We start from the raw sequence: 57671 nt of genomic DNA, 5'->3' as shown, positions 1-57671 counted from the left end.
GGGTGCGACGGGCTGTTGCCATGGTTCGAGCATATCCGGCATGCTTTGCGGCGCTCTCAGCAGACAATTGACGCTAACTCAGTAATCGCGCTAACGTCGCGACGGGACGACGGCGTAGTCGTTCTCACATTGGCATCGAGGGGAAACCAATGAAGCTCAGCAAGCTCACGGGGTCGCGCAAGGGGCGCGTGGCTCTGGCAGTCATCCCGGTCGCGATCGCCGCCAGCTTTCTGCTTGGCGGGGTCGCCCAGGGCGCAGTGCCCGTCTCGTTCGCGATCTCCGGCAGCCAGTTCAAGATCGGCGCCGACCAGCTCGTGGGTACCGGCTTCTCGCAGTACGCGGGTGTGGCCACCGCCTCCGACGGCACGAAGCACCCCGCCGCCATCGCGAACATCAAGGACGCGAAGCTCTACAACCTGTGCCAGTCGGTCGTGCAGGACACGCCGCTCGGCAAGGTCGGCCTGCTCATCTCGGCGGGTACCGCCAAGGACAAGCCCGCGCTCGCGACCGACCTGCAGATCGGCATGAACGACCTGTCGGGTACCGCGGTCTTCAAGAACATCCGTATCGGCGTCGACGCCTCCACCGTCAACACGACGAAGAAGGGTGACGCCGGCGACTTCGCCATGGACTCCGACTCGATCGACATCGAAGGTCTCCAGCAGGTGTCGTGGAGCACGCAGGCCGCCGTCTTCCAGCTGACGGACCTCAGCCTCAAGATCACGGACGGCACCGAGTGCTTCTGAGTCCGGGTGACGGCCAGGCCGACGCCGGCCGCCCCGGACTTCGCACGAAGCTTGCTGACTGGCGCCGGGACTTCCGTCCCTGGCGCAGGCAGCGGCCGTTCGTCGGGGGTGTGCTGGTAGCGCTCGCTGGTCTCGAGATGCTTCTGTCCGGCCCGATCAAGCTGGACCAGCTCGGGATGAACGTCGTGCTGCAGTTCGGGGTGGAGGGCTCCCAGGCGACGATCCTCCCGATCGCGCTGATCCTGCTGGGGATCCTGTCGATCGCGCAGCCCGTGCACCGGATCTTCTACGGCGTGATCGCGCTGGCGATCTCCGTCTACTCGATCGCCGGGGTGAACCTCGGCGGCTGGGTCGTCGGGTTCCTGCTCGGGGTGGTCGGCGGCATCGTCGTCGTGTCCTGGGCGCCTCCGGAGGCGGACATCGAGCCGGACACGGCGGCCGACGACGCGGCGGACCCCGCCGAGCCGCGGGCCACGGACGACGGCTCGGACGACACAGCAGGGGACGCGGACGACCCAGCCGAAGGCGCACCCGCCCCGGCGTCGGACACGGACGACGCGACCGCTGCGAAGACCGGCGACACGAAGGCGGACGTCGCGAAGGCGAAGCCCGACGCACCGGCCGCCGAGCCCGCCCCGGACACCGAGGCCATCCCTCGAGCGGACTCGCTCAGCACGGCGCTGCGCGCGCTGTCCCAGAAGTCCGCCGCGGTAGTGGTCGCGGGCGCGCTCGCGATCGGCGGCACGAGCATGCCCGCGTCGACGTCGGACGCCCAGAGCACGCAGGACGACTCGTTCTGGTGCGTGGTCTTCGGCGCCTGTGACGAGGACGCGGCGGACCCGTCGGCCACGCCCACCCCGTCGCCGAGCGGTTCGGACCCGGGCGCTTCGGACCCGGGCGACGGCGGCACCGACGACCCGGTCGGCGACGTGGTGGACGACGTCACGGGCGGCGGCACCGATCCGGCCGACGGCGACACCGGGTCAGGCGACCCGGCCGACGGCGGCGCGGGCGCGGACGACGACCAGCCCGAGTGCGAGGAGCCGACGCAGGACGGCTCCGTGCCGCCCGAGGCGGGGGACAGCGCGCCGTCCGACCCCTGCGGCGAGATCGACCCGCAGGAGACCATCGAGGAGGCACTGCAGACGGAGCTCGGCACGTGCGTCAAGGTGAGCTTCGGCGGCAGGTACGACCTGAACGTCGACCTGCCGGGCCAGTGCGGGGCCAAGGAGGACGGTTCGGTCTTCTCGCTCCCTGCCGACCTGGAGAGCCGGGACCTGACGATCCCGCTCACCGGCATCAACGGCATCGGCCTGGCGAATGTGCCGGTCAAGGGCGCCGGCGAGCGGCGGGACGCCATCAAGATCTCGGCCGACAAGGTAGTCGTCGACGGCTTCTGGCTCAAGTCGTACGCCTACAACCACGGCACGACGGCGGGCACGGACACCCGGGCGAACTTCGTCTCGCTCGAGGGTGACGCGCACATGTACGTGTCGTCGATCCACGCGAACCTGCCGGACGGGCAGGACCTCCTGGAGGTGGCCACCAAGGTGCTCGAGGGCGCCTCGCTCATCGAGATCCTGCTGACCGCCACGGATGCGCGGATGGGTTTCCTGGGTGCGACGTCGAACGTCCAGGTGTGGGACGGCTTCCGCGAGCAGGTCTGGGGCGACGAGACCGACCCGATCGGCAAGGGCCCGACCGCCGGCACCCCCTGAGGTAGGTCCGCGAAGTAGAGCGCCTGTCCGACTCTCCCTGGTGTCACCAAGGGAAACCCGGACAGGCGCTCTACTTCGCGGACCTACCGCGGCGTGGCGCCCAGGGCGTAGCGCATCGGTTCCAGCTTTGCCTCCGACTCCGCCAGTTCTGCCTGCGGGTCCGAGGCCGCCACGATGCCGCAGCCCGCGAAGAGGCGGATGTGGTGGCGGTCGGTCGCCGAGATCTCGGCGGACCGCAGGGCGATGCCCCACTCGCCGTCGCCGTCGGCGCCCACCCAGCCGACCGGCCCGGCGTACCGGGCCCGGTCCAGGCCCTCGATCTCCCGGATGAGGCTGCGCGCGGCGGTGGTCGGCGTCCCGCAGACGGCGGCGCTCGGGTGCAGCGCGGCCGCCAGCGACAGCGACGACGGCCGCAGGCCCGACGCCGGGCTCTGGTCGGTCAGCACGCCCGTCACGTCGGTCGCCAGGTGCATGACGTTCGGCAGGTGCAGCACGAACGGCGCCTCGGGCACGTTCATCGACGAGCAGAACGGTTGCAGCGCCGCGGCCACGGAGCGCACCGCGAACTCGTGCTCCTCCAGGTCCTTCGACGAGCGGGCGAGCTTGGCGGCGTGCAGCAGGTCGGCGTCGGCGGGGACCGACGGCGAGCCGGGTCCGTGCTCGCGGCTGATGGTGCCCGCCAGCACGCGCGACGCCACCAGACCCTTCTCGCTGCGGACCAGGAGCTCCGGCGTCGCGCCGACCATGCCGTCCACGCTGAACGCCCAGCAGGCGTCGTACGCGGACGCGAGCCGGCCGAGCAGGTGGCGCGTGTCGACCGGGTGCTCGGCCGTGGCGACGACGTCGCGCGCGAGCACGACCTTCTCCAGCTCGCCGGTCTGGATCCGGGCCACACCCTCGGCGACCACCGCCGGCCAGTCCGCCGCGCCCACTGCGCCGTCGGCCAGGACCACCTTGCCCGGATCGGTCACGGGCTGGTGCGGGTAGGCGGACAGCAGCTCCTCGCCCACGGGGGCGGAGCGGTCGCCCACGAGGGAGATCGTGGTCGTCCAGGCCCGGCCACCCTTCCGGCCGACGACGACGCGCGGCACGATCAGCACCCCGCTCGCTCGCGTGGGGTCCTCGGACTCGTCGCCCGGCGTGACGTCGTCGAACGCGAAGCTGCCGAACGCGACCAGCCCGCTCCCGGGCAGGTTCACGTCGTCGTGCACGACGGCGCGGTCCAGCACCCGGCGCCAGGCGTCGTCGGCGTCGGCGAAGCGGCCGGGGCCGAACGTCTCGAAGCGCAGCGCCTCGCCCCAGCCCACGAGCCCGTCGCCGTGCCGCACCCAGGCGAGCGCGTTGGTGTCGGGGAGCCGGTCGACGAGCGCGGTCGGCGTATCGGGCAGGTCGTCGACCGCGACGGTGCGGACCACGAGCTGCGGACCGTCGGGCGCGCCCCGCGGCAGGTCGGACGGGGGCGGCGCATCGGTGACCCAGGTGCCGGACACGGAGAGGCCGGTGGGTGCACCGGGGGTGCGTCCGGCAGGCGAGACGATCATCTTCCTCAGGATAGGTCGGCGGACGGATCGACCCCACATCCCGTGGGAGACGTCACACAGGGCAGGGTGGGTGGACGGCGGGGCCGGGATGCCGTGGCGCCGTCCGGGGTCGTGAAACGATGGCCGCATGTCCCGCGCAAGCCTGGAAAAGAAGCCGGCCGAGGTCGCGTCGATGTTCGACGGGATCGCCGCCCGCTACGACCTGACGAACGACCTGATCTCCCTGGGCCAGGACCGGCGCTGGCGCCGCCTCACGGTCGACGCCGTCGCCGCGATGCCCGGCGAGCGGGTGCTCGACCTCGCCGCGGGCACCGGGACCAGCAGCGAACCCTTCGCCGCCGACGGCGCGTTCGTGGTCCCGTCCGACTTCTCGATCGGCATGCTGCAGGTCGGCAAGGCGCGGCGGCCGGACCTGCCGTTCGTCGCCGGGGACGCGATGCGGCTGCCGTTCGCCGACGCGTCCTTCGACGCGGTGACCATCAGCTTCGGCCTGCGGAACGTGGCGGACACGGACGTGGCGCTGCGCGAGATGCTGCGCGTCGTCCGGCCCGGTGGACGCGTGGTGATCTGCGAGTTCTCCACGCCCACGTGGGGTCCGTTCCGCAAGGTGTACCAGGAGTACCTGATGCGCGCGCTGCCCGTGGTGGCGAACCTCGTGACCCGCGAGAAGGGCTCGTACGACTACCTGGCGGAGTCCATCCGCACCTGGCACACCCAGGTAGAGCTGGCCCACCTGCTCCTGGAGGCCGGCTGGGAACACGCGGCCTACCGCAACGTGTCCGGCGGAATAGTCGCCCTCCACCGAGCAACCCGCCCGGCCTAACCCCAACCGGACCGCCGAAGTAGAGCGCCTGTCCAGACACTCGCTCTACCTCGCCGACGCTCGATCGGCGAGGTAGAGCCCGTGTCCGGACAGGCGCTCTACTTCGCCGATGAAGGGGTGTGCCAAGTAAGGGGAACCTTCCTACACAATCCCCCCTAAGTGTGGCTAGGGTGTCGGTGTTGTGACAGGGTTCACAAGGGCTTGTCATGAAGCCCGGTAGAACCCCGCACAGCGAGGTCAGCAACGACCAGCTGCGGGTTCCCAACGGGGGTGAACGTGCGAACTGCAAGACGCGACGACGCGGATGTCATCGTGGTGGGCGCCGGTCCGGCCGGCTCGTCCACAGCACACTGGTGCGCGGCCGCGGGTCTTGACGTCCTGCTCCTGGAAAAGGGCGAGTTTCCGCGGGACAAGATCTGCGGCGACGGCCTGACGCCCCGTGCCGTGGCCGAGCTCGTCCGCATGGGTGTCCCCACCCGCGAGGAGGACGGCTGGATCCGCAACCGCGGGCTGCGCGTCCACGGCGGCGGCCGCTCCTACGAGCTCGACTGGCCCACCCTCACGACGTACCCGGGCTACGGCATGGCCAAGTCCCGGATGACGCTGGACCACACCCTGGCCCAGCACGCCCAGGCCAGCGGCGCCAAGCTGCTGCAGCGCACCAAGGTCACCGGCCCGCTCCGGGACGACGACGACGGCCGCGTCGTAGGCGTGACCGTCCAGCCGCTCGACGCCCGCGGCCGCGCGGAGGGCCCCGTCAAGGAGCTGCGCGCCCCCGTGGTCGTGGCGGCCGACGGCGTCAGCTCGCGCTTCTCGCTCGCGATCGGTCGCGAGCGCCGCGACGACCGGCCCATGGGGACCGCCGTCCGCGCCTACTACCGGACCCCGCGCCACGACGACCCGTTCATGGAGTCGCACCTCGAGCTGTGGGACGGCGAGCCGGGCAAGAGCGACCTGCTGCCGGGCTACGGCTGGATCTTCCCGCTCGGCGACGGCACCGTGAACGTGGGCCTGGGCAGCGTGCACTCCTCACCCGCGCGCCAGTCCAAGGCGGGTATCGACTACCGGCGCCTGATGGAGACCTGGCTGGAGAAGAGCGCCCCCGAGGGCTGGGACCTGGTGCACGAGCCGGAGCGCGGCCCTATCCGCGGTGCGGCGCTGCCCATGGGCTACAACCGTGGCCCCCTGTACGCGGACGGCGTGCTCCTGGCCGGCGACTCCGCCGGCATGGTGAGCCCGTTCAACGGCGAGGGCATCGCCTACGGGCTGCAGGCGGGCCGGGTCGCCGCGGAGGCGATCAGCCAGGCCCGCCACCAGAGCACCGACGCGGCCCGCGAGGCGACGCTCGGCACGTACGCGGACCGCATGCGCGACGACCTCGGCGGCTACTACACGCTGGGCCGCTGGTTCGTCCGGCTCATCGAGCACCCGGAGATCATGCGGCTCTGCGTCCGCTACGGGCTGCCCCGCAAGGTGGTCATGCAGTTCACGCTCAAGCTCCTGTCCGACTGCTACGAACCACAGGGCGGCGACTGGGTTGACCGCGTCATCGCGGGCCTGACCAGGGTGGTCCCGAGCTCATGAGGGGTCGCACGCAGCGCATCACGCATCCGAAGGGCACGTCGTCCACGAAGGGCACAGCATGAACCCCTACGTACCGATCCTGATCCTCATGGCGATCGGCGCCGTCCTGGCGCTCGGTGGTGTCGCCGCGAGCGCGATCATCGGTCCCAAGCGTTACAACCGCGCCAAGCTCGACTCGTACGAGTGCGGCATCGAGCCGACGCCGCACGCCGTGGGCGGCGGGCGGCTGCCGATCAAGTACTACCTGGTGGCGATGACATTCATCGTCTTCGACATCGAGGTCGTCTTCCTCTACCCGTGGGCCGTGGACTTCACGACGCTCGCGACGTTCGGGCTGGTGGCGATGCTGGCGTTCCTGGCGTTGATCACCGTGCCGTTCGTCTACGAGTGGCGCCGTGGCGGTTTCGACTGGGTCTGAGGCAGTACACGACTTCATGCACGGTGCCTGACGGCGTCGTGCGGCGACGCCGGGCGGGTCCCGGCAGCAAGGAGGAGACATGGGTGTCGAGGAAGCGCCGTCAGGTTTCCTGCTGACGACGATCGAGGATCTCGCCGGGTACCTGCGCAAGGCTTCGCTGTGGCCGGTCACGTTCGGCCTGGCCTGCTGCGCCATCGAGATGATGGCGGCGGGTGCGTCGCGCTACGACCTGTCGCGGTTCGGCATGGAGGTCTTTCGCGCGTCGCCGCGGCAGGCCGACCTGATGATCGTGGCAGGACGCGTGAGCCAGAAGATGGCCCCGGTGGTGCGCCAGGTGTACGACCAGATGAGCGAGCCCAAGTGGGTGCTCTCGATGGGCGTGTGCGCGTCGTCGGGCGGGATGTTCAACAACTACGCGATCGTGCAGGGCGTCGACCACGTGGTCCCTGTCGACATCTACCTGCCCGGCTGTCCGCCGCGGCCGGAGATGCTGATCAACGCGATCCTCGGGCTGCACGACCAGATCCAGAAGGCGCCGCTCGGCGTGAACCGCATCGAGGCCGCGCGGGCCGCCGAGGCGGCCGCCATGGAGGCCACGCCGACCTTCGAGATGAAGGGTCTGCTGCGATGAGCGACGTCACGCCCGGCGGCGACCAGAAGGCGGTGGCCGAGAGGGTCCAGCCGCCCGAGGGCGCCGCCACGCTCGAGCTCGTCGAGGTCAAGCGTGGCATGTTCGGCGCGGACGGTTCGGGTGACACGTCCGGCTACGGCGGTCTCGTGACGCCGGTCGCGATGCCTGGGGCATCGGCCCGGCCGTACGGGAGCTGGTTCGACCAGGTCGTCGACGTCCTGACCGAGGTGCTCACCGACGCCGGTGTGGCGCCGGAGCAGGCGATCGAGAAGGTCGTCGTGGACCTGCACGGCGCCGCGAGCGCCGAGGCCCAGCAGGCGGAGCTGACCATCGACGTCGCCCGTGAGCACCTGGTCGCCGTCTGCCAGGCGCTGCGTGACGACCAGGACCTGCGGTTCGAGCTGTCGCTCGGTGTGAGCGGCGTGCACTACCCGCACGACGCCGGCCGGGAGCTGCACGCGGTCTACCACCTGGCCTCGATCACGCACTCGCGCCGCCTGCGGCTCGAGGTCGCGGCGCCGGACGACGACCCGCACATCCCGTCGACCACGTCCGTGTACCCGTCGAACGACTGGCACGAGCGCGAGACGTACGACTTCTTCGGGATCGTCTTCGACGGTCACCCCGCCCTGACCCGCATCGAGATGCCGGACGACTGGGTGGGCCACCCGCAGCGCAAGGACTACCCGCTCGGCGGCATCCCCGTCGAGTACAAGGGGGCCACGGTGCCCCCGCCGGACACGAGGAGGAGCTACTCATGAGCGCTCCCACTGCTGCTCCGCACGCCACCCGGCCGGCGGGCAACGAGGACATGTCGTCCACGGTCCGCGCCTTCGAGGCCTATGGCGACGGCGACTGGGACGACATCGCGCGCGAGGCGATCGGCGAGGAGCGGATCGTCGTCAACATGGGTCCTCAGCACCCGTCGACGCACGGTGTGCTGCGCCTGATGCTGGAGATCGACGGCGAGACCGTCACCGAGGCCCGGGCGGGCATCGGCTACCTGCACACGGGCATCGAGAAGAACATGGAGTACCGGACGTGGACGCAGGGCACCACGTTCTGCACCCGCATGGACTACGTGGCGCCCCTGTTCCAGGAGGCCGCCTACTGCCTCGCCGTCGAGAAGCTCCTCGGCATCACCGACGACGTGCCCGAGCGCGCCTCGGTGATCCGCGTGCTGATGATGGAGCTCAACCGCATCTCGTCCCACCTGGTCTGCCTCGGCACCGGCGGCAACGAGATGGGCGCGACCACCGTGATGACCGTGGGCTTCACCGCCCGCGAGGAGATCCTGCGCCTGTTCGAGGCCGTGACCGGCCTGCGCATGAACCACGCGTACATCCGCCCCGGCGGGGTCGCGGTGGACACGCCCGAGGGGTTCACCACCCAGGCACGTGCGGCGCTGGTGAAGGTCCGCGGCTACCTCAAGCAGCTGACCGACCTCATGCTCGCCAACCCGATCTTCAAGGCGCGCCTGACGGACGTCGGCGTCCTGAACCTGACCGGGTGCATGGCGCTCGCGATCACGGGCCCCGTGCTGCGCTCCACCGGACTGCCGTACGACGTCCGCAAGGACAACCCGTACTGCGGCTACGAGACGTACGACTTCGACGTCCCGACGGCGAAGGGCGCCGACTGCTACGACCGCGTGGTGCTCCGCATCGAGGAGTGCTACCAGTCGCTCAAGATCATCGAGCAAGCCATGGAGCGGCTCGACCGCACCGAGGGCGAGCCGGTGATGGTGGCCGACAAGAAGATCGCCTGGCCCGCGCAGCTCGCGGTCGGCGGTGACGGCCAGGGCAACTCGCTGGAGCACATCAAGAAGATCATGGGCACCTCCATGGAGGCCCTGATCCACCACTTCAAGCTGGTCACCGAGGGCTTCCGCGTCCCCGTCGGCCAGGCCTGGCAGACCGTGGAGCACCCGCGCGGGGAGCTCGGCGTGCACGTCGTGTCCGACGGCGGCACCCGCCCCTACCGCGCGCACTTCCGCGACCCCTCGTTCAACAACCTCCAGGGCGTGTCCGTGATGTGCGAGGGCGGCCAGGTGGCCGACGTCGTCGTCGCCGTCGCCTCCCTGGACCCCGTGCTGGGAGGTGTGGACCGATGACCGCAGAACCGGTAGAGACCAGGACCCGCTACGACGCGGAAACCCTGGCCACGCTGACCGCCGACGCCACGGCGATCATGGCGCGCTACCCGGACCCCCGCTCGGGCCTGCTGCCGATGCTGCACCTCGTGCAGTCGATCGACGGCTACGTGAGCCGGGACGGCATCCTGTTCTGCGCCGAGATGCTCGGCATCACGGCCGCAGAGGTCTCCGCCGTCGCGACCTTCTACACCCAGTACAAACGGCACCCCAACGGCACCTACACCGTCGGCGTGTGCACCAACACGCTGTGCGCGGTGATGGGCGGCGACGCGATCTTCGACGAGCTGAGCGAGCACCTCGGCGTCGGCCACGACGAGACCACCGACGACGGCGCGATCACGCTCGAACGCGTCGAGTGCAACGCCGCCTGTGACTACGCGCCCGTCGTGATGGTCAACTGGGAGTTCTTCGACAACCAGACGCCCGGGTCGGCGACGGCGCTCGCGGACAAGCTGCGCCTCGGCGAGGACGTCGTGCCCACCCGCGGTGCCGCGTCGGTGTGCTCGTTCAAGCAGATGAGCCGGGTCCTGGCGGGGTTCAACGACGGCCGCGCCGACGAGGGCGTCGGCGCGGGCGCGCCGACCCTCGCGGGGCTGCGGATCGCCCGCGAGAACGACTGGCGGGCGCCGGACGGCGCCCCCGAGACGACCGACCGGCCGGGCGAGACCATCACCGGCGAGCCCGGCTCGTCGGCCGAGCGTGAGCCCGTGACGCCGTCGGACACCCAGGTCGGCAAGGACAAGAAGCCAGGGGAGGACGCGAAGTGACTTCCATCGCGACGCTGACACCGGTACTCACCGATACGTGGGACAAAGACCGGTCCTGGCGCCTGGCCACCTATGAGCGTGCCGGCGGCTACACGGGCCTGAAGAAGGCCCTGAGGACCGCGCCCGCCGACCTGGTGCAGGCCGTCAAGGACTCCGGCCTGCGCGGCCGCGGCGGTGCGGGCTTCCCCACGGGCATGAAGTGGGGCTTCCTGCCTCCGCCCGACGGCGGCCCGCGCTACCTGGTCGTCAACGCCGACGAGTCCGAGCCGGGCACCTGCAAGGACATCCCGCTCATGCTCGCCAGCCCGCAGCACCTGATCGAGGGCGTGGCGATCACCAGCTACGCGATCGGCTGCGACCACGCGTTCATCTACGTGCGTGGCGAGGTGCTGCACGTCTACCGGCGGCTGCTGAACGCCGTCGAGGAGGCGTACAAGGCGGGCTACCTGGGCAAGAACATCCAGGGTTCGGGCTTCGACCTCGACGTCACGGTGCACGCGGGGGCCGGCGCCTACATCTGCGGCGAGGAGACGGCGCTGCTCGACTCGCTGGAGGGCCTGCGCGGCCAGCCGCGGCTCAAGCCGCCGTTCCCCGCCGTCGCCGGCCTGTACGCGCGGCCCACCGTGGTGAACAACGTGGAGTCCATCGCCTCCGTCCCGGCCATCGTGGCCAAGGGCGCCGACTGGTTCTCCTCGATGGGCACCGAGAAGTCCCAGGGCCACGGCCTGTTCTCCCTGTCGGGGCACGTCACCACGCCCGGCCAGTACGAGGCGCCGCTCGGCATCACGCTGCGCGAGCTGCTCGACCTGGCGGGCGGTGTGCGCGAGGGGCACGAGCTGAAGTTCTGGACCCCCGGCGGGTCGTCGACGCCGATCTTCACCGCCGAGCACCTCGACGTCCCGCTCGACTACGAGTCGGTGGGCGCGGCGGGGTCGATGCTCGGCACGCGTGCGCTGCAGATCTTCGACGAGACGGTGTGCGTGGTCCGGGCGACGAGCCGGTGGACCGACTTCTACGCGCACGAGTCGTGCGGCAAGTGCACCCCGTGCCGCGAGGGCACCTACTGGCTCAAGCAGGTGCTGCACCGCATCGAGGCGGGCGAGGGCCAGGACGGCGACCTCGAGCTGCTGCTCGACCTGTGCGACAACATCCTGGGCAAGGCGTTCTGCGCGCTGGGCGACGGCGCCGTCTCGCCGATCACCTCCAGCATCAAGCTGTTCCGCGAGGAGTACCAGGCGCACATCGACGGCCACGGTTGCCCGTTCGACCCGAGCAAGTCGGCACTCTTCCCCTACACCCCCAAGACACGGACACCGGCGACCCTTGCGGGCGCCGGCGCCGGAGGTCACCGATGACCGTCACCACCAACAACCCGAAGACCGAGGCCGCGCCGGTCGAGCTGGTCACCTTCACCATCGACGGCACGGAGGTCAGCGTCCCGAAGGGCACGCTGATCATCCGGGCCGCCGAGCAGGCGGGCATCCAGATCCCGCGGTTCTGCGACCACCCGCTCCTGGCGCCCGCGGGCGCCTGCCGGCAGTGCCTCGTCGAGGTCGCCATGCCGGACCGCGAGGGCAACGTGCGGCCCATGCCGAAGCCGCAGGCCTCGTGCACCATGACCGTCGCGCCCGGCATGGTCGTCAAGACGCAGCACACCTCCGCCGCCGCCGACAAGGCGCAGCAGGGGGTCATGGAGCTGCTGCTCATGAACCACCCGCTGGACTGCCCGGTCTGCGACAAGGGCGGCGAGTGCCCCCTGCAGAACCAGGCGATGTCGAACGGCCGCACCGAGACGCGGTTCGTCGACATCAAGCGGACGTTCCCCAAGCCCATCGCGCTGTCCACGCAGATCCTGCTGGACCGCGAACGCTGCGTGCTCTGCCAGCGCTGCACCCGGTTCAGCGAGGAGATCGCGGGCGACGCGTTCATCGCGCTGCAGGACCGCGGCGCGCACCAGCAGATCGGCCGGTTCGACGAGGACGTGCTCGGGTTCGCCGGGGCCGAGTCCAGCACCGGCCCTGTGGACCGCCCGGTCGGGGAGGCCACCACGGACACCTCCGGGCGGCCGTTCTCCTCCTACTACTCCGGCAACACCGTGCAGATCTGCCCGGTGGGCGCGCTGACCGGTGCGGGCTACCGCTTCCGGTCACGGCCGTTCGACCTGGTCAGCACGGAGAGCATCGCCGAGCACGACTCCTGCGGCTCCGCGATCCGCATCGACCACCGCCGCGGCCAGGTGCTGCGCCGGCTCTCGGGCGAGGACCCCGTGGTCAACGAGGAGTGGATCACCGACAAGGACCGCTTCGCGTTCACCTGGCAGTCGGCGGCAGACCGCATCACCACGCCGCTCGTCCGGGAGGACGGCAAGCTCCGTCCCGCGTCCTGGGTGGAGGCCCTGGAGGTCGCGGCCGCAGGGCTGGCCAGGGCCAGGCAGAGCGGCGGCGTCGGCGTGCTGCCGGGCGGCCGGCTCACCGTCGAGGACGCCTTCGCCTGGTCGCGCTTCGCCCGCACGGCGCTCGGCACCAACGACGTCGACCAGCGTGCGCGCGTGCACTCCGCCGAGGAGGCCGCCTTCCTGGCGCACGTCGTCGCCGGGTCGGGCGTGGGCGTCACGTTCGGTGACCTGGAGCAGGCGCCCGCGGTGCTGCTCGTCGGCCTGGAGGCCGAGGAGGAGGCGGGCATCACGTTCCTGCGGCTGCGCAAGGGAGCCATGGGGAAGGCGCGGACGAAGGTCTTCTCCGTCGCCCCGTACGCGACGCGCGGCCTGGCCCGCCTGAACGGAACGCTCCTGCCCGCCGCACCCGGCACCGAGGCCGAGTGGCTGACGAGCCTGACCACCACCCTGGGCGGCGGCCTGTCCCCGGCGGACGCACCGACGTCCGACATCGACACCAGCGCCCTGGCCCAGCCGGGCGCCGTGATCCTCGTGGGCGAACGCCTCGCGGGCTCGCGCGGCGCGTACGCGGCCGCCGTCGGCCTCGCCGAGGCGACGGGCGCGCGGCTCGCGTGGATCCCGCGCCGTGCGGGTGAGCGGGGCGGCGTCGAGGCCGGCCTGCTGCCCGACCTGCTGCCGGGCGGCCGCCCGGTGGCGGACGCCGCCGCACGCGCCCAGGTCGCCGAGGCCTGGGGCGCCGAGATCCCGGACACCCCGGGCCGGGACACCGCGGGCATCCTCGCGGCGCTGGCGGACGGCACGCTGGGCGGCGCGATCGTCGGCGGCGTCGAGCTCGCCGACCTGCCCGACCCGGCCGCCGCACGCGCGGCGCTCGACGCGGCGTCGGCGCGCGGCGGGTTCGTCGTGAGCCTCGAGGTACGCGCCTCGGAGGTGACCGAGCGGGCCGACGTCGTGCTCCCGGTCGCGCCCCCCGTGGAGCGTGCGGGCTCGTACTGGAACTGGGAGGGCCGCGTGCGGTCCTTCGGCGCCGCGCTCGAGTCGAGCGCCCTGCCCGACCACCGCGTGCTGCACGTGCTGGCCCAGCACCTGGGCGTGGACCTGCAGGCGGCCTCGCCGGCCGAGGCCCACCTCTCCATCGCCATGACGCAGCACAGCGCCTGGACCGGCGACCGCCTGACGGTCCAGGGCGGCGCGCCGGCCGCACCGCCCGCCGTCGGCTTCGGGCAGGCGGTGCTCGCCACCTGGCGGCTCCAGCTCGACGTGGGCCGCGGCCAGGACGGTGAGCAGTTCCTCGCGGGCACGGCCAAGCAGGCGGTCGCCCGCATGTCCGCCGCCACCGCCGCGGGCTTCGGTGTGGCCGACGGCGACCGGGTCGCCGTCAGCACGAAGCGCGGCGCCGTCGAGGTGCCCGCGGTGGTCACCGACGGGATGGTCGACGGCGTCGTGTGGCTGCCGCTCAACAGTGCCGCCTGCCGCGTGCACGACACGCTCGGCGCGTCGGCCGGCGACCTCGTCACGGTCGCGGTGGCCGGCGCCGTCGCAGATCGCTCGGAAGGAACGGCCCGATGAACCCCGTGCTACTGGCCGCGGCCGCACCCGGCGTGAGCGCCGACTTCTCGCAGGAGACCATCTGGGCTTCCATCGTGAAGGCCGTGCTGATCGTGGTGTTCCTGCTGACCAGCGTGCTCTTCGCCATCTGGTTCGAGCGCAAGGTCGTCGCACGCATGCAGGTGCGCCCCGGCCCCAACTGGCACGGGCCGTTCGGCCTGCTGCAGTCGCTCGCGGACGCCATGAAGCTCCTGCTCAAGGAGGACATGACGGTCACGCGGGCCGACCGGTTCGTGTACCTGCTGGCGCCGATGATCTCGGTGTTCTGCTCGCTGCTGGTGTTCGCCGTCATCCCGTTCGGGCCCAGCGTGTCGTTCTTCTGGACCGACTGGACCACCCCGGCGCAGCTCACCGACTTCCCCGTCGCGGTGCTGTACGTGCTGGCCGCCGCGTCGCTCGGCGTCTACGGCATCGTGCTGGGCGGCTGGGCCTCCGGCTCCACGTACCCGCTGCTCGGCGCCGTGCGCTCGACGGCCCAGGTGATCAGCTACGAGCTCGCGATGGGCCTGTCGCTCGTGAGCGTGTTCATCATGGCGGGGTCGATGTCGACCTCGGAGATCGTGTCCAGCCAGGCGCAGATCTGGTGGTTCATCCCGCTGGCGCCCGCGTTCGTGATCTACGTGATCTCGATGATCGGCGAGACCAACCGGCTGCCGTTCGACCTCCCCGAGGCCGAGGGCGAGCTGGTCTCGGGCTACATGACCGAGTACTCGTCGATGAAGTTCGCCTGGTTCTTCCTTGCGGAGTACATCAACATGCTCAACGTCTCGGCGGTCTGCGTGACGCTCTTCCTCGGCGGCTGGCGCGCGCCGGTGCCCGACGGCTTCCTGGGTGGCGCCCTGAACGAGGGCTGGCTGCCCATCCTCTGGTTCCTCGTGAAGCTCTGGGCGGTCATGTTCTTCTTCGTGTGGGTGCGCGGCACGCTGCTGCGCCTGCGCTACGACCAGTTCATGGTGTTCGGCTGGAAGGTCCTCATCCCGGTCGCACTGGGCTGGGTCGTCGTGCTCTCCGTCGTGCAGTGGCTGCAGCGCATCCAGGGCGTCACCTTCCTGGACTTCATCCCATGGATCGTCGGGGGCGCCGTCGTCTTCATAGCGGTCATGTGGTTCTGGCCGGAGAAGAAGGAGGCGCCACCGGGCGCCGGCAAGGGCGGCGCGGACAAGGAGCCTGTCGACGCCTTCGCCGGCGGGTTCCCGGTGCCGCCGCTGCCCGGCGAGAAGCTGCCCCCGTCCAAGCGGTTCGGAAAGGAGGTCCACGGTGAGTGAGCACCAGGAGTATCAGCCCCTGCGTCCCCAGCCGGGGCCCATCGGGGAGATGTTCGCCCCGGTCGCGGGCTTCGGCGTGACGCTGTCGTCGATGTTCAAGCCCACGGTCACTGAGCAGTACCCGCGCGAGAAGGTGGCCCCGCAGCGCCGGTTCCACGGCAGGCACCAGCTCAACCGGTACGCCGACGGGCTGGAGAAGTGCATCGGCTGCGAGCTGTGCGCGTGGGCGTGCCCGGCGGACGCGATCTACGTGGAGGGCGCGTCCAACGCGGCCCTGCCGCAGAACGCGGGCCTGGACGTCAACGCGGACGACTCCCACGGGGCCCACATGAGCCCCGGCGAGCGGTACGGCGCCGTCTACCAGATCAACTACCTGCGCTGTATCTTCTGCGGGCTGTGCATCGAGGCCTGCCCCACACGTGCGCTGACGATGACCAACGACTTCGAGCTGGCGGGCAAGACGCGCGCCGGCATGATCTTCGAGAAGCAGGACCTCCTGGCCCCGCTCTCCGAGGGCATGCTGGCCGCGCCGCACCCGATGGTCGAGGGCACCACGGACACGAACTACTACAGCGGTGACGTCCTGGGCCCGACGGCGACGCAGGTCGACTGGGTCCGCGAGCAGCGGCCGGACGACCCGACGCTGGACGCCGCCGAGGCGGTGGCCTCGGGCAAGGCCCCGGCGCCCACGCCGAGGCAGCACGAGCTGCGCCCCGACGAGGGTCCCGGCGCGGCCGAGAAGTCCGCCGGTGCTGCGGCCGTCGGTTCCGTGCGGAACGGGGTGACCGCGTGACCCCCACCGGCCTCGAGATCTCGGGCGGCGAGACGGTCCTCTTCTGGGCGATCGCGCCCCTCATGGTCCTCGCCGCCCTCGGCCTGCTGTTCGTGAAGCGGGCCGTGCACGCGGCGATGTGCCTCGTGTTCGTCATGGTCAGCATGGCGATCCTGTACATCGCGCAGGAGGCGCCGTTCCTCGGCGTCGTCCAGGTGGTGGTGTACACGGGCGCCGTGATGATGCTGTTCCTGTTCGTGCTGATGCTCGTCGGCGTCGACGCGTCCGACTCGCTCACGGAGACCATCCGGGGGCAGCGCTGGATCGGCCTGCTCATCGGCATCGGCCTCGCGGCGGTCCTCGGCGGTGTCGTCGCGAACGCGGCGTTCCCGCCCGCCGTCGGCCTGAACGGCGGCGACCCGGGTGGGGTCGCCAACCCGCAGGCGCTGGCGCGCGTGCTGTTCGGGAACTACGTGCTGGCCATGGAGGCGGTGGGCGTCCTGCTCGTGACCGCGGCGGTCGGCGCGCTGGTGCTGACGCACCGGCGCCGGCTCACGCCGAAGCAGACGCAGGCCTCGGTCGCCGAGTCCCGGATCAAGGCGCTGCCCGACGGCGTGGTCCTCACCCCGCTGCCGCCGCCCGGCGTCTACGCCCGGTCGAACGCCATGGACACGCCCGCGCTCGGCCCGGACGGCGAGCAGGTGCCGCAGTCGGTGTCGCGCGTGCTGCGCATCCGCGGGCAGGAGCGGCCGGCGCCGCACGGCCCCGCGGTGGTGGTCTCGACGTCGGCCCGTGAGAAGTCGGGCTCGACGAGCGGGACGACCGCGAGCGCGACCACCGAGTCGGAGAGGGACGCCTGATGGACATCACCAACTACGTGGTCCTGGCCGCCGTGCTCTTCGCCATCGGGGCGACGACCGTGCTGCTGCGCCGCAACGCGATAGTCGTGTTCATGGGCGTGGAGCTCATGCTCAACGCGACGAACCTCGCGTTCGTCACCTTCGCCAGGCTGCACGGCGACCTGACGGGCCAGGTGCTCGCCTTCTTCGTCATGGTCGTCGCCGCGGCCGAGGTCGTCGTGGGCCTCGCCATCATCGTGACGATATTCCGTACCCGCCGCTCGGCCTCGGTCGACGACGTCAACCTGCTCAAGGGCTGAAGGGTAGACACGTGAACGACGTGATCGGGCTCGCCCCCTGGCTGGTCGGCATCCCGCTGATCGGCGCGGCGATCCTCCTCCTGGGTGGCAAGGCCACCGACCGCTGGGGCCACTGGCTCGGGGTGCTGGCCTCGGCCGCCTCCGGGGTCATCGGCATCATCCTGATGTTCCGCATGATCGGCACGCTCCCCGAGGAGCGCTCCGTCGACCACCACCTGTGGACATGGTTGTCCGCGGGTGGCCTCGACGTGGACCTCGGCATCCGGCTGGACCCGCTGTCCATGACCTTCGTGATGCTCGTGACCTTCGTGGGCACGCTCATCCACATCTACTCCGTGGCGTACATGGACCACGACCCGCACCGGCGCCGGTTCTTCGCCTACCTGAACCTGTTCGTCGCGGCCATGCTGACGCTGGTCCTCGCCGACTCCTACCTCCTGCTCTTCGTGGGCTGGGAGGGCGTGGGTCTCGCGTCCTACCTGCTCATCGGGTTCTGGGACACGGGGCGGCCCTCCGCCCGGGAGAACGCGGTGGCCGCGAAGAAGGCGTTCGTCATGAACCGGATCGGCGACATGGGGCTCATCGCCGCCATGGCGCTGCTGTTCGCGAACACCGGTGCGCTGGACTTCGGGACCACCCTGTCCGACGACGCCGTCGGCTCGCTCTCCCAGGGCACGGCCACCGCCATCGGCCTGTGCCTCCTGCTCGCCGCGTGCGGCAAGTCGGCGCAGTTCCCGCTGCAGGCCTGGCTGGGTGACGCGATGGCTGGCCCGACGCCGGTGTCCGCGCTCATCCACGCCGCGACGATGGTCACGGCCGGCGTCTACCTCATGGTGCGCTCCGGCCCGATCCTCGAGGCCGCGCCTACGGCGCAGCTCGTCGTGGTGCTCGTCGGTGCGGTGACCCTGCTGTTCGGTGCCGTGGTGGGTACGGCGAAGGACGACATCAAGAAGGCGCTGGCCGCCTCCACGATGTCCCAGATCGGCTACATGATGCTCGCGGCGGGCCTCGGCCCGGCCGGGTACGCGTTCGCGATCTTCCACCTCCTCACGCACGGCTTCTTCAAGGCGGGGCTGTTCCTCGGCGCCGGCTCCGTGATGCACGCGATGGGGGACCAGACCGACATGCGGCGCTTCGGCGGGCTGTCGCGGTTCATGCCGATCACGTGGATCACCATGGGGCTCGGCTGGCTCGCGATCCTCGGTATCCCGCCGTTCTCCGGCTTCTGGTCGAAGGACGGGATCATCGAGGCGGCCTTCATGCCCGTCGAGGGCCAGCCGTGGCGGGCCTGGGTGTTCGGCTCGGTGGCGGTGCTCGGCGCCGCGATCACCGCGTTCTACATGACCCGCCTGTTCTTCATGACGTTCGGCGGACGCCGTCCGCGCTGGACCGAGAACCAGCACCCGCACGAGGGCTCGCCGCTGATGTGGTGGCCCCTGGTGTTCCTCGGCGTCGGCTCGGCCGCGCTGGGCCTGGTGCTCGGCATCGGCGGCACGTTCGTCACCTGGCTGGAGCCGGTGGTCGGGCACGCGGAGCACCACGAGCCGGTGCTCCCGGTGCCCGTGATCATCGGGGCCACCCTGACGGTAGTGGTGCTCGGGGCGCTGCTGGCGTTCCGGATGTACGCGGTCTCCCTCGTGCCGGAGGAGGCGCCGCGCGGATCCTTCCTGACCCGGGCGGCCCGCAGGGACCTGTACCAGGACGCCGCCAACGAGACGCTGGTGCTGAAGCCGGCGCACGGGGTGGCCCGCCTGGTCCAGGTGGGCGACCGTGACGTCGTCGACCGCGGCTGGAGCATCCTGCCCCAGACCGTGTCGTGGTTCGGCGCGGTGTTCCGGAAGGCGCAGAGCGGCTACGTCCGCTCGTACGCGGCGGGCATGGCGGGCGGCGTCCTCGTGATCGCCGCCGTCGCCTGGCTCGTGTCCGGCCTCGGTGGTGCCCAGTGATCGGAGGAGAGATGTTTCCCTGGCTGACCGCGCTCATCGCGTGGCCGCTGGTCGGCGCGGCCCTGGTGGGTCTCAGCGCGCTCGGCCGCTCCCGCACGGGCCCGGCGAGCGCGGGGGTCGGCCTTGCGCGGCCGATCGCGCTCGTGTTCTCGCTGGTCGAGGTGGCCCTGCTCGTCGGCACGTTCGTCGCCTTCGACCCGGGCGCCGCCGCCGAGCACCAGCTCGGCGCGACCTACCCGTGGATCCCGCAGATCGGCGTCTCGTACGCCGTGGCCGTCGACGGCGTCGGCCTGCTGCTCGTCGCGCTGGCGGTGGTGCTGGTGCCGCTGGTGCTGCTCGCCGCCTGGAAGGAGCAGGGGCGCGACGAGGTGCGCCTGCGCAGGTTCGTCGGCCTCGTGCTGCTGCTCGAGGCGTTCATGGTCGCGGTGTTCTGCGCCCGTGACGTGTTCCTGTTCTACGTGCTGTTCGAGGCCATGCTGATCCCGGCGTACTTCCTGATCGGCGGGTTCGGCCAGGGCACCGGACGGCGCAAGGCGGCCGTCAAGTTCCTGATGTTCAGCCTGGGCGGCGGGCTCATCATGCTCGCCGCGGTGATCGCGCTGTACTTCCAGGTCCCGCCGGACCCCGAGACGGGTCTGCGTGCCACCGACGCGTTCCTCACGGCCAACCTGACCGGCCTCGAGATGGACCCGGTGGCCGAGCGCCTCATCTTCATCGGGTTCTTCATCGCCTTCGCGATCAAGGCCCCCATGGTCCCGGTGCACAGCTGGCTGCCCGACGTCGCGGGGAACGCCACCCCTGGCACGTCCACCCTCCTGATCTGCGTCCTGGACAAGGTCGGCACCTTCGGGATGCTGACCCTGTGCCTGCCGCTGTTCCCGGCGGCGTCCCGCTGGGCCGCGCCGCTGGTGATCGCGCTCGCCGTGATCTCCGTGCTCTACGGCGCGATCATGGCGATCATGCAGACCGACCTGCTGCGGCTGGTCGGCTGGACGTCGGTGAGCCACTTCGGGTTCATCATCCTGGGCATCTTCACCTTCACGCCGCTGGGCACCGCCGGGTCGAGCTTCATGATGCTCAACCACGGCCTGGCCACCGGCGCGCTGTTCTTGGTGGCCGGGTTCCTCGTGTCCAGGCACCCGGAGAAGTCGCAGAAGATCACCGACTACCGCGGGCTGCGGTCGGTCACGCCGGTCCTCGCCGGGACGTTCCTGGTGGCAGGGCTCGCGACGCTGTCGCTGCCCGGCCTGGCGACGTTCGTCAGCGAGATCATGGTGCTGATCGGCGCGTTCGGCGGCTCGCCCGCCGGCTCGGCGGCCTGGGCGATCGCGGCCATCCCCGGCGTCGTGCTGGCGGCGGTCTACGTCCTGCTGACGTACCAGAAGATCTTCACGGGAGCACCGGCCGCGGGGCTCGAGGCCCTGCCCGACCTCGGGACGCGTGAGCGCATCGTCGCGGCACCGCTCGTCGTCGGACTGCTGGTGCTCGGCCTTGTCCCGGGCCTGGCCCTGACCTACGTGAACGCGCCGGCCGAGCAGTCGGTCACGGCGGTCCAACCGGCGGATGCCGCCACGCAGATGGGGAGCGACCAGTGATCGAGTCCGAGTTCGTGGCACCCGAGATCGACTGGCTCGCCCTCGCACCGCTGATCGTGGTGCTGGGTGCGGGCGTGGTCGGCGTGCTCATCGAGGCGTTCGTGCCTGCCAGGGCCCGCCGCGTGACCCAGATAGTGCTGACCCTCGCCGCGCTGGCCGGCGGGTTCGCGTTCATCGCGGTGCTGTGGCCGCAGATCGTGGTCCAGCCCGTCCAGGTGGTGGGCGGCAGCCTGACGCTGACGCCGTTCGCGCTGGGCGCGCAGGGCATCATCGCCGTGCTGGCCTTCCTCGGCGTGCTCGTCGTGGCCGACCGTACGGCCACCGGGCAGGACGCGTTCGCGCCCGCGGCCTCGGCGGTGCCCGGCACCTCGTACGAGGACCTGGCCCGCCGGTCGGGCCTGGAGCAGACCGAGATCTACCCGCTGCTGCTGTTCGCGACGGGCGGCATGATGCTCTTCGCCTCCACCGACGACCTGATCGTCATGTTCATCGCGCTGGAGGTGCTGTCGCTCCCGCTGTACGTCCTGTGCGCGACGGCGCGCCGGCGTCGGCTCCTGTCGCAGGAGGCGGCGGCCAAGTACTTCCTGCTGGGCGCGTTCGCCTCGGCGCTGTTCATCTTCGGCGTCGCGCTGATCTACGGGTTCGCCGGCACGGTGCGGCTCCTGGAGATCGCGCAGCGGGTTCAGCAGGGTGGCCTGCCGCTCGAGGGGATGAGCGTGCTCCTCGTCGCCGGCGTCCTGCTCGTCGTGGTCGGTCTGCTGTTCAAGGTCGGCGCCGTGCCGTTCCACGCGTGGACGCCCGACGTCTACACCGGTGCACCCACCCCGATCACGGGCTTCATGGCCGCGTGCACCAAGGTCGCGGCCGTCGCGGCACTCGTCGAGGTGCTGTACCGCATCACGATCGGCGTGGGCGCCGTCAACCCGGAGATCGTGCGGCAGGTGCAGATCGTGATCGTCGTGGTCGCGGTCCTCACGATGGCCGTCGGTACGGTCATCGGGTCCGTCCAGACCGACGTCAAGCGCCTGCTGGCCTACTCGTCGATCGCCCACGCGGGCTTCCTGCTGGTCGGCATCGCGGGCTTCAACCCGCAGGTGCAGTCGTCCACGCTGTTCTACCTGCTCGCGTACGGCATCGCCACGATCGGCGCCTTCGGCGTGGTCACGCTGGTGCGGGAGCGGCGGATCACCCCAGGTACGGGTGAGGAGGAAAACGGCCCGGTCGGCGACGACGGCGTGGTGCTCGGCGAGGCGACGGAGCTCGCGCAGTGGGCTGGGCTGGGCCGCAAGGCCCCGTGGCTCACCGCCGCCTTCGCGCTGTTCCTGCTGTCGATGGCGGGCATCCCGCTCACCGCCGGGTTCATCGCCAAGTTCGGCGCGTTCACCGGTGCGACGGCCGGCGGCCTGTGGTGGCTCGCGGTGCTCGGTGTGCTCGCGTCCGTGGTCGCGGTCGCGTTCTACCTGCGGCTCCTGGTCGTCATGGTGTTCCAGCGGGCGGAGGACGAGCCCGCGGAGTCGCAGGTCGCCCTCGTCGAGACCGCGGCGGGAGCCGAGCCGGGCGAGGCCGAGGTCTCGACCAGCGGCAGCGCGGTGACCGGCGGAACCACGGCGGCCACCCTGACCAAGGTCCAGGTCACGACCGCGCAGCGCGTCGTGGTGACGGTGGTCCGGTCCCGTGGCCCGGCCGCCGTGGCCATCGCCGTGTGCGCGATCGCGACAGTGATTCTCGGCGTTTTCCCGTCCCCGGTTCTCTCTCTGGTGGAACAGGCAAGTAAGTTCGTGCCGTGACCTCCGCACCGCTGCCGCCCCAGACGACGTCGGGTACCTCCGCGTCGGCTTCTCCGGCCGCTCCGTCGAACCTGCCCGATCCGACCGCGCTCGGCCTGCCGATCTCCGACCCGGAGCTGGCATCCCGCCTCGCGGAGCGGCTGACGGGGGTCGACGACGCGCTCCTGGAGGCCGTCGCCAGCGCGGACAAGCTGGCCGACGGCGCCTCGCGGCACCTCATCGACGCGGGCGGCAAGCGGTTCCGTCCCCTGCTCACCCTGCTGACGGGTGAGCTGGGCGACGGCGCCGCGCCCGGCGTCGTCGACGCGGCGGTCGTGGTCGAGCTGACGCAGGTCGCCTCGCTGTACCACGACGACGTCATGGACTCCGCGCCGATGCGGCGCGGGGCGCCGTCGGCCCACATGGTGTGGGGCAACTCGGTGGCGATCCTGGTGGGCGACATGCTGTTCGCGCGGGCCTCCGCGCGCGTCGCGGAGCTGGGCCCCGAGGCAGTGATCCTGCAGTCCAGGACGTTCGAGCGGATGTGCCTGGGCCAGCTGCACGAGACGATGGGCCCCGACGACGGCGAGGACGAGGTGGCCCACTACCTCCAGGTGCTGTCGGACAAGACGGCGTCGCTGCTGTCGGCGTCGGCCCGCCTCGGCGCGATGATCGCCGGGGCGCCGAAGGAGCAGATCGAGGCGGTGGGCGCGTACGGCGAGAAGGTGGGCGTCGCCTTCCAGCTCGCCGACGACGTGCTCGACGTCGCCTCGTCCGGCGAGACCTCCGGCAAGACGCCGGGGACCGACCTGCGCGAGCACGTGCCGACCATGCCCGTGCTGCTGCTGCGCCAGCACGTCGCGTCGGACGCCGCCACCTCCGAGGACCGGGACCTGCTCGCCACGCTCGACGGCGACCTGTCGTCCGACGAGGCGCTGAGCACCGCGCTCGAACGCCTGCGCGCGCACGCCGTCCTGGCGCAGACGCGGGACCTCGCGGTCCAGTGGGCGCGTGCCGCCTCGGCCGAGCTGGCGCCGCTGCCGGAGGGCCCGGTCAAGGAGTCCCTGGAGCAGTTCGCCCAGGTGCTGGCGGACCGGGCGGTCTGACAAGGAGTTTCGCTCCAGCCCGAAAGTGGCCATGCAGTTGCTGCCAGGATCGCGCCTGGTCCGGCAGCAACTGCATGGTCACTCTTCGTGCAGAGCGCAATAGTCCTGACATGTAGCAGACAGACTCGTACAATCTGGGCGGGTCGTATGGGTAGTCCTGCCCACCGAAAATCAACGCCGATTCACCCACCACCCCGGTAGGGTGCTTGCGTTGTGCCTGTGTGCTATCCGGGCGGACAAGACTTCGCTGGAGTGATGAAAGAGGAGGACGCATGAGCTTTGCCTCACGCGTGTACGAAAACCGCAGGTCAGCCGCGTCGGTCGGCGTGGTGACCCTCTTCGCCGGCGGGCTCCTCGGCTTCGCGCTCCTCTACGACGGCGAGGCCACCGCCGACGTCCAGCTCAACGACTCCGGCGTCTGGGTGACCCAGACGTCGTCCGGCCAGCTCGGCCGGTTCAACTACGACGCGAAGGCCCTGGACGGCGTCCTGCTGGCCAACGCGGCGAGCTTCGACGTGGAGCAGGACGCGCAGCGCGTGCTCCTGGACAGCGCGAGCGACTCGTCCGCCAGCCCCGTCAACCCGGCGCAGCTCATCCTGGACGGCTCGATGGAGCTGCCGGCCGGCGCGCAGGTCGCCTCGGGCGGCGCCACCACCGCGGTGTACGACGAGGAGGAGGGCAAGCTCTGGGTCCTCCCGTTCGACGGCGCCGTCGGTTACGACGAGAAGAAGCTCAAGCCGACGCTCAAGGTGGGCAAGGGCGGCAAGCTCGCGGTGGGCAAGGAAGGCACCGTGTTCCTCGCGGTGCCGGCCGACGCCAAGCTCTACACCGTCCCCACCAGCGGGCAGGGTGTGCCCGAGGAGGGCGAGGAGTCCAGCCTCCCGGTCGGGCGCGACGCCAAGGTGGAGGTCTCCGCCGTCGGCCACGAACCGGTGGTGCTCGACCAGTCGAGCGGAAACCTCGTGCTGCCGGGCGGTGAGACGGTCAAGGTCGAGGACGGCGCCGAGGGCAAGCTCCAGCAGCCCTCCGCGAAGACCGACAACGTGGTGCTGGCCACCCCGAACGGCCTCGTCACGCAGCCCCTCGGCGGCGGCGACGCGACGACGCGCGCGGCGCAGGGCGCGCCGTCCGCGCCCGTGCAGCTCGAGGGGTGCACCTACGGCGCCTGGGACTCCGGCCAGGTCATCCGGGACTGCGCCGGCACCGACAACGACGTCGACCAGGTGCTCGAGGGTGTGGCCGTCGGCACCAGCCTGGTCTACCGCGTGAACCGCGACGTCATCGTGCTGAACGACATCGCGGGCGGCTCCCTGTGGATGGCCGCTGACCTGTTCGAGAAGGTCAACGACTGGGACATCGTCATGCCCGAGGACGGCGAGGGCAAGAAGACGGAGTCCGAGGAGGCCACGCCGCAGCTGGTCGACAACTTCGTCGCGGACCGCAAGCAGGAGAACCGGCCGCCCAAGGCCAAGGACGACTCGATCGGCGTGCGGCCCGGCCGCACCACGGTGCTCAACGTGCTGGGCAACGACTCGGACCCCGACGGCGACGTGATGACGGTGTCGGTCATCAGCAAGCCGGAGGGCCCCGTCGGTGTCGACCGCGTGCTCGACGGCGCGGCCCTGCAGGCCGACGTGCCCGCCGACGCGTCAGGGACCACGAGCTTCAAGTACGAGGTCAACGACGGGCGCAACGGCAAGGCACAGGCGTCGGTGGACGTCCGCGTGGTGCCGCTGGAGGAGAACAACCCGCCGGAGCAGATGGGTGAGCCCGTGCTCACGGTGGGTCAGGACGGCCTGGCCAGCATCAAGGTGCTGCCGTACTTCAAGGACCCGGACGGCGACGACCTGTTCCTGTCCAGCGCCGCCACCGCCGACCCCCTGGACGAGGTGCGGTCCCGCCCGGACGGCACCGTCGAGTTCCGCGACGGCGGTTCCGCGACCGGCCGTAAGGTCGTGGACATCACGGTGTCGGACTCGGGTGGCCAGCCCTTCCAGGGCAAGCTGCTCATCCAGGTCGTCGCGAGCAACGTGCCCCCCGTACCGGTGCAGGACCACGTGACGGTGCTCACCGGCGAGCCCGTCACGGTGGAGCCGCTGAAGAACGACAGCGACCCGAACGGCGACAAGCTGCGCCTGACGAGCGTCGCCGAGACCAAGGGCGCGACGATCACGCCCAACTACGCCGCCGGCGTGTTCCGCTTCGAGAGCGACGAGCCCGGCTCGTACGACGTGACCTACCAGATCACCGACGGTCCTGAGCCCGTGATGGGGCTGGTCCGCGTCGACGTCGAGGACCCGCCGGAGGACGAGCGTGCACCCGTGGCCGTCACGGACCAGGTGCTGCTCCCGACCGGCGGTACGGCGCTCGTCGACGTGCTCGCCAACGACACCGACCCCGCGGGCGGAGTGCTCGTGGTGCAGGGGGTCGACGTGCCGGACAACGCCCCGGTCAAGGTCGCGGTGCTCAACCACCAGATCCTGAAGATCTCCGAGATCAAGCGGCTCGACAGCCCGCAGACGTTCGACTACACCGTCGCGAACGGGTCGGGGACCACCACGGGCCAGGTGCGTGTGGTGCCCATCCCGGCGCCCGACCAGCTCCGGCCGCCGGAGGCGGGACCGGACGACGCGACCGTGCAGGCCGGTGACGTGGTCACCATCCCGGTGCTGAAGAACGACACCCACCCGGACGGCCTGGAGCTGACGCTCGCCGACGAGCTGAAGGAGACGCCGCCTGCGTCCGCGGGCGAGGCGTTCGCCTCGGAGGACACCGTGCGGTTCCGGGCCGGCCAGAAGGCGGGCACCTACCACGCCGTCTACGAGGTGGTGGACTCGAACGGGCAGAAGGACTCGGCGCAGATCACCATCGTGGTGCTGGACAAGCCGGAGAACGCTGCCCCGCAGCTGCCCGACATCACGGCGCGTGTGCTCAGCGGTGGCACCACCCGTATCCCGCTGCAGCTCGACGGCAGCGACCCCGACGGCGACTACGTCACGCTGAGCTCCATCTCCGCCGCGGCGGGCAAGGGCACAGCGCGGATCGTCGACGGCTTCGTCGACTACACGGCGGCAGAGGACGCCACCGGGCTGGACACCTTCAGCTACGAGGTCACCGACACCCGTGGTGCGGTCGGCAAGGGCCTGGTGCGCGTCGGCATCGTGCCGAAGCCCGCGACCAACCAGCCGCCGCAGGCCGCGGACGACGAGACCACCGTGCGGCCGGGACGTACCGTCGCGGTCCGGGCGCTCGAGAACGACACCGATCCTGACGGTGACGAGATCGGCCTCGTGGCCAAGGGCTTCGAGAGCACGGGCGACCTGAAGCCCAAGGCGGTGGAGGACGACGTAGTGGTCACCGCGCCCGACGAGGAGGGCACCCACGCCTTCTACTACGCCATCCAGGACACCTTCAAGGCGAAGGCGGGCAGCTCCGTCACGGTGAACGTGAACAGCAAGGCGCCGCTGCTGCGCCCGATCGCGCACGACGACGTGGTGACCTCCGACGACGTGAAGGGCTCCGCGAGCGTGACCGTGGACGTGCGGGCGAACGACGTGGACCCGGACGGCGTCGGCGCGGACCTGGACGTGACGGTCGACGAGTCCCTGGAGGGCGTGCGCGTCACGGAAGAGGGCGCGATCGAGGTGCAGCTCACGCAGAGCGCCCAGGTGATCACCTACACCGTGACCGACATGGACGGCCTGGACGCCAAGGCGTTCGTGCGCGTACCGGGCGACCAGCTGCGGCCGCACCTCAAGCCGGGCCTGGAGCCGCTGAAGGCCACGAGCGGCGAGCCGCTCACGATCGACCTCGCCGACTACGTGGTGGTCCGGGACGACCACGAGCCGCGGATCACCGAGGAGAAGAACGTCAAGGCGCTGGAGGGCAAGGCCCAGGTCTCCGACAAGGACACGATCGTGTACACGTCGACCAAGGACTACGCGGGCGCGGCGTCGGTCAGCTTCGAGGTCACCGACGGCAAGGGGCCGGACGACGCCGAGGGCCTGGTCGCCGTGCTGACCCTGCCGATCGACGTGACGCCCTCGACCAACATGCCGCCGAAGATCACCGGCCGACCGGTGCTCCAGGTCGCGGCCGGCGAGGAGAGCTCGGTCGACCTGTCGCGGTACGTGAAGGACCCGGACAAGGACACGCTGACCTTCAAGGTCGCCGGCAGCAACGGGATCTCGCCGTCGGTATCGGGCAGTGCGGTCTCGGCCCAGGTGGACCCGTCGGTGTCGAAGGGCACCGCGCAGGAGCTCCCCATGACGGTCTCGGACGGCAAGAACCCGCCGGTGAAGGCAGTGCTCACCGTCGAGGTCGTGGCGTCGACCCGCCAGCTGGTCCAGACGACGCAGGACGTCGTGGAGGACGCCCACCAGGGCAAGCAGACGACGATCCCGGTGCTGGCGAACGACACCAACCCGTTCCCCGACAAGGAGCTCACCCTGTCGGGCGTGCCGGTCGTCGAGGTCGGGGACGGCACCGCGGCCTACAGCGGCGACCAGCTGACGGTCACCCCGGGGAAGGACTTCACCGGCGTCATGACCGTGCGCTACCGCGTCCAGGACGCCACGAAGGACCCGGACCGTGAGGTCGACGGGATCGCGAAGCTGACGGTGCTCGGCCGGCCCGAGGCGCCCCGGGCGCCGCGGATCGAGGAGGTGCGCTCCGAGACGGTGGTGCTGAGCTGGGACCAGCCCAACAACAACGGTGCCGACATCACGGGATACACCGTGACCGCCAACGGCAGCCAGGAGCACCAGTGCGCCACCACGACGTGCACGTTCGACGGGCTGAAGAACAACGTGAAGTACACCTTCACGGTCACCGCCACCAACGAGGTGGGGGAGTCCGACCCGTCCCCCGCCTCGCGTGAGGCACGCCCGGACGAGAAGCCGGACAAGCCCGAGCCGCCGTCGCTGGAGTTCGGCGACAGCAGCCTCATCGTGACGTGGCAGAACCGGTCCTACACCGACCGGTCCCCGATCGAGTGCGTGAACCTGGAGATCAGCCCGGCCCCGGCCAACGGCGTGACGCAGAAGTCCTGCCAGCCCGGCGGTGAGGTCACCTGGACCGGGCTGCAGAACGGCACCGCCTACACGGTCCGGGTCCAGGCCAAGAACGACGCTCCGGACCCGTCCGACTGGTCCGAGGCGTCCGCGCCCGAGACCCCGGCCAAGGCCCCGGACGCGCCCGCCGCGCCCCACGCGGAGCGGGTGAAGACCGCCGCCGGCGGCCAGATCCATGTGACCTGGACGGCTCCCGCCAACAACGGTGACCCGATCGACAAGTACTGGCTGGGTGTCTACACGAACGGCCAGCTCGTCAAGTCGATCGATACCACCGATACGTCGCAGACCGTCGAGGAACTCTCTACCGGTTCCACGTACACCTTCAGGGTTCGTGCGACGAACAAGGCCGGTGAGGGTGACGCGAGCCCGTTCTCGAACGAGGAGGTGCCGTACGGCACCCCGGACATTCCCGGTCGGCCCAACGCCGCGCTGGGCTCGAACACCAGCGGCCAGGCGAACGTCAGCTGGGGCGCTATCGGCGACTTCCGCGGCACGGGGCCGTACTACGTGGTGCGAGCCAGCAACGGCGACACGTTGAACGCGGGCAACGCGACGTCCGCCACGTTCCCCGGCCTGAACAACGGGACGGAGTACACGTTCCAGGTGCAGGCCTGCAACGCGTACACCTGCTCGGACTGGTCGGCCGCGTCCAACGCGGTCGTCCCGTACGGCCCGCCGCCGCCGCCGACGATCAGCGCGGCCGGTGGCGACCGAAAGGTCACGTTCACGTGGGACGGGACGCGCACCAACGGCCGGGACATCCGGTCCGTCCGGGTCACGGGCGCGATCAACAGCACCGCGACGAGCGGTACCCAGTCGACGACGGGGACCGGCTACAGCCAGCTCGAGCGTGCGTGCGTCGAGGTGACCGACGAAGTGGGACAGACGGCGAGCAACTGCGCGGAGGCCAGGTCCGACGCGGCGCCCGACCCGAGGGCCTGGGTCACGCATGGCTCCGGTGTCAGCAACGGCCAGTGCTCGCACTCGTCGTGCGCCTACTTCGTCATCAACTGGCAGGACTTCCCCGCCGGCACCCACTCCGTGGAGTGCATGTCGGGCACCAACCCGGACGAGTCCGGCTGGCACAACATCCTGACGCCCGACCGCTCCTACAGCATGAACTTCAGCGGGAACGGCAGCACCCAGCTGAGCTGCTTCTACGGGTACCCAGGCACCGAGGTCGGCGTCCGGATCAACGGGCGGGACTACGAGCGGCGCAACTGGTAGACCCCACCGTGACCGGCCGCCGCGCAGACGGCGGCCGGTCACGTGATGATCGACTAAATTTCACCCAGCGAATTCACCCAGCGAACGAGCAGCAACGAGCAGTAGGGAACATGAGATGACCACGATGACCCCCGAGCAGGCGGCCTGGTTCGCCCAGACCTTCGAGCGGCTCGTCGGCAACGTAGGCCAGGCAGTCCTGGGCAAGGCACCGGTGGTGCGTCTGGCACTCACCTGCATGCTCGCCGAGGGCCACCTCCTGCTGGAGGACGCCCCCGGTACCGGCAAGACCATGCTCGCCCGCTCGATCGCGGCGTCGGTGCAGGGCACGCACAACCGGATCCAGTTCACGCCGGACCTGCTGCCGTCGGACGTCACGGGTGTGACGATCTACGACCAGAACACCCACAAGTTCGACTTCCACCCTGGTCCGATCTTCGCCTCGATCGTCCTGGCGGACGAGATCAACCGTGCCTCGCCGAAGACGCAGTCCGCGCTCCTCGAGGTCATGGAGGAGGGCCGGGTCACCGTCGACGGCGTCGCGCACGGAACCGGCCGCCCGTTCATGGTGCTCGCCACCCAGAACCCGATCGAGCAGGCCGGTACCTACCGCCTGCCCGAGGCCCAGCTCGACCGCTTCCTCATGAAGACCTCGGTGGGCTACCCGGACCACGCCTCCACGGTGGAGATCCTGTCGGGTGCCGCGCTGAAGGACCGCAGCACCGCGCTGCAGCCCATCATCACCACCAAGGCCGTCACGGAGATGGCCGACCTGGCCGCGAACGTGCACACCGACACCGCGGTGCTCGAGTACGTGTCCCGCCTCGCCGAGGAGACGCGCAACGCGCACGAGGTGCGTGTCGGCGTCTCCGTCCGTGGCGCGCTGGCCCTGGTGCGCTGCGCCAAGGTGTGGGCCGCCGCGCACGGTCGCAACTACGTGCTGCCGGACGACATCAAGGAGCTGGCCCAGCCGGTCTGGGCCCACCGCTTCGTGCTCGACCCGGAGGCCGAGTTCGCGGGCGCACGCCCCGAGGCCGTGCTCTCCCGGATCATGGCCGACGTCGCGGCACCGCAGGAGCGGGCCTCGGCATGAGTGCGACCGGCATCTCACCAGGCCCCGCGTACGGGAAGCGGCAGGAGACCCCGCGCGGCCTGCTCGCCGCCGGCCGCGCCCAGGTGCAGCGTGGCCGGCGTGGCTGGGTGACCCTCGCCGCCGCTGCCCGTTCCCGGGCGGCGGCGGTGGGGCGAGTGGTCGCTCCCGTCCGCCGTACGTTCAGCACGTTCGGGATAGCGGTGACGCTCGTGACGGTCGCCGCCTGGATCGCGGGCCTCACGCTTGGCTGGCTCGAGCTGGTGATCGCCGCGGTGCTGCTCAGCGTGACGCTCGTGTGCGCGATCGTGTTCGTGCTCGGCCGGTTCAAGTACGACGTGGTGCTCGACCTCGCGCAGGCCCGGGTGACGGTCGGTGACCGCGCCGTCGGACGCCTCGACGTGCGCAACGCGTCCAGCCGTCCGCTGCTGCCCTCGGTGATGGAGCTCCCGGTGGGTACCGGCACTGCCGCGTTTCCCGTGCCGCGCCTCAAGGGCGGCGGCACGCACGAGGAGATCTTCACCATCCCGACCCGGCGCCGCAGCGTGATCACCGTGGGTCCGGTCAAGTCCGTGCGGGCCGACCCGCTCGGTCTGCTGCGCCGCGAGATGACGTGGACGGACGAGCAGGAGGTCTTCGTGCACCCGCGCGTCAAGAACCTCACGGGCTCGTCGACGGGCTTCCTCAAGGACCTCGAGGGCCGCGTCACCAACGACATCACGAGCTCGGACGTGAACTTCCACGCCCTGCGCGACTACGTGGCCGGCGACGACCGGCGGCACATCCACTGGAAGACGACGGCGCGTACCGGCCAGCTCATGGTCCGGGTCTTCGAGGAGACCCGTCGATCGCACCTCGCGGTGCTGCTGTCCACGCGCGCCGAGGACTACGCGCACGAGGACGAGTTCGAGCTCGCCGTGAGCGTCTGCGGTTCCCTGGGCCTGCAGGCCATCAAGGAGGACCGCGGCGTGACGGTGCTCGTCAACGAGGCGACCCTGCACGGGGACCACCGCACCCGGCTCATGGACGACCTGTCCCGCATCGAGCTGGAGTCCCGCAAGACCAAGCTGGTCGACCTCGCCCGTTCTGCCGGGATGGCCGCCACCGACTTCTCGGTGATCGCGTTCGTCGTCGGCAGCATGGTGACGCCCACCGAGCTGCGCGCGGCCTCGGCACGCGTCCCCGCCGGGGTGCAGGTCATGGCCATCCAGTGCGTACCTGGCGCGTCCCTCGGCCGGCACTCCATCGCCGAGATGGGCGTGCTCACGCTGGGCCGCCTCGCCGACCTACCCCTTGCGCTGAAGAAGATGAGCGACGGATGAGCAACGAGAACACCCGCGGGAACGCCCCGGTCGGCGCAGGCGCCGACCGGGGCCGATCGCCGTACAACACCGGCACCGGATTCCGGACGGGCACGGGCCGCGGCACCACGCGCCGCAAGGAGGCGGACCGCCCTCGCGCGCTGACCGTGTTCGCCCTGGTCGACCTCGCGGCACTGTGCCTGATGTTCGGTGCCGTCATCGTCGGGTTCGGTCCCGTCTGGGGCTCGCTCGGTTACCTGCTGCCCGCCGTCGGCGGTGTCTTCGTCGGGCTCGCGGTGGCCTGGGTCGGCGCCTGGCGCCGCTTCCCCGCCGTGGTGGTGACCGCCCTCGCGGTGGTCGGCTACTTCCTGTTCGGCGCCGCCTTCGCGGTACCGCACACCGCCATCGCCGGTGTGGTCCCGTCCCTGGACTCCCTGCGTGAGCTGATGCTCGGCTCCGTGGAGGGCTGGAAGCGGTTCATCACCACCGCGCCGCCCATGCAGTCCTTCCCCGATCTCGGGGTCATCCCCTTCCTGCTCATGCTGCTCGTCGCGCTGATCGCCGGCACCATCGCCTGGCGCGCGAAGCATGCGGTGTGGGCAGTGGTCCCGGTGCTGGTCGGCTTCGTCGGCGTGATCCTGCTCGGCACGGTCGACGAGGCGCTGCCGGTGGTGCAGGGCCTCGTGATCACCATCGTGGCTCTCCTCTGGGGCGCGGTGCGCGTCATGGAGGCACGGGTCGGCACGCACTCGATCAGCACGGAGTCCAGCCAGGAGGCCACGCGCAGGCTGCGCTGGTACCGGGTCCGTACGGGCGCCACGATCCTGGCCGTCGCGTCCCTCGCCGCCGGCTTCACCGGGCCGCTCCTCATGCCGGACCCGGACCGCACGGTGCTCCGCGAGACGGTGGTCCCGCCGTTGGACATCCACGAGTTCACGAGCCCCCTCGTCGGCTTCCGGCACTACAAGAAGGAGGTTCGCGACGAGGAGATGTTCACGATCAGCGAGCTTCCCGAGAACGGCCGGATCAGGATCGCCACGCTCGACCGGTACGACGGCGTCGTCTACGACGCGTCCGGCGACGGCGGAGTGACCGGCTTCTACACGCGCGTCGGCGACGAGATCGCCACGACCGCGTCGGGCGACCCGATGTCGATAGACATCACCGTCACCGGGTACCGCGGCGTCTGGGTCCCCGAGGTGGGCAGCCTCACCGGCGTCAGCTGGAAGGGCGCCAACGCGCAGGCCCAGACGGAGGGCTCCTACTACAACTCGGACACGCACACGGCGATCACCACGGCGGGTATCCGGCCCGGCGACTCGTACACCCTGAGCACGCTGGTGACCCCGGAGCCGAGCGAGGAGACGCTGAAGAAGAGCAAGATCAAGCTCGACGTCGAGATGCCGGAGACCGAGGGCAGCGGGATGCCGCAGGAGCTGCCGGCGAAGACCGCCCAGTTCACGGGCGTCGAGACCGACGCGGCCACCAAGCTGTTCCGGATCCGGGACGGGCTGCAGGCGGACGGGTTCCTGTCCAGCGGGCTCGAGGGCGAGCCGCTCTCCCGCCCCGGGCACTCCGCGGAGCGCCTCAACACGCTCCTCGCGGAGGAGGAGATGGTGGGCGACGACGAGCAGTTCGCCGTGGCGCTCGCCCTCATGGCGCAGCAGGCAGGCATCCCGGCCCGCGTCGTCATGGGCTTCTACCCGGACAAGCAGAGCGAGTACGAGGAGGGCAAGCCCTGGTCCGTGCTCGGCAGCGACGTGCACGCCTGGATCGAGGTGCCGTTCGAGGAGTACGGCTGGGTGCCGATCGACGCGGTCCCCGAGGAGAAGCCGCAGATGCAGCCTCAGCCCGAGAGCAAGGAGGAGCCCAAGCCGCCGGTGCTCCAGGACCCGGAGCCGCCGGAGGAGCCGGAGCACGCCAAGGCCGGAAGCGTCGAGGACGATGACAAGGAAGAGGCCGAGAACGAGGGCTTCGACTGGGGTCTGCTCGGCATGATCCTGCTGGCCGTCGGCATCCCGCTCCTGGTGATCGCGGGCCCGATCGTCGCGATCCTCGCCTACAAGGCCCGGCGTCGGACCGCGCGGCGCAACGCCGAGCAGCCCGCCGACCGGATCAGTGGCGGCTGGTACGAGGTCGTCGACGTCGTCACCGACCTCGGGACGTCCGTGCCGCGTGGGGCGACCAGGCGCGAGAGCGCCGGCGTCATCGCCGGAGCGCACGCCGTCCCGTCGACCCTCATGCTCGCGCACCGCGCGGACGAGACGGTGTTCGGGACCAACGAGCCCACGCCTGCCGAGGTGGAGGCGTTCTGGGCCGGGGTCGACGAGCTCGTCGGCGGGCTACGCTCCACCGTGAGCACACGACAGCGGGTGCGGGCGGCCCTGTCGCTCCGCTCCATCTGGGTACGTGTCGCCGAACGACGTCGGGCCCAGGCGGTGGCCCGGGCGACCGGCACGACGAAGGAGAAATGATGACGGCCGTGGTCTGTGCCGGGTGCGGGGTAAGTCAGCAGGAGGGCGCGCCCTTCTGCGCCGCGTGCGGGCGCGCGTTCCCTCGCACCGGCCTGCCCGTGGCGGAGCCGCAGCAGACTCCCCGCGGGCAGGTACAGCAGGCTGCCGCGGCCGCGCAGGCCCGGCAGGGCAGCGCCTCGGGAGGGGTGCCGCTCGTGACGAGCCGGCCGCCGATCACCACGGAGGTCGAGGTGTACACGGCCACCCAGATCCCGAGCGCGGGCATGGCACCGCAGCAGCAGCTCGAGGCGCCCTACGCGCGGGTCGGCAAGCGGTTCCTTGCCCTGCTGATCGACGGCGCGATCGCCGGTGTGCTCGGCGGGATCGTCGCGGGCATCGGTCTGCTGACCATCGAGCGGCCGGACCCCCTGGTGGTGGTGTCCCAGGAGCAGGCGGCAGAGATGCTCGCGCAGCTCATGCGGCTCTACCTGATCGCTGGAGCGGTGGCGTTCGCGTTCATGCTCTCCATGTGGATCTGGGAGTCACGGACCGGCCGTACGGTCGGCAACTCCGCGATGGGCCTGCGGACGGTCTCCGCCGACGACCGCGGGCCGCTCGGGTTCGGCCGCGAGCTGATCCGGGTGCTCATGCTCGGTGTCATCTCGATGATCCCGCTGGCCGGCCCGGTCATCGTGCACCTGACCCCCCTGTGGGACAAGGGTGACAAGGTCCAGGGCTGGCACGACAAGATCGCCCGCTCCGTGGTGCTCGACCTTCGTGCGCCGAAGATCGCGGTGACGACGGGGCTCGCCCCGGTCGGCCCCGGCCCCCGCGCGCCGGGACGGCCCGCGGTGCGGACGGCCACGCCGTCGGCCCCGGTTCAGCAGACCTCCCGGCAGCTGCCTCCGCTGACGCCGGCGGCACAGCAGCACCCGGGCACGTCGCCCGTCGCGGCCCCGGACCCGTGGTCGTTCCCGCAGTCGCCTGCCGCGCCGCCGGCCGGCGGGGGCATCATCACCGGCATACCCGGGAGCGCGCCCGGCGCGCCCCCGGCGCAGCCGCAGCCGGTTCAGCCGCAGCAGCCGCAGCAGCCCCAGCCGGTCCAGGCCCAGCAGCCGTACCCGGTCCAGTCCCAGCCCGTCCAGCAGGTCCAGCCGCCGGAGTCGGCCTGGCCGTCCAAGACCTGGCCGGCCGCCCAGCCGGAGGCCGCCGCGCCGCCCGTGCAGCAGCCTGCCGCGCCTCCGGTCCGGCACGAGCTCCCGCCGCAGCAGCACCCGGAGTCCCGCCCCACCCGCCCCGTCAGCTTCCCGGGGGACGGCGCGGCCCAGCCGCCCGCCCAGGCCGAGGAGCTGTGGGAGGCCACCCGGATGCAGGCGCCGAGCCTGGTGCCCGCGGCGGTCGTGACGGTGGTCCTGGAGCTCGAGTCCGGAGCACGGCACGTGATCGACGGACCCGCGCTGGTGGGCCGCAACCCGCAGGCCGCCGACGGTTCGCCGACGATCCTCGTCCGGGTCGACGACCCGACGCGGTCGGTGTCGAAGAACCACGCCGAGCTGGGTGTCGACCCCGCGGGGCTCTGGCTGACCGACCGCGGCTCCACGAACGGCACCGTCGTGTCGGCCCCGGGCCGCTCGCCGCAGGTCGCGGAGCCCGGCGCGCGGGTGCGCGTGCCGATGGGTTCGACCATCCACGTGGGTGACCGCCGGATCGTCGTCCACCCCGACGAGCCGAAGGCATGACGCAGCACGATCAGGGGCTGACGACGGTCTGGGGCGCTGCCTCGCACCAGGGACGTCGCCGGACCCTGAACGAGGACGGATACCTGGCCACGGGCCGCGTGTTCTTCGTCGCCGACGGCATGGGCGGCCACGAGGCGGGGGAGGTGGCGAGCGCGGAGGCGCTGGCCGCCCTCAGCGCGCTCGCCGACGTGGACCAGGTGGAGCCCGCGCTCGTCGAGGCGTACCTCGAGCTGGCGCAGAAGCGCATCCGCGCGATCGAGACCGACTCGGGCAACGCCCCGGGGACCACGCTCACCGGCGTCCTCGTCGACGAGCGCGAGGACGTGCCGTACTGGCTGTTCGTGAACGTCGGGGACTCCCGCACGTACATGCTGTCGGGCGGCGTGCTCGCGCAGGTCAGCGTCGACCACTCCGAGGTGCAGGAACTCGTCGACGCGGGCACCATCACGATGGACGAGGCACGCCGCCACCCGCGGCGGAACGTGATCACCCGGGCCCTCGGTGCCCAGGAGGGGGTACGAGCGGACTTCCGGTACATCCCGGTGGCGCTGCACGACCGGGTGCTGGTCTGCTCGGACGGGCTCACGGGGGAGCTGACGGACGACCAGATCACTACGATCCTGCTGGAGCAGCCAGACCCGGAGCGCGCAGCTGCGTTCCTGGTGGACGCCGCGATCCAGGCGGGGGGCCGGGACAACATCACGGTGGTCGTGATCGACGTGACGGGCGTGGACCACGAGACCTTGGGGTCCGCGACAGCACCACGGCCGGGGACGGAGCCCGACGAGGACACCCTGCCGCGGGAAGAGCACGAAGCAAGAAGCCAGGGGGTCTGACATGACGGTGCACTACAGCGAGGGTTCCGCGCGAGCAGTGGTCCGGAACGGCACGGTCGTCGTGCTGCCCGGCCCGGCGTCCGCCGACGTCGTCGACGCTCTCTGGACCGCCCTCGAGCGCGCGGACGGCGGCGTCGCCGCAACCCTCGGCGTGCTCGCCGCGGGCGGCCTGGCGGAGACGCCCCCGTTCGCCGTGGTCTCGCTCTCGGGCAGCGACCCGGCGACGGCGGCGCACGTCGCCGTGCGCGGGACCGGCGTGAAGGTCGTCGTGACCGCCGAGGGCGGCGGCGCACCCGTCGAGGTGACGGGTGCGGGCGTCGTCACCTGGTCCGAGCGGGTCGTGGACGCCCCGATGTCGTTCGCGATCACCACCGACGAGCCGCCGGCGGACACGGAGTACCCGGTGCAGGCGGCGGTGGTGCGCGCGAGCTCCCTGCGCCGCACGCTCGTGGACGCCCCGGCGGCCCCTGACGCGCTGGTCGCCCCTGCCGCGGAGGAGAAGCCGGGAGCCGTCACGTTCCCGGGCTTCTCGAACCGGGCCGGCAGCGCGCCGGTCCGCACCGAGCGGCAGGTGTCGGGCGAGACCATAGTGCCGGGTGCGCTGGACGTGCCGGTGATCGGGAGCGGCTCCGTCCCCTCGTCCCCGATCCCGTCGGTCGGGCCCGTCGAGAAGGAGCCCGAGCCGGTGCTGGAGTCGGTCCCGATGCTCGGGCTCGGTGTGGTCCCCGGCCCCGACGCGCCTGCCCCTGCCCGCGGTGAGGTCGACGAGTCCACGCAGTTCGGCGGGGACGACGACTACGGCCACCTCTTCGGTGACACGGTGATGCGCCGGGTCGAGGACGCGGCGGTGCGACAGGGTGAGGACGAGGAGGAGCACGAGGTGGAGCAGGCCCCGGCACCCGTGCCGCCACCGCCGCTCGCACCCGCCGAACCCGAGCCGGTGGCTCCGGAGCCGGCCGATCCGGGCGACGGGCTGATCTCCGGCGTGCCCGGCAGCTGGACGCCGCCGGTGCTCGCGCCGGAGCCACCCGCTGGCGTCACCCCCGGTGCCGCGCAGCGTGCCGCCTCGGTGGGGGAGCCCGCGGTGGAGGCCCCTGGTGAGGTCACCGACCACGACGGCGAGACCATGATGTCCGTGGACATCGCCGCGCTCCGCAAGGACGCGAGCCCGGTCCCGAAGTTCTCCGCCGCGGTCCTGCCGGGCGCCCAGCAGATCCTCGGGCTGCCGTGCCCGCAGGGTCACCCCAACCCGCCCACCGCCGACCGCTGCCGCACCTGCGGCGCGGACCTGGACGGCGACGCGCAGCTGGTGCCCCGTCCCGCGCTCGGGCAGATGATCGTGACGGGCGGTGTGCAGCAGGCTCCCGGCCGTCCGCAGGTGGTCGAGCTGGACCGTCCGGTGGTCGTCGGGCGTCGTCCGCGCACCAACAACGCGTCGGCGGACCGCACGCCGCGCCTGGTCACGGTGGCGAGCCCCGACCAGGACATCTCGCGGTCGCACGTCGAGATCACCCTCGAGGAGTGGCACGTGCTGGTCGCGGACCTCGCGACGACGAACGGCACGACCCTGTTGCGGGCGGGGCAGGCGCCCCGCCGGTTGCACCCGAACGAGAAGGTGATCGTGGTCGAGGGCGACGTGGTGGACCTCGGCGACGGCGCCACCCTGACGTTCGAGGGCATCTGGTGACCGTTCCGCACGCAGTACAGGTTCCGCACGCAGCCGAGCTGGTGACCATGCCATATCCAGAGGGAGACAAGTGAGTAGCAAGCGCGCCCCGTCGGCGCCGCCCCACATCGCGGGGTTCGAGTACAAGAAGCTGATCGGTTCCGGTGGCTTCTCGGACGTGTTCCTGTACGAGCAGCAGCGCCCGAAGCGCCTGGTCGCCGTCAAGGTGCTCCTCAAGGAGCACGCGAGCGACGCCCAGCGGGTGGCGTTCGACTCCGAGGCCGACCTGATGGCGATCCTGGGCAACCACCCCTCGATCGTGACGATGTACGAGGCGAGCGTCGCCGACGACGGCCGCCCCTACCTGGCCATGGAGTACTGCTCGCGCCCCAACCTGGGCGCGCGGTACCGCTCGGAACGCTTCTCGCTGGCCGAGGCGCTGCGCACGACCATCCAGATCGCCGGTGCGGTCGAGACCGCGCACCGGCTCGGGATCCTGCACCGTGACCTGAAGCCCGCCAACATCCTGGTGACGCAGTTCGGGCACCCGGTGCTGACGGACTTCGGCATCTCCTCCACCTTCGAGCAGGCCTCGGCCGCCGAGGGCATGTCGATCCCGTGGTCGCCGCCGGAGTCGTTCGGTGACCCGCCGGTCGCCGGGAAGACGACGGACGTGTGGGCCCTGGCCGCCACCTGCTACACGCTGCTGGCCGGCCGGACGCCGTTCGAGGTGCCCGGCGGGTCGAACACGTCGGCAGACCTGGTGGCGCGCGTCGAGCAGGCACCGCTGCCGCCGATCGGGCGCAACGACGTGCCGCCGTCGCTGGAGCAGGTGCTGCGCATCGCCATGGCGAAGCAGCCCTCCTCGCGGTACCCGTCGGTGCTCGCGTTCGCGCGGGCGCTGCAGCAGGTCCAGGTGGGCCTGGCACGCGACATGACGCCCATCGACCTCCTGGACGAGACCGGTGCGGTCGCGGGGGAGGAAGAGGACGACGACGGTACGCGGCTGAAGAACGTCACGGCCATCGACCCCGGGCAGCGGCCGGAACCGGCGACGCCGTCGGTCGGCGGCGTGCGCACGGCGTCGGGCACCTTCGCGCCGCCCGCGCGCGAGACCTCCGGGTGGGGTCCGCAGCAGGGCGGCACCGAGAGCCGGCGGACGACGGTCCCTGCCGGCTTCGACGTGCCGGTGGCGACTCCCGGGTGGGAAGCCCCGCCCGTGGAGGAGACCGTCCACCGCACCCGGCTGCCCGAGTCGCAGGCGGCCCAGGAGCCCGAGGTCGAGCCGGAGGACCCGCCGTCACGGTCGGGGCTCATCTGGCTGGCCGTCGGCGCGGTGGTCCTGGTCGCGGCGGTCGTCGTCGGCTCGCTGGTCCTCAACGGCAGCGCCGGCGAGCCGGATCCGGAGGAGACGGCGACCGTGGAGGCCGGCAACGACCCGCCGCCCGACGCCCTGCTCGGCTACGTGCCCCCGGTCCAGGACCTGAAGGGCAAGCTCGTGGGCGACGAGGTCGTCTTCACCTGGAAGGCGCCGGAGGATCTCGTCGAGGGCGACAAGTACGGGTACCGCGTGCTGTCGCTCACGGAGACGAACCCGCCCCAGCCCGTCGAGACGGGCACGTCCGTGACCGTCCCCCGTGCCGAGGGCGAGACGTGTATCGAGGTCTTCGTGGACCGCGCCGGAAAGTCGGGGAAGCCCCAGCAGGCCTGCGCCTCAGCAGGCTGAACGAGTTCCGGCCGGCTGACCGGCCGGCTGACCAACCAGGAGGAGAGGGGGAGACGTGGGCGACCTCATGCTGGAGTTCTGCGGCGAGTGGTTCGATCCCGCGCAGGCGGAGAACGGCTTCGACATCGGCCGCGAGGGTGAGCTCGCGATCGACGACAACCCCTATCTCCACCGGCGGTTCCTACGGGTGACGCACGAGGACAAGATCTGGTGGCTCTCCAACGTGGGGTCACTGATCTCGGCGACCGTGTGCGACTCGGGCGGCGGCGTGCAGTCGTGGCTGCCGCCCGGGCATCGCCTGCCGCTGGTGTTTCCCACCACCTCCATCGTCTTCACGGCCGGGCCGACCACCTACGAGATCACGGCCCAGCTCAACGACGCCCCGTACCACGAGGTCCGCTCGGAGGACCCCGACAGCGGCGCCACGACCATCGGCGCCATCAGCTTCACCACCAGCCAGAAGCAGCTCATCGTGGTGCTCGCGGAGCCCATGCTGCGGCGGGAGGGCACCGGCCTGAGCGAGATCCCGTCCAGCGCGGACGCGGCCCGCCGCCTGGGCTGGGCCACCACACGCTTCAACCGCAAGCTCGACAACGTCTGCGAGAAGCTCGACCGGATCGGCGTGAAGGGGCTCCGTGGCGGCCCGGGGCTGCTCGCCACCAACCGCCGCGCGCGGCTCGTGGAGTACGCCGTCGCCTCCCGCCTTGTCACCCCCGCAGACCTACCCCTCCTTGACCTGAAGGACGACGCCTGACGTGCGCATCAAGCTGACGCTGAACAGACCCGACGAGTCCGCAGTAAACGTCGCGGTCACCGCCGACGCCACCGCCACAGTGCGGGACGTGGCCGAGGCCCTCTTCTCCGGCGACCCCACCCGGGGCGGTGCTGCCGCACCCGAGAACCTCACCCTGCAGATCGTCGGCGACGGCTCGACCAGCTTCACGAGCGGCCGGGTACTGAGCCCCACGAACGACCTGGTCCAGGCGGGCCTGCGGTCGGGCTCCGTGGTGTCGATAGTCCGGGTCTCCGAGCAGTTCGTGAACCCTGGACAGGACCGCGGTACGGCGGTGGCGCAGCTACGCGTCATGGAGGGACCGGACGCGGGACGCGAGTTCCCGCTGCCGGTCGGCACGTCGTACATCGGCCGCGACCGGGGCATGGACATCCGGCTCTCGGACGGGCAGGTCTCCAAGCGGCACGCCCGCATCATCGTGGGCGAGTCGATAGAGGTGCACGACCTCGCCTCCGCCAACGGCCTGGTCATGGGCGGCAAGCGGATGACGCGCGCCGTGCTGACGTCGTCGGACACCGTGACCATCGGTGAGACGACGCTGTCCGTGGTGGCCCTGCACCGCTCCACGAGCATCGCCCCGACCAGCCCCGTGGTCGAGTTCAACCGGTCCCCGCGCGTGGTCACGCGCTTCGGCGAGATCAAGATCAAGGCGCCCAAGCCGCCGAGGCCGCCGCAGCCGCAGCGTCTCCCGTGGCTCATGATGCTCGCGCCGATGATGATGGGCGCGGTCATGTACTCGTTCACCCGCAACCCGATCTCGCTCCTGTTCATGTTCATGAGCCCGGTGATGATGGTCGGGATGTACTTCGACCGGAAGGTCAACGCCCGCAAGGAGTTCGAGAAGGCGTCCGACCAGTTCGAGGAGCAGGTGACCGCCACGGCGGACCGCATCGACCGCACGCACGCCGTCGAACGGGCGGTCCGGCTCGCCGAGGCGCCGTCGCTCGCGGAGTCGCTCGACGCCGTCCGCCGCCTCGGCGGGCTCATGTGGACGCACCGCCCGGAGCACAAGGGGTTCCTCACCGTGCGGTTCGGTCTCGGGTCGGCGCCCGCGCGCACCGCGTTCGACGAACCCCGGGAGAACGACGCGATCCCCGAGCACTGGGAGAAGATCCTGCAGCTCCAGGACCGGTGCGCGACCATCCACGACGTCCCCATGGGTGCCGGGTTCCGGTTCGGCGGCAACGTCGGCATCGCCGGACCCAGCGGTGTGGTGGAGCCCGTCGGCCGGTCGGTCCTGCTCCAGCTCGTCGCGCTCCACTCGCCCTCCGAGGTCGTCGTCACCGCGCTCACGTCCGCCCGGTCGCGTCAGGACTGGGAGTGGCTGGAGTGGTTGCCCCACACCGGCTCACCCCACAGCCCTCTCGGGGCGTCCGACCACCTGGCCGACGACCCCGCCGCCGGCATCTCCCTGCTGACGCGGCTCGAGGAACTCGTCGAGGCGCGCGGGGTCAGCCTCGACGGCCCGGCACCCCTGGTAGGGGCGCGGGACGCGGACAAGGACCGCACGGACGAGCCGCCCAAGCCCGTCCTGCCGTCCGTCGTCGTGCTCGTGGAGGACGACGCGCCGGTGGAGCGCTCCCGGCTCGTGCGCCTCGTCGAGCACGGCGCCGCGGCAGGCGTGCACGTCGTGTGGATCGCGCCCACCGTCGAGCAGCTTCCCGCCGCCTGCCGCACCTTCGTGCTGCTGGACCCCAACGCCCAGGAGAACGGGGCCATGACCGGCGAGGTGCACTACGGCCAGCTGGCCTACCCGGTGCGCTGCGACGTCGCCGACCTGCACACCGCGCGCGAGGTGGCCAGGATCCTGTCCCCGGTGGTCGACGTCGGCGCACCCACCGACGACGAGTCCGACCTGCCCCGCGCCGTCTCCTACCTGGCGCTCGCGGGCACCGAGCTCGGCCGGGACTCGAACGGCGTGATCGAGCGGTGGAAGGAGAACCTCTCCCTCACCCCGCGCGACGGGTCCCCGCCGGTGCGCCGCAAGACTCCCACCAACCTGCGCGCCCTCATCGGGCACAACGGCGTGGAGCCGTTCCACCTGGACCTGCGCACGCAGGGCCCGCACGCCCTCGTGGGCGGTACGACCGGTGCCGGAAAGTCGGAGTTCCTGCAGTCCTGGGTGCTCGGCATGGCCGCTGCGCACAGCCCGGACCGGGTCACCTTCCTGTTCGTGGACTACAAGGGCGGCGCCGCGTTCGCCGACTGCGTCAACCTGCCGCACACCGTCGGCCTGGTGACCGACCTGTCGCCGCACCTCGTGCGCCGCGCGCTGTCCTCGCTCCGTGCCGAGCTGCACTACCGCGAGCACCTGCTGAACCGAAAGAAGGCCAAGGACCTGGCGTCCCTGGAGCGCACGGGCGACCCCGAGGCGCCGCCGAGCCTGATCATCGTGGTCGACGAGTTCGCCGCCCTGGTCGGCGAGGTCCCGGAGTTCGTGGACGGCGTCGTCGACGTCGCCCAGCGTGGCCGGTCGCTCGGCCTGCACCTGATCCTGGCGACCCAGCGCCCCGCCGGTGTCATCAAGGACAACCTGCGCGCCAACACCAACCTGCGCATCGCGCTGCGCATGGCCGACGAGCACGACTCCAAGGACGTGCTCGGTGACGAGATGGCGGCGCACTTCTCGCCGTCGATCCCCGGCCGCGGCGCCGCGAAGACCGGTCCCGGCCGCCTGACCACGTTCCAGACCGGTTATGCCGGTGGGTGGACCACCGACCAGCCGGAGCGGTCCTCGCTCGACGTCGAGGAGATGGACTTCGGCACCGGCAGGCGCTGGGAGCTGCCCGCCCCCGAGGTCGTCGACGAGCAGGACCCGGGACCCAACGACATCGCCCGGGTCGTCTCGACGATCCGCCGCGCCGCGGCCGAGGCGGGCGTCCCGGCGCCCCGCAAGCCGTGGCTGGAGGAGCTGGCGGCCACGTACGACCTGGCGCTGCTGCCCAACCGGCGCACCGACTCCCAGCTGGTCCTCGGCGTGCTGGACAACCCGCCGCAGCAGGCCCAGCCGACCGTGCACTACGAGCCCGACACCGACGGCAACCTCGCGATCTACGGCACCGGTGGCACCGGCAAGAGCACGACGATGCGCACCATCGCGGTGTCCGCGGGCCTGACGCACCGGGGTGGCCCGGTGCAGGTCTACGGGATCGACTGTGGTTCCGGTGGTCTCCAGATGCTGGAGAACCTGCCCCATGTCGGCGCGATCATCGCCGGCGACGACGAGGAGCGGGTGACCCGGCTGCTGCGCAGGCTGCGCGACACGCTGGACCAGCGCGCCGACCGCTACGCCGCCGTGCGCGCGTCGACCATCGACGAGTACCGGCGCCTGGCGAACAAGCCCGACGAGCCGCGCATCATCGTGCTCGTCGACGGCATCGGAGCGTTCCGTGAGGCCTACGAGACCATCAGCGCACGTGGTTTCTCGGTCTTCGGGACCTTCACCCAGCTCGCGACCGACGGCCGGCCCGTCGGCATCCACCTCGTCATGAGCGGCGACCGCGCCGTGTCCGTGCCGCCGTCGCTGGCCTCCACCGTGCAGAAGCGGATCATCCACCGGATGGCGAAGGAGGACGACTACGTGATGCTCAACGCGCCGAAGGACGTCCTGACGGCGGCGTCGGCGCCCGGCCGGGCGATCATGTACGGCCAGGAGGCGCAGATCGCCGTGCTCGGTGGTGACTCCAACGCGGCCGTGCAGTCGCGCGAGCTCGCCCGGCTGGAGCAGACCATGCGCACGGTCGGCGGTGTGCCCCAGGCACCCGGCGTCGAGCGGCTGCCCGACACGTTCACGCTCGACCAGCTGCCGCAGCGCACGGGGGACATGGCCACGATCGGCCTGCGGGACCTCGACATCGCTCCGGTCGGCCTGCCCATGCGTGGCCCGTTCATGCTGGCCGGCCCGCCCGGGGCCGGACGCACGACGGCGTTCGTGTCGCTCGCGACCGCGCTGCGCCGGAACGGCGGCACACGTCTGGTGTACCTGTCGTCACGGCGTTCGAGCCTGTCCGCGCTGGACCTGTGGGACGTGACCGCGTCGAACCCGGAGGACATCGTGGAGTCCCTCAAGGACCTCACCACGGCCCTCGAGAGCGATCGGCTCGCCCCAGGTACTCTCACCGTGATGATCGAGAACTACACCGAGCTCACGGGCACGCCCGCGGAGAAGCCGATGGAGGCCTTCGTCAAGCTGGCCACCCGCAAGGAGCAGCTCGTCATCGGTGAGTCGGAGTCGTCCACCTGGAGCAAGGCGTTCACGCTGGCCGGGGCCTTCAAGTCCGGCCGCAACGGCCTGCTCCTCACGCCCGGAGACACCGACGGCGAGACGCTCATGAACACGCCGCTGGGCCGGATCCGTCGCAAGGACTTCCCGCCGGGCCGTGGCTTCCTCGTCACGGCAGGCCGGGCAACCAAGATCCACGTCGCCCTACCGGGGTGACGAGGGGCATGGGGAGTACTCCCCATTCCACGGCGTCACGGAGCGTGAAATAGTTCGTGACGTCGCAGAAACGGAGGCTGTCCGAGGGGACGGCCACAGAAAAAGGAGCATGACATGGTTGCAGAGGGTGGCAACGTCTTCGGTCTTGACGTAGAGGCAGTACGGAGCCTGGCCAACACGCTCCGTACGCAGGCCGAGGGCGTGCGTCAGGTCGTCACGACGATCACGAGCCAGATGTCCCAGACCCAGTGGAACGGCCAGGACGCCACGCAGTTCCAGGAGGAGTGGGACGGCACCCACGCCGCCAAGCTCAACGAGATCGCCGCTGCGCTCGAGGCTTACGGCACCACGGCGGACAACAACGCCAACACCCAGGAGAGCACCTCGGCCTCGCTCTGATCGAGCCCGAGCTCTTCCATGCAGGAGGGTTCCCGTACACGCGGGGGCCGACGTCAAGGGATGCGGGACCGTACCGGTCCCGCATCCCTTGATCAGTAAGGGTTGAGCGGCCATCCGAACCTGTCGGTGGCGGAACACGAGGAGGACCACGTGAGCGGGAGCATGTTCGGCGCCGATATCGAGGCGCTGCGTCTCCTTGCCGACAAGTTCGACGAGGGGAGCGAGACGCTCGACACCGTCGCGACGGCCGTCGAGGCCGCGACTCCGCAGCAGGACGGCTGGAGCGGTCCCGACGCGGACGGCTTTCGGCAGGAGTGGACCGGCAGTCACCTGATGAAGCTCAGGGACGCGGCGGCCGCGCTCAGCGACGCCGCCCTCACGGTGCGCTCCAACGCCGACGCGCAGGAGACCACGTCGAACGAGTACAGCGGTGGTCCTGGTGGCGGCGTCGAGGTCGCGGGGGCGTCCAACCGGCCGGGCAGCATCTTCGACGTGATCGAGACCGGTGCCGGGCTCGTCACCACGGGACTGGCGGGCTGGCAGACTTTCAAGTACGGCCGCAACCTGCTCAACCTCTCGCGCGCGCTGGACACGGCGGGTGACGCGGCGGCGTCCGCGACCACCTTCATCCGGCAGGGGATGCTCGCCGACGGCATGGGTATCGTCGGCCGGCTGGGCACCGCCGGAAAGTTCATGGGTGCGGCCGGCGGCGCACTCGGCATCATCGGCGGGATCGACCAGATGTTCAACACCCAGTACGACGGCTGGCGTGGTGGCGTCGACCGGGTGATGGGCGGAATCGGCGTCGCCGGCGGCGTCGCGACGATCGGCATGTTCCTGGGTGTCGCGGCGTTCGCCAACCCCGTCGGCATCGGTATCGCCGTCGGTGCCGGCCTCGTCACCGGCGCCTGGGCGCTGGGCAACCTGGTGTACGACAACTGGGACACGATCTCCGCGTTCGCCTCCGACCCGATGCCGTACCTTGCTGACGGCGTGAAGGAGGTCGGCGAGTTCGCGAGCGATGCCTGGGAGGGCACCAAGGACGTGGCGAGTGACGTCGGTGACGCGGTCGGCGATGCTGCCGGAGCCGTGGGCGACTTTGTGGGAGGCTTGTTCTGATGAGCGAACAGAAGCCGATGCAGTTCGGGCCGGACGACGTCGAGGCCGCGCGGGTCACTCTCGCGCAGGCGCGCGACGGCGAGGTCGTTGGAATCGTGATCCTCACGGACGAGGAGGTGACGATCCTCGACGGACCCGAGCACGAGCAGCTGGTGCCGACCCCGTGGATCGACGCCCAGGGTGAGGCCGACCGGTCTCTGATGGGTCGGGTGGCGCTCCGGTCGATGGCCTCCCGGGAGCTGGTCGTGCCCGCCGAGACGGACGAGAGCGGCTCCAAGGTCACCAAGATCAAGGCGCATCCCGGCATCACCGGTCCTCTCGTGCTCCGGCGCACGGCCCGGAAGATCCTCTCGGTCGAGCGGACGAGCTCGAACGGCAAGGACTGGCTGTTCGCCTACCTGCACCACGAGGAAGGCCGGGACGTCGTGCTCGAGGAGGAGATCTCCGGCCAGGGGCACCACGTCTTCTCGGTGTATCCCGAGGCCCTGCTGGGCGAGCGGTTCGAGAAGTTCCTGGACCCCACGGGCACGGCGCTGCTCGGCACCGCCGCGAAGAGCTACACGGCCGAGGCGTTCCAGGCGGCCGTCCCGAGCCTGCCGCAGCTCAAGGAAGCCGTGGCGGTGAGCATCGTGTCGGGCGTGGCCCGCGGGAGCGACGAGCTGCTCAACGCGTCGGTCTACGCAGGGCCGCACGGTGTCTACGTGCTGCGCGGTACGGAGCACGACCCGGCAGGGGAGCCCGTGACGTACTCGCTGCAAGAGGTGAGCGCTCGCGGACTGCGCGAGCTGCCCGCCGAGGTGGTTCCCGCATGAGCGGCCTCGGCAGGTGGAGCCTTTGGATCGGCCTGGGGCTCGTGGTGGTCGCCGTTCTCTCCAGCGTGCTGAGCCTCATCCCGGTGGCGGTGCTCGCCGGTGTCCTGGGTGGGGTCGCGCTCACGATGGCGGTGGTCGACGCCATCTACAACGCGCTCGGCAGGGCTGAGCTCCGCCGTCGGGCAGACAAGGTCAAGCGCGAGCGCGAGCAGGGGCGCTAGCCCCTGCGGAGTGCGGATCCTCACAGGAACGCCACCGTCCAACCCCTGGGCGGGGGTGAGGCGCGCCTTACCCGGTCGGTAGAATCGTGGGCGGCCTTCGCTTCCCTCCTGACCTCTCGACCGGAAGGCGCCCCTTCGTGAGCACCACCCGACCCCTGCGCGTCGCCGTCGTCGGCGCCGGCCCTGCCGGCATCTACGCGAGCGACATCCTGTCCAAGACCGACCTCGACGTGAGCATCGACCTGTTCGAGCGCCTTCCCGCGCCGTTCGGTCTGGTGCGGTACGGCGTGGCCCCGGACCACCCGCGCATCAAGCAGATCATCGTCGCGCTCCACAAGGTGCTGAGCCGTGGTGACGTGCGCCTGATCGCCAACGTGGACTACGGCGTGGACGTGAAGCTCGAGGACCTGCGCCAGTTCTACGACGCCGTCATCTTCTCGACGGGCTCGATCAAGGACGCCGAGCTGAACATCCCGGGCATCGACCTCGACGGCTCCTACGGTGCCGCCGACTTCGTGTCCTGGTACGACGGCCACCCCGACGTGCCGCGTACCTGGCCGCTGGAGGCGGAGCAGGTGGCGGTGATCGGCGCCGGCAACGTCGCCCTCGACGTGGCGCGCATCCTGGCGAAGCACGCGGACGACCTGCTGCCGACCGAGATCCCGGCCAACGTGCACGAGATCCTGAAGTCCTCGCCGGTCACCGACGTGCACGTGTTCGCGCGCCGCGGCCCGGCCCAGGTCAAGTTCTCGCCGCTCGAGCTGCGTGAGCTCGGCCACGTGCCCGACGTCGACATCGTCGTGTACCCGGAGGACTTCGACTTCGACGAGGGCTCCGAGGCCGCCATCAACTCGTCGAACCAGACCAAGCAGGTCGTCAAGACCCTGGTCGACTGGACGCTCAAGGACCCGGCGCAGAACACGGCGTCGCGCCGGCTGCACCTGCACTTCCTGCACGCTCCCGCCGAGGTGCTCGGCGAGAACGGCAAGGTCGTCGGGTTCCGCACCGAGCGCACCGCGCTGCAGGGCGACGGCACCGTCAAGGGCACGGGCGAGTTCATCGACTGGCCGGTCCAGGCCGTCTACCGCGCCGTCGGCTACTTCGGCTCGTCGCTGCCGGAGATCCCGTACGACGACGTCAAGGGCGTCATCACCAACCGCGAGGGCCGGGTCGTCGACATCGACGGCAACCAGGTTCCCGGCGTCTACGCGACGGGCTGGATCAAGCGCGGCCCGGTGGGCCTCATCGGCCACACCAAGTCCGACGCGTCGGAGACCATCCGCCACCTCGTCGAGGACGTCACCGGCGTGGCCGACGGCGAGGCGCCCGGCGACCTGGACGGCGGCCGGATCGCGCCGCAGGGTGCGCCGGAGGCCGTCCTGGAGTTCCTCGCCGGCAAGGGCGTCGAGTACGTCGAGTGGGCGGGCTGGGAGCTCCTGGACGCGCACGAGCGGTCGCTCGGCGAGGCCGAGGGTCGCGAGCGCGTCAAGGTCGTCCCCCGCGAGGAGATGGTGACGATCGCCAGGTCCCAGGCCTGACGGTCCAGGTCCGCGAAGTAGAGCGCCTGTCCGACTCTCCCGGTGACACCGGGGAGACCCGGACAGGCGCTCTACTTCGCGGACCTACGTCGCGGACCGGACGTGCGAGATCATTGCCTTGGGAACCGGCGCCCGGCGCGGCACGTTCGGCTGGGAGGAAAGGAGTGCGATGCACAAGCACTACAACGGGCTGAAGACCGCCGCGCTGTTCGGCGGCATGTGGGCCGTGATCCTCGGGCTCTGGGCGCTCTTCGGGCGCAGCTCCGGCATGCTGTGGATCTTCGTGCTCATCGGTCTGGGCACCACCGCGTACGGCTACTGGAACTCCGACAAGCTGGCGATCCGCGCGATGCGTGCCTACCCGGTCACGGAGCTGCAGGCGCCGGAGATGCACCGCATAGTGCGCGAGCTGTCCACGGCGGCGCGCCAGCCGATGCCCCGGCTCTACATCTCGCCCACCAAGGCGCCCAACGCGTTCGCCACGGGGCGGAACCCGCAGAATGCCGCGGTCTGCTGCACGGAGGGCATCCTCCAGCTGCTCAACGAGCGCGAGCTGCGCGGCGTCCTGGGGCACGAGCTCATGCACGTATACAACCGCGACATCCTCACGGCTTCGGTCGCGTCCGCGCTGGCCGGGCTCATCACGGCTCTGGCGCAGTTCCTGCTGTTCTTCGGCGGCGGCGACCGCCGCGAGGGCGGTAACCCGCTCGCGGCGCTGGCGATGGCGCTGCTCGCGCCGATCGCCGCGATGCTCATCCAGATGGCCATCTCCCGCACGCGTGAGTACGACGCCGACGAGGACGGCGCCCGACTCACGGGCGACCCGCTAGCGCTGGCCTCGGCGCTGGCCAAGCTGGAGCAGGGCACCCAGCGTGCGCCGCTGCCGCAGGACCGCGAGCTCACCAACGTGTCCCACGTGATGATCGCCAACCCCTTCCGCGGCGCGGGGATCGGCCGCCTGTTCGCCACGCACCCGCCGATGGCGGATCGGATCCGTCGCCTCGAGGCCATGGCCGGCGGCCCGTCGGGTGGTTACGGCCAGGGCGGTATCGGGGGTCCGACGTCGGGCCCGGACTGGGGCACCCCGCCCGGAATGCTCTGACACCACCCGTCCGCTGCCACGGAATGCGTTCGTCGCGCTCCCTGGCTGCGGATACGGTGGTGCCGAATCCAACTGGGCCGTGCAGGGGCGCCCGGGTATGACATAGAAGGAGCACCACATGGCCGACTCGTCGTTCGACATCGTCAGCAAGGTCGACCGCCAGGAGGTCGACAACGCGCTGAACCAGGCGGGCAAAGAGATCTCGCAGCGGTACGACTTCAAGAACGTCGGCGCCTCGATCGCCTGGAGCGGCGAGAACATCGTGATCGTCGCCAACTCGTCGGAGCGTGTGCTCGCGGCCCTGGACGTCTTCGAGATCAAGCTGATCAAGCGCGGCATCTCGCTCAAGGCGCTCGACGTCGGTGAGCGGGAGCCCCGGCCGTCGGGCAAGGAGTACCGCCTCGAGGCCACCCTCAAGGAGGGGCTGGCGGGGGAGTCCGCAAAGAAGGTCACCAAGATCATCCGCGAAGAGGGCCCCAAGGGCGTGAAGACGCAGATCACGGGTGATGAGGTGCGCGTGACCAGCAAGTCGCGCGACGACCTGCAGGAGGTCATGGCACTGCTGAAGGGCTCGGACCTGGACTTCGCGCTGCAGTTCACGAACTACCGCTGACGACTCACCGCCGGTCGAGCCTCGCCCGCGGGTCGAGCTCATCCGTTGGTCGAGCTTGTCGAGACCAGCCCTGACCGACAAGCGGACGACTGCCGTTGCTGACGGGCGGTTGCCGGGGAACACCGGTGACCGCCCGTTCGGTCTGCCCCGAGGTGCCACGACAACCTCGGCTTAGGGAACCTCGACAGAAGCCTCAGCGAGTTCCCCGGCCAGCTGGATGCAGCGCAGGCGGGCCGGGGAGAAGTCGTAGGGCATCTTTCCGGTAGCCTCGAACGCGCTCATGGATCCCGGTTCCCTCCGGGGGCCGACCTCGTCCTCATCAGGGGCAGGTGGGTGCAAGGCGTCCCAGGCGTCGAAGAGCGCATCGTCCTCCTGCGCCAGGCCGGAATCCTCGATGACGGCCTCGAGCGCCTTCTCGAAGGCGTGCCGCTGGGCAGCGACCTGCGCCACGCGGGGGTCGTCGACGGCGACCGTGTCGTCGAGCGCCTCCTCGGCGGCGTCAACCCGGTCGGACTCCTCGCGCAGCTCCGGGTGAGTGGCCAGGGCGATGTAACGGGTGGCGTTGACTGCCGCGCCGAGCGGGCCGAAGATCCGCTCGATGACCAGCATGTTGTCCAGGTCCGCCTGGCGCAGTGAACCCTCGGGCAGGCTCTTGAGGCGGCTGGTGACGAAATCGGAGAGCAGGCCCATCCTGCTGCCCTCGGTGCGCATGCGTTGGACGGCGGTCCGCTGCCGCCGCAGCTCCGCTTCCTGGGCGACGAGCGTTTCCTCCAGCCGTTCCAGGATGCCCGCGATCCCGTGGTCGCCGTCGGTACCGGCAGAAGCGTCCGCGACAGAGGATGCTCCAGCAGAAGCAGTGTCGGCGAAGGCGTCGCGGATGTCGTCCAGCGCGATCCCGGCGTCGGCCATCCTGCGGATCCACAGCAGCCGGATCATGTCCTCGTAGCCGTAGCGGCGACGGTCGTCACCGCCCCGCTCGGGCTCGGGCAGCAGGCCGATCTCGTGGTAGTGCCGGATAGCCCGCGGTGTGGTGCCGACGAAGGCCGCCGCGTCACCGATCTTGACCTGACGCGGCGGGATGAAGGTCGAGTACATGGGCAAGGAGCCTTCCTCGGTGGGGCGGGACATGAGTCCACGGGACCACATGCCGTTACGGAAGATGCAACTCCGCCTACGCGATCGAGCCGGCGCAGCCCAGCGCCGGGTCCAGCGCCGTCTCGCCCTCGGTGCGGCGCAGGTGAGCCTCGCCCCAGACCCGCACCCCCTCGACGACGGGCAGGACGGAGGCCCCGTACGGGGTGAGCCGGTAGATGACGGGCGCGGGGACCGGTCCGGTCACCACACGTTCGACGAGCCCGTCGGCCTCGAGCTCCCGCAGCTGTTCGGCGAGCACCTTCGGTGTGATCGGCGCACCTCTGCGGCGCAGGCCGGCGAAGTGGGTCTCCCCGTGGGCGAGCCAGTAGAGCAGGGTCAGCTTCCACTTCCCGCCGATGGCGGCGAAAGCCGCCGCCATCGGGCAGCCGGGCAGCGGATTGGGCCGGGAGGGGTTACCCGCAGGTGCCTTCTTGTTCACGGCAGTGCTCCGCTCGATAGTCGGACCATGACCATTCCATATCCGATTCCGTACCGCCGGATCCTGACCGCGGGCCTCTCCGCCCTCCTGCTTCTCGCGACGGCGGCATCCGGCACCGCAGCACCGTCCCCCGAGTCATCGACGATCGCCGACGGCCAACGGGATTTCAACTGGGAGATCGGCACCTGGCGCACCACCGTGCAGGTCCTCGCCGACCCGCTCTCGGAGTCCCCGGACCAGTGGCTCGAGTTCGCCGGCACCAGTACGGTGCGGCCGCTCGCGGACCGGCGGGCCAACGTCGTCGAGCTCGACGTGTCGGGGCCGAACGGCCGCATCGAAGGACTCAATCTGCGACTGTACGAGCCGCAGGCGCAGCGGTGGAGCCTGACCTTCGTCAATCTCCGTGACGGCCTGCTCACCCCGGCGGTGTACGGCGGGTTCCACGACGGCGTCGGCGAGTTCTACGGCGATGACCAGCTCGACGGCCGCCCCATCAAGGTGCGGTTCCTCATCGTCCGCCCGAGCCGGGACGTGGCGAGGTTCGAGCAGGCGTTCTCGGCCGACGGCGGGACGACGTGGGAGACGAACTGGATCGCCGTCGACCGCCGGGTCCGCAGCTGACGGGAGACCGCGCGAGGAGGTGTCAGACGGCGGAGCCCAGCGCCGTGATCAGCTTCTCCGTCATCCCCATGGCCTGCGCGGCCTGGACAGGGTTCGAGTAGTCGCGGGAGTGCACGATCTGGCCGTCGTGCGTCGTGATGACCATGATGTAGTCGAGCGTGAACTCTCGTTCTTCCTCAGCTGTGACGCCGTGCAGCCGGTACTCCAGGACGGCGGTGTTCACCGCGGCGGTCTCGTGGATACGAACGTCGCTCACCCCCGTGTAGCGCGGCCTCCCCGGGCGGGTGAATCCGGCGCGCAGCTCGTCTCGCGTGACATCACGTATGACCGGGAAGAGCGGAGCCGCGAAGGGCATCTCGATCACGGCCCGGTCCGCATAGACGTCGGCGAGCGCGTCCAGATCGCTCACGGTCGCGTCGATCAGGCGCTGCGCGGCTTCGGTGGCCTCAGACATGACAGAGCTCCTGTACGGGTCAGAACTTCGCTGTTATCGAGCATCCCTGGTGCCGGGCCCTCGCCGCGGGTTCGGGCCGCGGCGAGGGCTCAGACGACGGCGACCTGCTCAGCTCGCGGCCACCGGCTCCGGTACGCGCTCGGCCGGCGGCCGCTCGGCGGCGGCATGGGCGAGCGACAGGCCGTCGCCGCGGCGACGGAACAGCAGCGCCGACAGCACCGCGCCCACGGCGAAGAACCCGGCGCCCCACCAGTACGCGGTCGAGTAGCTGGTGATCGCCGCCTGCACGCCGACTGCCTCGGTGACGGGTGCGTGGGCCGCGAGGTAGTCGGCCGCGGCGGTGGCGGCCAGCGTGTTGAGCAGCGCCGTGCCGATCGAGCCACCCACCTGCTGGCTCGTGTTCACCATCGCCGACGCGACGCCGGCGAACTGCCGGTCCACCCCGAGCGTGGCGGTCTGCATCGACGCGGGCATGATCGTGCCCATCGCGAAGCCGATGATCATCAGCGGGGCGAGGACGTTCGGCACGTACGTGCTGGAGGCGTCCAGGAACGTGAGGTCGACCATGCCGATCGCGCCCAGCGTCATGCCGACCGGCACCATGAGCTTGGGGCCGAACCGGGGCACGAACAGGTTGGTGCCGAGCTGTGCGGCGAGCACGAGCATCCCGATCATGGGCAGGAACGACAGGCCCGTCTGGATCGGTGAGTACCCGAGCGTGAGCTGCAGGTAGTAGGTGACGAAGAGGAAGATGCCGAACATCCCCGCGCCCGCGATCAGCACCGAGAGGTACGCGGCGCCACGGTTCCGGTCGAGGACTATCGAGAGCGGCAGGAGCGGGTGGGTCGCCCGCGCCTGCCAGACGACGAACGCGGTCAGCAGCACGGCAGCGCCCGCCAGCATGCCCCAGGTCAGGGGCGCGTCCCAGCCACCGGTCTCGGCGTTCGAGAAGCCGTAGACGAGGCCGAAGAGCGCGCCCGACACGAGCAGCGTGCCCGGGACGTCCAGCCTCGGCCGCGGGCCGGTCCGCGTGACGCGCGGGATGAAGACGAACGCACCGACAAGGGCGAACGCGGCGATGAAGACGTTGATGTAGAGGTTCCAGCGCCAGTCGAGAGTCTCCGTCAGGACACCGCCGAGCAGCAGCCCGACGGCACCACCGGCCCCGGCGATCGCGCCGAAGACGCCGAAGGCGCGGGCGCGTTCCTTCGGGACGGTGAAGGTGGTCGTCAGCACGGCGAGCGCGGTGGGGGCGAGCAGCGCGCCGAACACGCCCTGCAGCGCGCGGGCGGCTACCAGCAGCTCGAACGAGCCTGCCGCACCGCCAAGGGCCGAGGCGACAGCGAAGCCGATGAGCCCGATGACGAAGGTGCGCTTGCGGCCGATGAGGTCGGAGAGGCGCCCGCCGAGCAGGAGCAGGCTCGCGAAGGCGAGGGAGTAGGCGGTGATGACCCACTGGCGCTCACCGTCCGAGAAGCCGAGGTCGGCCTGGGCCGACGGGAGCGCGATGTTCACGACTGTCGCGTCGAGCACGACCATGAGCTGTGCGAGCCCGACCACGACGAGCGTGATCCAGCGCCGCCGGTCGGTCGCGGGTGTTGTCGCGGGTGTTGAGGTATCGGACATGCCTGCCACCATATACGGTACCGAGCAGTTCCGGATATGGCTGGTTCATTAATTCACCTGACGGTAAGGTCGAGTCGGACAGAGAGGAGGCGGCTGCGATGACGCAGATCGAGGATGTCGAGGCGAAACCGCGCCTCGGGCGCAAGAGGGACCACACCCGCGATCCGGAGATCCTGGAGGTCGCGCTCGACGTTCTGGCCGAGACGGGCTACGACGGGATGACCATCGACATGGTCGCCACGCGGGCCAAGGCGGGAAAGGCGACCCTCTACCGCAGGTGGCCGTCCAAGGCCGACCTCGTGCTCGACGCCGTCGTGTGCATGAAGTCGCGTGACATCGATCTCGACGCACTGCCGGATACGGGCACGCTCCGCGGCGACCTCGTCGCGATGATCAAGACGCCGACCATCCGCGAGAGCGAGCGCAAGCTCAAGGTGATGGCCGGAATCGCGTCGATGATCGCCCGCAGTCCGGAGCTTGCCGCCGCCGCCCAGAATGCGCTCGTCGAGCCGCGCGCCTCCATCAGCCGCACCTTCTTCCGGCGTGCGATCGAGCGCGGCGAGATCTCGGCGGACGTCGACGTCGAGCAGCTGTGCATGATCTCTCCGGCGATGGTCGCCTACCGCGTGCTCATGCTGGGCAAACCTGTCGACCGCGAGTTCCTGGTATCCATGATCGACAAGATCATCCTGCCCGCCGCGGGGCTGCCCGGCGCTGGACCGGCCGCCGCCTGAGCCGGTGCTCCCTGACGGCGCAGTACTGGTCGGTGCGCTCTTCGGGCTGATCTTCGTGAGTGCCGCGCTGCAGTCGCTGTCAGGATTCGGGTTCGCGCTGCTGAGCGCCCCGCTGCTCGCCGCGACCATCGGGGGCGCGGAGGCGGTCTCGACGATCATCATCACCGGCACCGTCTGCGACGTCGCGATCCTCGCGATGCGGCGCAGCCTGCCGCGCCCGGTCGCCCGCGAGGTGTGGGCGCTGGCCGGCTGGTCGGTGCCGGGCATGCTGGCCGGCGCGTGGCTGCTCGCCTGGTTGCCGGCGTCCGGCCTCCAGATCTTCGTGGCCTGCGTGGTGATCGGCGCGGTGGTCCTGAGGCTGCGCTCGCGGGAGCGGGGCGTCGCCGTCCGGCCCGGATGGGCGGTGCCCGCCGGACTTCTCTCGGGTGCGCTGAGCACCTCGACCTCGCTCGGCGGTCCGCCGAGCGTCTACTACCTGGTCCACCGGGACCTGAAGCCGCACGCGATGCGCGACACGCTCGTC

45 protein-coding genes (2 of these 45 only partly in view) are annotated in these 57671 nt (G+C 70.9%); 39 read left to right on the top strand and 6 right to left on the bottom strand.

Annotation, left to right across the window (positions count from 1 at the left end):
- A protein-coding gene (locus ACNYC2_RS24970) for a TetR/AcrR family transcriptional regulator (RefSeq protein WP_419704334.1) crosses the window boundary here: on the bottom strand, positions 1-22 show its 5' portion. 608 nt of this gene lie to the left of the window's left edge; only the first 22 of its 630 coding nucleotides appear in the window; its start codon is at positions 20-22; its stop codon lies off the left edge, out of view.
- Positions 23-149: 127 nt separating this feature from the next.
- Between ACNYC2_RS24970 and ACNYC2_RS24965 the strand changes: the two genes are divergently transcribed.
- Positions 150-746, top strand: coding sequence for a DUF6230 family protein (locus tag ACNYC2_RS24965; RefSeq protein ID WP_419704333.1), 597 nt, complete (start codon positions 150-152; stop codon positions 744-746).
- Complete coding sequence (locus tag ACNYC2_RS24960) at positions 737-2464, top strand: DUF6114 domain-containing protein (protein ID WP_419704332.1); 1728 nt, start codon at positions 737-739, stop codon at positions 2462-2464. The genes ACNYC2_RS24965 and ACNYC2_RS24960 overlap by 10 nt, the downstream gene beginning before the upstream one ends.
- Before the next feature lie 83 nt (positions 2465-2547).
- Here ACNYC2_RS24960 and ACNYC2_RS24955 read toward each other — a convergent pair whose 3' ends face one another.
- On the bottom strand, positions 2548-4005 hold the full coding sequence (locus ACNYC2_RS24955) for an isochorismate synthase (RefSeq protein WP_419704331.1): 1458 nt from the start codon (positions 4003-4005) through the stop codon (positions 2548-2550).
- A gap of 127 nt (positions 4006-4132) precedes the next feature.
- On the opposite strand from ACNYC2_RS24955, the gene ACNYC2_RS24950 reads away from it, so the two are divergent.
- From ACNYC2_RS24950 to ACNYC2_RS24785, 34 genes are all read left to right on the top strand, one after another.
- Positions 4133-4828, top strand: coding sequence for a demethylmenaquinone methyltransferase (locus tag ACNYC2_RS24950; RefSeq protein WP_419704330.1), 696 nt, complete (start codon positions 4133-4135; stop codon positions 4826-4828).
- A gap of 276 nt (positions 4829-5104) precedes the next feature.
- Complete coding sequence (locus ACNYC2_RS24945; RefSeq protein WP_419704329.1) at positions 5105-6412, top strand: geranylgeranyl reductase family protein; 1308 nt, start codon at positions 5105-5107, stop codon at positions 6410-6412.
- 58 nt (positions 6413-6470) lie between these two features.
- The gene (locus ACNYC2_RS24940) at positions 6471-6830 is read left to right on the top strand and encodes an NADH-quinone oxidoreductase subunit A (RefSeq protein ID WP_020016036.1); all 360 of its coding nucleotides are present in this window, start codon (positions 6471-6473) and stop codon (positions 6828-6830) included.
- A 79-nt stretch (positions 6831-6909) separates the two neighbouring features.
- A complete protein-coding gene (locus tag ACNYC2_RS24935) occupies positions 6910-7461 on the top strand; it encodes a NuoB/complex I 20 kDa subunit family protein (RefSeq protein ID WP_419704328.1) in 552 nt (183 codons plus the stop codon).
- Positions 7458-8222 carry an NADH-quinone oxidoreductase subunit C gene (locus ACNYC2_RS24930; RefSeq protein ID WP_419704327.1) on the top strand — a complete coding sequence of 255 codons (765 nt, stop codon included), beginning with the start codon at positions 7458-7460 and terminating at the stop codon, positions 8220-8222. The genes ACNYC2_RS24935 and ACNYC2_RS24930 overlap by 4 nt, the downstream gene beginning before the upstream one ends.
- The gene (locus ACNYC2_RS24925; protein WP_419704326.1) at positions 8219-9574 is read left to right on the top strand and encodes an NADH-quinone oxidoreductase subunit D; all 1356 of its coding nucleotides are present in this window, start codon (positions 8219-8221) and stop codon (positions 9572-9574) included. Before ACNYC2_RS24930 ends, ACNYC2_RS24925 begins: the two co-directional genes overlap by 4 nt.
- On the top strand, positions 9571-10383 hold the full coding sequence (gene nuoE, locus ACNYC2_RS24920) for an NADH-quinone oxidoreductase subunit NuoE (RefSeq protein WP_419704325.1): 813 nt from the start codon (positions 9571-9573) through the stop codon (positions 10381-10383). The genes ACNYC2_RS24925 and nuoE overlap by 4 nt, the downstream gene beginning before the upstream one ends.
- 5 nt (positions 10384-10388) lie before the next feature.
- The gene (gene nuoF, locus ACNYC2_RS24915; protein ID WP_419707899.1) at positions 10389-11738 is read left to right on the top strand and encodes an NADH-quinone oxidoreductase subunit NuoF; all 1350 of its coding nucleotides are present in this window, start codon (positions 10389-10391) and stop codon (positions 11736-11738) included.
- Positions 11735-14347: an NADH-quinone oxidoreductase subunit G gene (locus ACNYC2_RS24910; RefSeq protein WP_419704324.1), complete on the top strand. Its 2613-nt coding sequence runs from the start codon at positions 11735-11737 to the stop codon at positions 14345-14347. The genes nuoF and ACNYC2_RS24910 overlap by 4 nt, the downstream gene beginning before the upstream one ends.
- Positions 14344-15651: an NADH-quinone oxidoreductase subunit NuoH gene (gene nuoH / locus ACNYC2_RS24905; protein ID WP_419704323.1), complete on the top strand. Its 1308-nt coding sequence runs from the start codon at positions 14344-14346 to the stop codon at positions 15649-15651. Before ACNYC2_RS24910 ends, nuoH begins: the two co-directional genes overlap by 4 nt.
- Positions 15652-15700: 49 nt before the next feature.
- Positions 15701-16444, top strand: a complete 744-nt coding sequence (gene nuoI, locus ACNYC2_RS24900) for an NADH-quinone oxidoreductase subunit NuoI (protein WP_419707898.1) — start codon at positions 15701-15703, stop codon at positions 16442-16444.
- Complete coding sequence (locus ACNYC2_RS24895; protein WP_419704322.1) at positions 16441-17283, top strand: NADH-quinone oxidoreductase subunit J; 843 nt, start codon at positions 16441-16443, stop codon at positions 17281-17283. The genes nuoI and ACNYC2_RS24895 overlap by 4 nt, the downstream gene beginning before the upstream one ends.
- Complete coding sequence (gene nuoK / locus ACNYC2_RS24890) at positions 17283-17582, top strand: NADH-quinone oxidoreductase subunit NuoK (protein WP_116673522.1); 300 nt, start codon at positions 17283-17285, stop codon at positions 17580-17582. Before ACNYC2_RS24895 ends, nuoK begins: the two co-directional genes overlap by 1 nt.
- 20 nt (positions 17583-17602) lie before the next feature.
- Positions 17603-19528 (top strand): NADH-quinone oxidoreductase subunit L, encoded by a 1926-nt coding sequence (nuoL, locus tag ACNYC2_RS24885; RefSeq protein WP_419707897.1) that lies wholly within the window; start codon positions 17603-17605, stop codon positions 19526-19528.
- 11 nt (positions 19529-19539) lie between these two features.
- The gene (locus ACNYC2_RS24880) at positions 19540-21123 is read left to right on the top strand and encodes an NADH-quinone oxidoreductase subunit M (RefSeq protein ID WP_419704321.1); all 1584 of its coding nucleotides are present in this window, start codon (positions 19540-19542) and stop codon (positions 21121-21123) included.
- Positions 21120-22910, top strand: coding sequence for an NADH-quinone oxidoreductase subunit NuoN (gene nuoN, locus ACNYC2_RS24875; protein WP_419704320.1), 1791 nt, complete (start codon positions 21120-21122; stop codon positions 22908-22910). The genes ACNYC2_RS24880 and nuoN overlap by 4 nt, the downstream gene beginning before the upstream one ends.
- Entirely contained in the window at positions 22907-23995 is a 1089-nt protein-coding gene (locus ACNYC2_RS24870) for a polyprenyl synthetase family protein (RefSeq protein WP_419704319.1), read from the top strand. The genes nuoN and ACNYC2_RS24870 overlap by 4 nt, the downstream gene beginning before the upstream one ends.
- A 272-nt stretch (positions 23996-24267) precedes the next feature.
- Complete coding sequence (locus ACNYC2_RS24865; RefSeq protein ID WP_419704318.1) at positions 24268-30297, top strand: Ig-like domain-containing protein; 6030 nt, start codon at positions 24268-24270, stop codon at positions 30295-30297.
- 115 nt (positions 30298-30412) lie between these two features.
- Positions 30413-31387: an AAA family ATPase gene (locus ACNYC2_RS24860; protein WP_419704317.1), complete on the top strand. Its 975-nt coding sequence runs from the start codon at positions 30413-30415 to the stop codon at positions 31385-31387.
- The gene (locus tag ACNYC2_RS24855) at positions 31384-32706 is read left to right on the top strand and encodes a DUF58 domain-containing protein (protein WP_419704316.1); all 1323 of its coding nucleotides are present in this window, start codon (positions 31384-31386) and stop codon (positions 32704-32706) included. Before ACNYC2_RS24860 ends, ACNYC2_RS24855 begins: the two co-directional genes overlap by 4 nt.
- Positions 32703-35159: a DUF3488 and transglutaminase-like domain-containing protein gene (locus ACNYC2_RS24850; protein ID WP_419704315.1), complete on the top strand. Its 2457-nt coding sequence runs from the start codon at positions 32703-32705 to the stop codon at positions 35157-35159. Before ACNYC2_RS24855 ends, ACNYC2_RS24850 begins: the two co-directional genes overlap by 4 nt.
- Entirely contained in the window at positions 35156-36877 is a 1722-nt protein-coding gene (locus tag ACNYC2_RS24845; RefSeq protein WP_419704314.1) for an RDD family protein, read from the top strand. Before ACNYC2_RS24850 ends, ACNYC2_RS24845 begins: the two co-directional genes overlap by 4 nt.
- Positions 36874-37713: a PP2C family protein-serine/threonine phosphatase gene (locus tag ACNYC2_RS24840; protein WP_419704313.1), complete on the top strand. Its 840-nt coding sequence runs from the start codon at positions 36874-36876 to the stop codon at positions 37711-37713. Before ACNYC2_RS24845 ends, ACNYC2_RS24840 begins: the two co-directional genes overlap by 4 nt.
- 1 nt (position 37714) lies before the next feature.
- Positions 37715-39400 carry an FHA domain-containing protein gene (locus ACNYC2_RS24835; protein WP_419704312.1) on the top strand — a complete coding sequence of 562 codons (1686 nt, stop codon included), beginning with the start codon at positions 37715-37717 and terminating at the stop codon, positions 39398-39400.
- Positions 39401-39470: 70 nt separating this feature from the next.
- Positions 39471-41105: a protein kinase domain-containing protein gene (locus tag ACNYC2_RS24830; RefSeq protein ID WP_419704311.1), complete on the top strand. Its 1635-nt coding sequence runs from the start codon at positions 39471-39473 to the stop codon at positions 41103-41105.
- A 55-nt stretch (positions 41106-41160) separates the two neighbouring features.
- Positions 41161-41859, top strand: a complete 699-nt coding sequence (locus ACNYC2_RS24825) for a hypothetical protein (RefSeq protein WP_419704310.1) — start codon at positions 41161-41163, stop codon at positions 41857-41859.
- A gap of 1 nt (position 41860) precedes the next feature.
- Positions 41861-46336, top strand: a complete 4476-nt coding sequence (locus ACNYC2_RS24820) for an FtsK/SpoIIIE domain-containing protein (RefSeq protein WP_419704309.1) — start codon at positions 41861-41863, stop codon at positions 46334-46336.
- A 114-nt stretch (positions 46337-46450) separates the two neighbouring features.
- A complete protein-coding gene (locus ACNYC2_RS24815) occupies positions 46451-46735 on the top strand; it encodes a WXG100 family type VII secretion target (protein ID WP_357506990.1) in 285 nt (94 codons plus the stop codon).
- A gap of 150 nt (positions 46736-46885) precedes the next feature.
- Positions 46886-47854 carry a hypothetical protein gene (locus ACNYC2_RS24810; RefSeq protein WP_419704308.1) on the top strand — a complete coding sequence of 323 codons (969 nt, stop codon included), beginning with the start codon at positions 46886-46888 and terminating at the stop codon, positions 47852-47854.
- Positions 47854-48666, top strand: coding sequence for a hypothetical protein (locus tag ACNYC2_RS24805; protein WP_419704307.1), 813 nt, complete (start codon positions 47854-47856; stop codon positions 48664-48666). Before ACNYC2_RS24810 ends, ACNYC2_RS24805 begins: the two co-directional genes overlap by 1 nt.
- Positions 48663-48887, top strand: a complete 225-nt coding sequence (locus ACNYC2_RS24800) for a hypothetical protein (RefSeq protein ID WP_419704306.1) — start codon at positions 48663-48665, stop codon at positions 48885-48887. The genes ACNYC2_RS24805 and ACNYC2_RS24800 overlap by 4 nt, the downstream gene beginning before the upstream one ends.
- A gap of 137 nt (positions 48888-49024) precedes the next feature.
- Positions 49025-50425 carry an FAD-dependent oxidoreductase gene (locus tag ACNYC2_RS24795; RefSeq protein WP_419704305.1) on the top strand — a complete coding sequence of 467 codons (1401 nt, stop codon included), beginning with the start codon at positions 49025-49027 and terminating at the stop codon, positions 50423-50425.
- Between the two features lie 169 nt (positions 50426-50594).
- Positions 50595-51527, top strand: coding sequence for a zinc metalloprotease HtpX (gene htpX, locus ACNYC2_RS24790; protein WP_116673540.1), 933 nt, complete (start codon positions 50595-50597; stop codon positions 51525-51527).
- A gap of 118 nt (positions 51528-51645) precedes the next feature.
- A complete protein-coding gene (locus ACNYC2_RS24785) occupies positions 51646-52140 on the top strand; it encodes a YajQ family cyclic di-GMP-binding protein (RefSeq protein WP_357506976.1) in 495 nt (164 codons plus the stop codon).
- Positions 52141-52311: 171 nt separating this feature from the next.
- Here the strand turns inward: ACNYC2_RS24785 and ACNYC2_RS24780 are convergent, their stop codons facing one another.
- Both ACNYC2_RS24780 and ACNYC2_RS24775 read right to left on the bottom strand, forming a co-directional pair.
- Positions 52312-53268, bottom strand: a complete 957-nt coding sequence (locus tag ACNYC2_RS24780; RefSeq protein WP_419704304.1) for a MerR family transcriptional regulator — start codon at positions 53266-53268, stop codon at positions 52312-52314.
- Between the two features lie 43 nt (positions 53269-53311).
- Positions 53312-53713 carry a winged helix-turn-helix transcriptional regulator gene (locus tag ACNYC2_RS24775; RefSeq protein WP_419704303.1) on the bottom strand — a complete coding sequence of 134 codons (402 nt, stop codon included), beginning with the start codon at positions 53711-53713 and terminating at the stop codon, positions 53312-53314.
- Positions 53714-53740: 27 nt separating this feature from the next.
- On the opposite strand from ACNYC2_RS24775, the gene ACNYC2_RS24770 reads away from it, so the two are divergent.
- Positions 53741-54334 (top strand): hypothetical protein, encoded by a 594-nt coding sequence (locus tag ACNYC2_RS24770; RefSeq protein WP_419704302.1) that lies wholly within the window; start codon positions 53741-53743, stop codon positions 54332-54334.
- Between the two features lie 22 nt (positions 54335-54356).
- Here the strand turns inward: ACNYC2_RS24770 and ACNYC2_RS24765 are convergent, their stop codons facing one another.
- Both ACNYC2_RS24765 and ACNYC2_RS24760 read right to left on the bottom strand, forming a co-directional pair.
- Positions 54357-54788, bottom strand: coding sequence for a nuclear transport factor 2 family protein (locus ACNYC2_RS24765; RefSeq protein ID WP_419704301.1), 432 nt, complete (start codon positions 54786-54788; stop codon positions 54357-54359).
- A 108-nt stretch (positions 54789-54896) separates the two neighbouring features.
- Positions 54897-56414 (bottom strand): MFS transporter, encoded by a 1518-nt coding sequence (locus ACNYC2_RS24760; RefSeq protein WP_419704300.1) that lies wholly within the window; start codon positions 56412-56414, stop codon positions 54897-54899.
- Between the two features lie 98 nt (positions 56415-56512).
- Here ACNYC2_RS24760 and ACNYC2_RS24755 point away from each other — a divergent pair, with 98 nt between their 5' ends.
- Entirely contained in the window at positions 56513-57148 is a 636-nt protein-coding gene (locus ACNYC2_RS24755) for a TetR/AcrR family transcriptional regulator (protein ID WP_419704299.1), read from the top strand.
- A gap of 4 nt (positions 57149-57152) precedes the next feature.
- On the top strand, positions 57153-57671 hold the 5' portion of the coding sequence (locus ACNYC2_RS24750; RefSeq protein WP_419704298.1) for a sulfite exporter TauE/SafE family protein. It continues 225 nt past the right edge of the window; the window shows 519 of its 744 coding nt (coding positions 1-519); it begins with the start codon at positions 57153-57155; the stop codon falls past the right edge of the window.

Origin of the sequence: Promicromonospora sp. NFX87 (assembly GCF_048564965.1) — a bacterium.
Classification (GTDB): Bacteria; Actinomycetota; Actinomycetes; order Actinomycetales; family Cellulomonadaceae; genus Promicromonospora.
This window is presented reverse-complemented; position numbering and strand designations above follow the sequence as displayed.

What these genes read in the sequence shown, in the direction of transcription:
- ACNYC2_RS24965 (WP_419704333.1), top strand. Translation starts at nt 150, where the DNA reads ATGAAGCTCAGCAAGCTCACGGGGTCGCGCAAGGGGCGCGTGGCTCTG.
- ACNYC2_RS24955 (WP_419704331.1), bottom strand. Translation starts at nt 4,005, where the DNA reads ATGATCGTCTCGCCTGCCGGACGCACCCCCGGTGCACCCACCGGCCTC.
- ACNYC2_RS24950 (WP_419704330.1), top strand. Translation starts at nt 4,133, where the DNA reads ATGTCCCGCGCAAGCCTGGAAAAGAAGCCGGCCGAGGTCGCGTCGATG.
- ACNYC2_RS24940 (WP_020016036.1), top strand. Translation starts at nt 6,471, where the DNA reads ATGAACCCCTACGTACCGATCCTGATCCTCATGGCGATCGGCGCCGTC.
- ACNYC2_RS24935 (WP_419704328.1), top strand. Translation starts at nt 6,910, where the DNA reads ATGGGTGTCGAGGAAGCGCCGTCAGGTTTCCTGCTGACGACGATCGAG.
- ACNYC2_RS24930 (WP_419704327.1), top strand. Translation starts at nt 7,458, where the DNA reads ATGAGCGACGTCACGCCCGGCGGCGACCAGAAGGCGGTGGCCGAGAGG.
- ACNYC2_RS24925 (WP_419704326.1), top strand. Translation starts at nt 8,219, where the DNA reads ATGAGCGCTCCCACTGCTGCTCCGCACGCCACCCGGCCGGCGGGCAAC.
- nuoE (WP_419704325.1), top strand. Translation starts at nt 9,571, where the DNA reads ATGACCGCAGAACCGGTAGAGACCAGGACCCGCTACGACGCGGAAACC.
- ACNYC2_RS24910 (WP_419704324.1), top strand. Translation starts at nt 11,735, where the DNA reads ATGACCGTCACCACCAACAACCCGAAGACCGAGGCCGCGCCGGTCGAG.
- nuoH (WP_419704323.1), top strand. Translation starts at nt 14,344, where the DNA reads ATGAACCCCGTGCTACTGGCCGCGGCCGCACCCGGCGTGAGCGCCGAC.
- nuoI (WP_419707898.1), top strand. Translation starts at nt 15,701, where the DNA reads ATGTTCGCCCCGGTCGCGGGCTTCGGCGTGACGCTGTCGTCGATGTTC.
- nuoK (WP_116673522.1), top strand. Translation starts at nt 17,283, where the DNA reads ATGGACATCACCAACTACGTGGTCCTGGCCGCCGTGCTCTTCGCCATC.
- ACNYC2_RS24880 (WP_419704321.1), top strand. Translation starts at nt 19,540, where the DNA reads ATGTTTCCCTGGCTGACCGCGCTCATCGCGTGGCCGCTGGTCGGCGCG.
- ACNYC2_RS24865 (WP_419704318.1), top strand. Translation starts at nt 24,268, where the DNA reads ATGAGCTTTGCCTCACGCGTGTACGAAAACCGCAGGTCAGCCGCGTCG.
- ACNYC2_RS24860 (WP_419704317.1), top strand. Translation starts at nt 30,413, where the DNA reads ATGACCACGATGACCCCCGAGCAGGCGGCCTGGTTCGCCCAGACCTTC.
- ACNYC2_RS24855 (WP_419704316.1), top strand. Translation starts at nt 31,384, where the DNA reads ATGAGTGCGACCGGCATCTCACCAGGCCCCGCGTACGGGAAGCGGCAG.
- ACNYC2_RS24850 (WP_419704315.1), top strand. Translation starts at nt 32,703, where the DNA reads ATGAGCAACGAGAACACCCGCGGGAACGCCCCGGTCGGCGCAGGCGCC.
- ACNYC2_RS24845 (WP_419704314.1), top strand. Translation starts at nt 35,156, where the DNA reads ATGATGACGGCCGTGGTCTGTGCCGGGTGCGGGGTAAGTCAGCAGGAG.
- ACNYC2_RS24840 (WP_419704313.1), top strand. Translation starts at nt 36,874, where the DNA reads ATGACGCAGCACGATCAGGGGCTGACGACGGTCTGGGGCGCTGCCTCG.
- ACNYC2_RS24835 (WP_419704312.1), top strand. Translation starts at nt 37,715, where the DNA reads ATGACGGTGCACTACAGCGAGGGTTCCGCGCGAGCAGTGGTCCGGAAC.
- ACNYC2_RS24815 (WP_357506990.1), top strand. Translation starts at nt 46,451, where the DNA reads ATGGTTGCAGAGGGTGGCAACGTCTTCGGTCTTGACGTAGAGGCAGTA.
- ACNYC2_RS24805 (WP_419704307.1), top strand. Translation starts at nt 47,854, where the DNA reads ATGAGCGAACAGAAGCCGATGCAGTTCGGGCCGGACGACGTCGAGGCC.
- ACNYC2_RS24800 (WP_419704306.1), top strand. Translation starts at nt 48,663, where the DNA reads ATGAGCGGCCTCGGCAGGTGGAGCCTTTGGATCGGCCTGGGGCTCGTG.
- htpX (WP_116673540.1), top strand. Translation starts at nt 50,595, where the DNA reads ATGCACAAGCACTACAACGGGCTGAAGACCGCCGCGCTGTTCGGCGGC.
- ACNYC2_RS24785 (WP_357506976.1), top strand. Translation starts at nt 51,646, where the DNA reads ATGGCCGACTCGTCGTTCGACATCGTCAGCAAGGTCGACCGCCAGGAG.
- ACNYC2_RS24780 (WP_419704304.1), bottom strand. Translation starts at nt 53,268, where the DNA reads ATGTCCCGCCCCACCGAGGAAGGCTCCTTGCCCATGTACTCGACCTTC.
- ACNYC2_RS24770 (WP_419704302.1), top strand. Translation starts at nt 53,741, where the DNA reads ATGACCATTCCATATCCGATTCCGTACCGCCGGATCCTGACCGCGGGC.
- ACNYC2_RS24765 (WP_419704301.1), bottom strand. Translation starts at nt 54,788, where the DNA reads ATGTCTGAGGCCACCGAAGCCGCGCAGCGCCTGATCGACGCGACCGTG.
- ACNYC2_RS24760 (WP_419704300.1), bottom strand. Translation starts at nt 56,414, where the DNA reads ATGTCCGATACCTCAACACCCGCGACAACACCCGCGACCGACCGGCGG.
- ACNYC2_RS24755 (WP_419704299.1), top strand. Translation starts at nt 56,513, where the DNA reads ATGACGCAGATCGAGGATGTCGAGGCGAAACCGCGCCTCGGGCGCAAG.